Source organism: Altericroceibacterium xinjiangense (genome assembly GCF_003958635.1).
Taxonomy (GTDB): Bacteria; Pseudomonadota; Alphaproteobacteria; order Sphingomonadales; family Sphingomonadaceae; genus Altericroceibacterium_A; species Altericroceibacterium_A xinjiangense.
This window is the reverse complement of the sequence record NZ_RSEK01000001.1, coordinates 1-54,788: the sequence shown is the minus strand read 5'-3', so window position 1 is coordinate 54,788 and position 54,788 is coordinate 1. Positions and strand designations below refer to the sequence as shown.

58 protein-coding genes and 1 pseudogene (1 of these 59 running past the window's edge) are annotated in these 54,788 nt (G+C 65.3%); 31 read left to right on the top strand and 28 right to left on the bottom strand.

What is annotated here, in order from left to right:
- The 5 genes from recR to ELY13_RS00275 all read left to right on the top strand — a co-directional run.
- Window positions 1-99 carry the end of a recombination mediator RecR gene (gene recR, locus ELY13_RS00295; protein WP_126171896.1) on the top strand. It extends 498 nt beyond the left edge of the window, so only the last 99 of its 597 coding nucleotides appear in the window; its start codon lies off the left edge, out of view; its stop codon occupies window positions 97-99.
- 53 nt (window positions 100-152) lie between these two features.
- The gene (locus ELY13_RS00290) at window positions 153-719 is read left to right on the top strand and encodes a peptide deformylase (RefSeq protein ID WP_126171895.1); all 567 of its coding nucleotides are present in this window, start codon (window positions 153-155) and stop codon (window positions 717-719) included.
- A gap of 93 nt (window positions 720-812) precedes the next feature.
- On the top strand, window positions 813-2,249 hold the full coding sequence (locus tag ELY13_RS00285) for a DNA recombination protein RmuC (protein ID WP_126171894.1): 1,437 nt from the start codon (window positions 813-815) through the stop codon (window positions 2,247-2,249).
- 4 nt (window positions 2,250-2,253) lie between these two features.
- Entirely contained in the window at window positions 2,254-3,003 is a 750-nt protein-coding gene (locus tag ELY13_RS00280) for a hypothetical protein (protein ID WP_126171893.1), read from the top strand.
- A 198-nt stretch (window positions 3,004-3,201) separates the two neighbouring features.
- Entirely contained in the window at window positions 3,202-4,491 is a 1,290-nt protein-coding gene (locus ELY13_RS00275; protein ID WP_206435947.1) for a pilus assembly protein TadG-related protein, read from the top strand.
- Window positions 4,492-4,765: 274 nt separating this feature from the next.
- Here ELY13_RS00275 and ELY13_RS00270 read toward each other — a convergent pair whose 3' ends face one another.
- The 7 genes from ELY13_RS00270 to ELY13_RS00240 form a co-directional block, all read right to left on the bottom strand.
- Window positions 4,766-5,572 (bottom strand): TrmH family RNA methyltransferase, encoded by an 807-nt coding sequence (locus ELY13_RS00270; protein ID WP_126171891.1) that lies wholly within the window; start codon window positions 5,570-5,572, stop codon window positions 4,766-4,768.
- Between the two features lie 7 nt (window positions 5,573-5,579).
- Window positions 5,580-5,855, bottom strand: coding sequence for an HPr family phosphocarrier protein (locus tag ELY13_RS00265; RefSeq protein ID WP_126171890.1), 276 nt, complete (start codon window positions 5,853-5,855; stop codon window positions 5,580-5,582).
- A 69-nt stretch (window positions 5,856-5,924) separates the two neighbouring features.
- Window positions 5,925-6,329, bottom strand: a complete 405-nt coding sequence (locus ELY13_RS00260; protein ID WP_126171889.1) for a PTS sugar transporter subunit IIA — start codon at window positions 6,327-6,329, stop codon at window positions 5,925-5,927.
- Between the two features lie 55 nt (window positions 6,330-6,384).
- Window positions 6,385-7,308 (bottom strand): RNase adapter RapZ, encoded by a 924-nt coding sequence (gene rapZ, locus ELY13_RS00255; protein WP_126171888.1) that lies wholly within the window; start codon window positions 7,306-7,308, stop codon window positions 6,385-6,387.
- Window positions 7,309-7,376: 68 nt separating this feature from the next.
- Window positions 7,377-7,835 (bottom strand): HPr kinase/phosphorylase, encoded by a 459-nt coding sequence (locus tag ELY13_RS00250; protein ID WP_126171887.1) that lies wholly within the window; start codon window positions 7,833-7,835, stop codon window positions 7,377-7,379.
- Complete coding sequence (locus tag ELY13_RS00245; RefSeq protein WP_126171886.1) at window positions 7,805-9,361, bottom strand: ATP-binding protein; 1,557 nt, start codon at window positions 9,359-9,361, stop codon at window positions 7,805-7,807. Before ELY13_RS00245 ends, ELY13_RS00250 begins: the two co-directional genes overlap by 31 nt.
- Window positions 9,354-10,100 carry a response regulator transcription factor gene (locus ELY13_RS00240; protein ID WP_126171885.1) on the bottom strand — a complete coding sequence of 249 codons (747 nt, stop codon included), beginning with the start codon at window positions 10,098-10,100 and terminating at the stop codon, window positions 9,354-9,356. Before ELY13_RS00240 ends, ELY13_RS00245 begins: the two co-directional genes overlap by 8 nt.
- A gap of 243 nt (window positions 10,101-10,343) precedes the next feature.
- Between ELY13_RS00240 and ELY13_RS00235 the strand changes: the two genes are divergently transcribed.
- The gene (locus ELY13_RS00235) at window positions 10,344-11,939 is read left to right on the top strand and encodes a phosphoenolpyruvate carboxykinase (protein WP_241233465.1); all 1,596 of its coding nucleotides are present in this window, start codon (window positions 10,344-10,346) and stop codon (window positions 11,937-11,939) included.
- A gap of 64 nt (window positions 11,940-12,003) precedes the next feature.
- Here the strand turns inward: ELY13_RS00235 and ELY13_RS00230 are convergent, their stop codons facing one another.
- Entirely contained in the window at window positions 12,004-13,230 is a 1,227-nt protein-coding gene (locus tag ELY13_RS00230; protein WP_126171883.1) for an SGNH/GDSL hydrolase family protein, read from the bottom strand.
- Window positions 13,231-13,317: 87 nt separating this feature from the next.
- Window positions 13,318-14,952, bottom strand: coding sequence for a L,D-transpeptidase family protein (locus ELY13_RS00225; protein ID WP_241233464.1), 1,635 nt, complete (start codon window positions 14,950-14,952; stop codon window positions 13,318-13,320).
- A gap of 128 nt (window positions 14,953-15,080) precedes the next feature.
- Here ELY13_RS00225 and ELY13_RS00220 point away from each other — a divergent pair, with 128 nt between their 5' ends.
- Entirely contained in the window at window positions 15,081-15,281 is a 201-nt protein-coding gene (locus ELY13_RS00220; RefSeq protein WP_126171881.1) for a hypothetical protein, read from the top strand.
- Between the two features lie 77 nt (window positions 15,282-15,358).
- Here ELY13_RS00220 and ELY13_RS00215 read toward each other — a convergent pair whose 3' ends face one another.
- Window positions 15,359-16,015 carry an alpha/beta hydrolase gene (locus ELY13_RS00215; protein WP_126171880.1) on the bottom strand — a complete coding sequence of 219 codons (657 nt, stop codon included), beginning with the start codon at window positions 16,013-16,015 and terminating at the stop codon, window positions 15,359-15,361.
- Window positions 16,016-16,183: 168 nt separating this feature from the next.
- Between ELY13_RS00215 and ELY13_RS00210 the strand changes: the two genes are divergently transcribed.
- Genes ELY13_RS00210 through ELY13_RS00200 form a run of 3 tightly spaced genes read left to right on the top strand, consistent with a single transcriptional unit; the run spans window position 16,184 to window position 18,616 of the window.
- Window positions 16,184-17,200, top strand: coding sequence for a cysteine desulfurase family protein (locus ELY13_RS00210; protein WP_420897412.1), 1,017 nt, complete (start codon window positions 16,184-16,186; stop codon window positions 17,198-17,200).
- Complete coding sequence (locus tag ELY13_RS00205) at window positions 17,197-18,291, top strand: cysteine desulfurase family protein (RefSeq protein WP_126171878.1); 1,095 nt, start codon at window positions 17,197-17,199, stop codon at window positions 18,289-18,291. Before ELY13_RS00210 ends, ELY13_RS00205 begins: the two co-directional genes overlap by 4 nt.
- A complete protein-coding gene (locus ELY13_RS00200; protein ID WP_126171877.1) occupies window positions 18,287-18,616 on the top strand; it encodes a 2Fe-2S iron-sulfur cluster-binding protein in 330 nt (109 codons plus the stop codon). The genes ELY13_RS00205 and ELY13_RS00200 overlap by 5 nt, the downstream gene beginning before the upstream one ends.
- 61 nt (window positions 18,617-18,677) lie before the next feature.
- On the opposite strand, the gene ELY13_RS00195 is transcribed toward ELY13_RS00200, so the two are convergent.
- The gene (locus ELY13_RS00195) at window positions 18,678-19,223 is read right to left on the bottom strand and encodes a type 1 glutamine amidotransferase domain-containing protein (protein ID WP_126171876.1); all 546 of its coding nucleotides are present in this window, start codon (window positions 19,221-19,223) and stop codon (window positions 18,678-18,680) included.
- A gap of 201 nt (window positions 19,224-19,424) precedes the next feature.
- On the opposite strand from ELY13_RS00195, the gene parC reads away from it, so the two are divergent.
- The gene (gene parC / locus ELY13_RS00190; protein ID WP_126171875.1) at window positions 19,425-21,710 is read left to right on the top strand and encodes a DNA topoisomerase IV subunit A; all 2,286 of its coding nucleotides are present in this window, start codon (window positions 19,425-19,427) and stop codon (window positions 21,708-21,710) included.
- Window positions 21,711-21,769: 59 nt separating this feature from the next.
- Here parC and ELY13_RS00185 read toward each other — a convergent pair whose 3' ends face one another.
- From ELY13_RS00185 to ELY13_RS00165, 5 genes are all read right to left on the bottom strand, one after another.
- Window positions 21,770-22,306 (bottom strand): hypothetical protein, encoded by a 537-nt coding sequence (locus ELY13_RS00185; RefSeq protein WP_126171874.1) that lies wholly within the window; start codon window positions 22,304-22,306, stop codon window positions 21,770-21,772.
- A gap of 191 nt (window positions 22,307-22,497) precedes the next feature.
- On the bottom strand, window positions 22,498-23,700 hold the full coding sequence (locus tag ELY13_RS00180; protein WP_126171873.1) for a CCA tRNA nucleotidyltransferase: 1,203 nt from the start codon (window positions 23,698-23,700) through the stop codon (window positions 22,498-22,500).
- Complete coding sequence (locus tag ELY13_RS00175) at window positions 23,693-24,295, bottom strand: CoA pyrophosphatase (protein WP_126171872.1); 603 nt, start codon at window positions 24,293-24,295, stop codon at window positions 23,693-23,695. The genes ELY13_RS00180 and ELY13_RS00175 overlap by 8 nt, the downstream gene beginning before the upstream one ends.
- 7 nt (window positions 24,296-24,302) lie before the next feature.
- Complete coding sequence (locus ELY13_RS00170) at window positions 24,303-24,824, bottom strand: GNAT family N-acetyltransferase (RefSeq protein WP_126171871.1); 522 nt, start codon at window positions 24,822-24,824, stop codon at window positions 24,303-24,305.
- Between the two features lie 52 nt (window positions 24,825-24,876).
- Entirely contained in the window at window positions 24,877-26,076 is a 1,200-nt protein-coding gene (locus ELY13_RS00165) for a PQQ-dependent sugar dehydrogenase (protein ID WP_126171870.1), read from the bottom strand.
- On the opposite strand from ELY13_RS00165, the gene ELY13_RS00160 reads away from it, so the two are divergent.
- The 10 genes from ELY13_RS00160 to ELY13_RS00115 all read left to right on the top strand — a co-directional run bounded on the left by ELY13_RS00160 (window position 26,075) and on the right by ELY13_RS00115 (window position 35,071).
- Entirely contained in the window at window positions 26,075-26,704 is a 630-nt protein-coding gene (locus tag ELY13_RS00160; protein ID WP_126171869.1) for a ribonuclease HII, read from the top strand. The two genes, ELY13_RS00165 and ELY13_RS00160, sit on opposite strands and share 2 nt — an antisense overlap.
- 160 nt (window positions 26,705-26,864) lie before the next feature.
- Window positions 26,865-27,980: a site-specific DNA-methyltransferase gene (locus ELY13_RS00155; protein ID WP_420897408.1), complete on the top strand. Its 1,116-nt coding sequence runs from the start codon at window positions 26,865-26,867 to the stop codon at window positions 27,978-27,980.
- A gap of 9 nt (window positions 27,981-27,989) precedes the next feature.
- On the top strand, window positions 27,990-29,099 hold the full coding sequence (gene folP / locus ELY13_RS00150) for a dihydropteroate synthase (protein ID WP_126171867.1): 1,110 nt from the start codon (window positions 27,990-27,992) through the stop codon (window positions 29,097-29,099).
- 69 nt (window positions 29,100-29,168) lie between these two features.
- Complete coding sequence (locus ELY13_RS00145; RefSeq protein WP_126171866.1) at window positions 29,169-29,318, top strand: aa3-type cytochrome c oxidase subunit IV; 150 nt, start codon at window positions 29,169-29,171, stop codon at window positions 29,316-29,318.
- Between the two features lie 19 nt (window positions 29,319-29,337).
- Entirely contained in the window at window positions 29,338-30,459 is a 1,122-nt protein-coding gene (locus ELY13_RS00140) for an NAD(P) transhydrogenase subunit alpha (RefSeq protein WP_126171865.1), read from the top strand.
- 26 nt (window positions 30,460-30,485) lie between these two features.
- A complete protein-coding gene (locus tag ELY13_RS00135) occupies window positions 30,486-30,794 on the top strand; it encodes an NAD(P) transhydrogenase subunit alpha part 2 (protein ID WP_126171864.1) in 309 nt (102 codons plus the stop codon).
- A gap of 6 nt (window positions 30,795-30,800) precedes the next feature.
- Entirely contained in the window at window positions 30,801-32,276 is a 1,476-nt protein-coding gene (locus ELY13_RS00130) for an NAD(P)(+) transhydrogenase (Re/Si-specific) subunit beta (protein ID WP_126171863.1), read from the top strand.
- A gap of 135 nt (window positions 32,277-32,411) precedes the next feature.
- Window positions 32,412-33,260 (top strand): amino acid racemase, encoded by an 849-nt coding sequence (locus ELY13_RS00125; RefSeq protein ID WP_126171862.1) that lies wholly within the window; start codon window positions 32,412-32,414, stop codon window positions 33,258-33,260.
- Between the two features lie 46 nt (window positions 33,261-33,306).
- The gene (locus tag ELY13_RS00120; protein ID WP_126171861.1) at window positions 33,307-34,467 is read left to right on the top strand and encodes a deoxyguanosinetriphosphate triphosphohydrolase; all 1,161 of its coding nucleotides are present in this window, start codon (window positions 33,307-33,309) and stop codon (window positions 34,465-34,467) included.
- On the top strand, window positions 34,460-35,071 hold the full coding sequence (locus ELY13_RS00115) for a DUF938 domain-containing protein (RefSeq protein ID WP_126171860.1): 612 nt from the start codon (window positions 34,460-34,462) through the stop codon (window positions 35,069-35,071). Before ELY13_RS00120 ends, ELY13_RS00115 begins: the two co-directional genes overlap by 8 nt.
- A 13-nt stretch (window positions 35,072-35,084) precedes the next feature.
- Here the strand turns inward: ELY13_RS00115 and ELY13_RS00110 are convergent, their stop codons facing one another.
- Window positions 35,085-35,213, bottom strand: coding sequence for an entericidin A/B family lipoprotein (locus ELY13_RS00110; RefSeq protein WP_126171859.1), 129 nt, complete (start codon window positions 35,211-35,213; stop codon window positions 35,085-35,087).
- 53 nt (window positions 35,214-35,266) lie between these two features.
- On the bottom strand, window positions 35,267-36,184 hold the full coding sequence (locus ELY13_RS00105; RefSeq protein WP_126171858.1) for a DMT family transporter: 918 nt from the start codon (window positions 36,182-36,184) through the stop codon (window positions 35,267-35,269).
- Between the two features lie 76 nt (window positions 36,185-36,260).
- Between ELY13_RS00105 and ELY13_RS00100 the strand changes: the two genes are divergently transcribed.
- The 3 genes from ELY13_RS00100 to ELY13_RS00090 are packed head-to-tail and all read left to right on the top strand — an operon-like array spanning window position 36,261 to window position 37,736.
- Window positions 36,261-36,494 (top strand): hypothetical protein, encoded by a 234-nt coding sequence (locus ELY13_RS00100; protein WP_241233463.1) that lies wholly within the window; start codon window positions 36,261-36,263, stop codon window positions 36,492-36,494.
- A gap of 58 nt (window positions 36,495-36,552) precedes the next feature.
- The gene (locus ELY13_RS00095; protein WP_241233462.1) at window positions 36,553-37,458 is read left to right on the top strand and encodes a DMT family transporter; all 906 of its coding nucleotides are present in this window, start codon (window positions 36,553-36,555) and stop codon (window positions 37,456-37,458) included.
- Complete coding sequence (locus ELY13_RS00090; protein WP_241233461.1) at window positions 37,455-37,736, top strand: HNH endonuclease; 282 nt, start codon at window positions 37,455-37,457, stop codon at window positions 37,734-37,736. The genes ELY13_RS00095 and ELY13_RS00090 overlap by 4 nt, the downstream gene beginning before the upstream one ends.
- A gap of 99 nt (window positions 37,737-37,835) precedes the next feature.
- Here the strand turns inward: ELY13_RS00090 and ELY13_RS00085 are convergent, their stop codons facing one another.
- The 8 genes from ELY13_RS00085 to ELY13_RS00050 form a co-directional block, all read right to left on the bottom strand.
- Window positions 37,836-38,090, bottom strand: a complete 255-nt coding sequence (locus ELY13_RS00085) for an ATP synthase F1 subunit epsilon (protein ID WP_126171857.1) — start codon at window positions 38,088-38,090, stop codon at window positions 37,836-37,838.
- Between the two features lie 2 nt (window positions 38,091-38,092).
- On the bottom strand, window positions 38,093-38,272 hold the full coding sequence (locus tag ELY13_RS00080) for a glutathione S-transferase (RefSeq protein WP_126171856.1): 180 nt from the start codon (window positions 38,270-38,272) through the stop codon (window positions 38,093-38,095).
- Between the two features lie 7 nt (window positions 38,273-38,279).
- Entirely contained in the window at window positions 38,280-39,737 is a 1,458-nt protein-coding gene (gene atpD / locus ELY13_RS00075) for a F0F1 ATP synthase subunit beta (RefSeq protein ID WP_126171855.1), read from the bottom strand.
- Between the two features lie 18 nt (window positions 39,738-39,755).
- Entirely contained in the window at window positions 39,756-40,109 is a 354-nt protein-coding gene (locus tag ELY13_RS00070) for a hypothetical protein (RefSeq protein WP_126171854.1), read from the bottom strand.
- 98 nt (window positions 40,110-40,207) lie between these two features.
- Window positions 40,208-41,083: a F0F1 ATP synthase subunit gamma gene (locus tag ELY13_RS00065; protein ID WP_126171853.1), complete on the bottom strand. Its 876-nt coding sequence runs from the start codon at window positions 41,081-41,083 to the stop codon at window positions 40,208-40,210.
- Window positions 41,084-41,167: 84 nt separating this feature from the next.
- On the bottom strand, window positions 41,168-42,697 hold the full coding sequence (gene atpA, locus ELY13_RS00060) for a F0F1 ATP synthase subunit alpha (RefSeq protein ID WP_126171852.1): 1,530 nt from the start codon (window positions 42,695-42,697) through the stop codon (window positions 41,168-41,170).
- Between the two features lie 28 nt (window positions 42,698-42,725).
- Window positions 42,726-43,280 (bottom strand): F0F1 ATP synthase subunit delta, encoded by a 555-nt coding sequence (locus tag ELY13_RS00055; protein ID WP_126171851.1) that lies wholly within the window; start codon window positions 43,278-43,280, stop codon window positions 42,726-42,728.
- A gap of 200 nt (window positions 43,281-43,480) precedes the next feature.
- Complete coding sequence (locus ELY13_RS00050) at window positions 43,481-45,118, bottom strand: S1 family peptidase (RefSeq protein ID WP_241233460.1); 1,638 nt, start codon at window positions 45,116-45,118, stop codon at window positions 43,481-43,483.
- Window positions 45,119-45,197: 79 nt separating this feature from the next.
- Here ELY13_RS00050 and ELY13_RS00045 point away from each other — a divergent pair, with 79 nt between their 5' ends.
- Window positions 45,198-46,265, top strand: a complete 1,068-nt coding sequence (locus ELY13_RS00045) for a bifunctional transcriptional activator/DNA repair enzyme AdaA (RefSeq protein ID WP_126171850.1) — start codon at window positions 45,198-45,200, stop codon at window positions 46,263-46,265.
- Here the strand turns inward: ELY13_RS00045 and ELY13_RS00040 are convergent.
- Window positions 46,250-48,415 (bottom strand): primosomal protein N', encoded by a 2,166-nt coding sequence (locus tag ELY13_RS00040; protein WP_126172208.1) that lies wholly within the window; start codon window positions 48,413-48,415, stop codon window positions 46,250-46,252. The genes ELY13_RS00045 and ELY13_RS00040 overlap by 16 nt on opposite strands.
- A 51-nt stretch (window positions 48,416-48,466) precedes the next feature.
- On the opposite strand from ELY13_RS00040, the gene ELY13_RS00035 reads away from it, so the two are divergent.
- The 6 genes from ELY13_RS00035 to ELY13_RS00010 all read left to right on the top strand — a co-directional run bounded on the left by ELY13_RS00035 (window position 48,467) and on the right by ELY13_RS00010 (window position 54,662).
- Window positions 48,467-49,156 carry a DUF4197 domain-containing protein gene (locus ELY13_RS00035; RefSeq protein ID WP_126171849.1) on the top strand — a complete coding sequence of 230 codons (690 nt, stop codon included), beginning with the start codon at window positions 48,467-48,469 and terminating at the stop codon, window positions 49,154-49,156.
- Between the two features lie 71 nt (window positions 49,157-49,227).
- Window positions 49,228-49,881, top strand: coding sequence for a fructose-6-phosphate aldolase (fsa, locus tag ELY13_RS00030; RefSeq protein ID WP_126171848.1), 654 nt, complete (start codon window positions 49,228-49,230; stop codon window positions 49,879-49,881).
- Window positions 49,882-49,894: 13 nt separating this feature from the next.
- On the top strand, window positions 49,895-51,715 hold the full coding sequence (gene cobT, locus ELY13_RS00025) for a cobaltochelatase subunit CobT (RefSeq protein ID WP_126171847.1): 1,821 nt from the start codon (window positions 49,895-49,897) through the stop codon (window positions 51,713-51,715).
- Window positions 51,715-52,251: a DUF2939 domain-containing protein gene (locus tag ELY13_RS00020; protein ID WP_126171846.1), complete on the top strand. Its 537-nt coding sequence runs from the start codon at window positions 51,715-51,717 to the stop codon at window positions 52,249-52,251. The genes cobT and ELY13_RS00020 overlap by 1 nt, the downstream gene beginning before the upstream one ends.
- 48 nt (window positions 52,252-52,299) lie before the next feature.
- Window positions 52,300-53,745, top strand: coding sequence for a cysteine--tRNA ligase (cysS, locus tag ELY13_RS00015; protein ID WP_126171845.1), 1,446 nt, complete (start codon window positions 52,300-52,302; stop codon window positions 53,743-53,745).
- A 152-nt stretch (window positions 53,746-53,897) separates the two neighbouring features.
- Window positions 53,898-54,662, top strand: coding sequence for a D-2-hydroxyacid dehydrogenase (locus tag ELY13_RS00010; RefSeq protein WP_241233459.1), 765 nt, complete (start codon window positions 53,898-53,900; stop codon window positions 54,660-54,662).
- A 9-nt stretch (window positions 54,663-54,671) separates the two neighbouring features.
- Here ELY13_RS00010 and ELY13_RS00005 read toward each other — a convergent pair.
- Window positions 54,672-54,788 (bottom strand): annotated as a pseudogene (locus tag ELY13_RS00005) (IS5/IS1182 family transposase); the annotation flags it as partial.

The following is a 54,788-nucleotide window of genomic DNA, read 5'->3' as shown; positions in this document are numbered from 1 at the left end:
ACCCAGCTCGCCCACGGCCTGCCGGTCGGCGGGGAACTGGATTACCTCGACGAAGGAACGCTGGCCCAGGCGCTGCGCGCAAGGCGCCCGGTAGGGTAGGATTCTCCCGCGTTCACTTGCCGTTAGCGCGCGATATGCTTATCTCTCGCCCCATGGCTATTCGTGAAATCCTCGAAGTTCCGGACTCCCGGCTGAAGACCGTCTCCACCCCCGTCGAAACCTTCGACGCGGAACTGAAGACGCTGGTCGATGACATGTTCGAAACGATGTACGCTGCGCACGGCATCGGTCTCGCCGCGATCCAGGTCGGCGTGCCGAAGCGCGTGCTGGTGATCGACTTGCAGGAACCCGATCCCGACGCGGACCCGGAAGACTGCGGCGACCATGGCTGCGGCCACGATCACCGCCCGGTGATCAGGAACCCGCGCGTGTTCGTGAACCCCGAAATCCTCGATCCCGGCGCGGACCTTTGCACCTATCAGGAAGGCTGCCTGTCGATCCCCGAGATCTACGGCGATGTCGATCGCCCGGCCACGTGCCGCGTGCGCTGGCAGGATCTGGAAGGCAACGTCCATGAAGAAGCGATGGAGGGTCTGATGGCCACCTGCATCCAGCATGAGATGGACCATCTCGAAGGCATTCTGTTCATCGACCACCTGAGCCGGCTCAAGCGCACGATGGCACTGAAAAAGCTGGACAAGTTGCGCAAGGCTGCCTGACGGGAAAGCCGCCGGAACCGGTCTTTTCCGGCTTCCGGAAACAAGCCGCGCATAGGCTCTGGCGTTCTGTCCGCGTTTGCGTAGTCTGCGCGCATGGACCCAGCCCTTCTGACTGTATTTGCCCTGATGATCGGCCTCGCCCTCGGCGGGGCTGCCGGCTGGTTCATCGGCTATCGCGAATGCGCCGGATGGAAGGCGCGGCACGACCAGCGCGACGGCGAGGCCAAGGCGCTGGATGACAAGTTCCGCGACGCGATCCGCGATCTCGCCACCGCGACCGAGCGGGCGGAGCGAGTCGATGCCATCGCCCGCGATCTTGAACAGGTGCGCCGCTCGCGGGAAGAGCTCGCAACGGAACTTGCCGGATTGCGGGAAAAAACCGCCAACTTCGAAGAGCAGAAACGCTTGCTGATCGACGCGCGCGGCGAATTGCTGAAGGAATTTCAGAACACCGGCACCGCCGTGCTGACCAAGGCGCAGGAAGCCTTCCTGGAACGGGCCAACGAACGGCTCGGCCATTCGGAAAAAGCCAACAAGGAAGCGATCACCGCGCTGCTTCAGCCGGTCGATGAACGGCTCAAGCGCTACGAAGAACAAGTCGAACTGCTGGAAAAACAGCGCGTCGATGCCTTCGGCAAGCTGCACGGCCTGATCGATACGATGCGGCAGGGGCAGGAGGATGTCCGGCGCGAAGCCGCTCGCCTCGGCAACAGCCTGACCAACGGACCCAAGGCGCGGGGCCGCTGGGGCGAACAGCAGCTGCGCAACGTGCTGGAACAGTGCGGGCTGGCCGAACACACCGACTTCGTGATGGAACGCTCGATCGATACGGAGGATGGCCGCCTGCGGCCTGACGCGATCGTCAACGTGCCGGGGCACAAGAAGCTGATCATCGATGCCAAGGTTTCCCTCAACGCCTATCAGGAAGCGTTCGAGGCCGACACGGACGAAGCGCGGACCCGGGCGCTGGATGCCCATGCCAAATCGATGCGCAACCACGTCCAGCAACTCGGCACCAAAAGCTATCAGAGCCAGTTCGAGGATGCGCCCGATTACGTGGTGATGTTCGTCCCCGGCGAACACTTCGTCGCCGCCGCGCTGGAACACGATCCCAAGCTGTGGGACTTCGCCTTCGATCGGCGCGTGCTGCTGGCGACCCCGACCAATCTGGTCGCCATCGCCCGCACGGTTGCGCAAGTCTGGCGGCAGGATGCGCTGGCGCAGGAAGCGCGCGAGATCGGCCGGATGGCGGGCGAAGTGTACGATCGCATCGCGACCGCGGGGGAGCACCTGAAGCGCGTCGGGTCCGGACTGGAAAGCGCGGTCAACAACTACAACAAGTTCGTCGGCAGCTATGAACGCAACGTCCTGTCGTCCGCCCGGCGCTTGCGCGACAAGGGGATCGAGACCGGCAAGCGCGATGCGGAAGACGTCGCCAAGGTGGAAACCTTGCCGCGCTACACGTCCGGCGACATCGAAGAACCAACCACCCCGCGCCTGGTCGCGGGCGCGAAAGAGAATGCGGCGTAAACGAATGAGGAAGACCCTGGCTTGCCTGCTGCTGATGGCGCTTGCCGCCTGCGACCGGGAAACCGCGCCGGCCGACGAAGTGGCGACGAAGGCAAAGGAAATCGTCGAGCTGGCCGAACCGAAACCCGCTCCGGTCTCCGCCGGGCGTTTTGCGCCGCAGAATACCTGCGGTTCGGTTGAGGGGGCGCAGGCCTTCCGCGCCCGCCTGGCCGAAGTGGTCAGGACGCGCGATGTCGAAGGGCTGATCGCCCTTGCTGCCAGCGACGTAAAGCTCGACTTCGGCGACGGGGCCGGAACCGATGAGTTGCGCAAGCGCCTGACCAGCGATGAGTGGAACTTGTGGCAGGAACTGGACGAGCTGATGACGCTTGGCTGTTCCGCCAACGCCCAGGGCGGGATCACCATCCCGTGGTACTTCGATCAGGATATTCCCGGGGCCGCCTCAGGGACGGCCATGCTGGTGACCGGGCAGAACATCCCGGTCCTCGCCGCGCCCGATCCGCAGGCGCCCCGGATCGATACCGTTTCCTGGGACGTGGTGCGGGTGGACGCGTGGAAGCCGGACCAGCCTTACCAGCAAGTCCGGATCCGCAACCGGCTTGAGGCCGAAGCCGATGAAAGGGAGCGAGTCCGGGATGCGGAGACGACCGGCTATATCGCGACCGACCAGCTGCGCAGTCTGCTGGACTATCGCCTGATCGCCTCCCACCGGAACGGCAAGTGGAGCATCACCAGCTTCGTCGCCGGCGACTGAAGCGGCTGCAAACCACGTGGAATCCCCAACTGACTTGGAAATCGCGCTAAATTAAACGGTTAGGGCGCCGAATCTGCATCAGATCGCGCTCGGCTGGGGAAATGCGCTGCATGTGAACGGTATCTCTGGCTGCTTCGGCGTGGCGGACGGTCCGCTGGATCGGACGGCGGGCCTGTGATGCCGGGAGTGCATGCCCGTTTGACGCCGCGTTTCGCCCGGCTCTCGTTTCGCAACGCGCGGGCGGTCTGTCGCCGGCTGCTCCATGACCGTTCCGGTGCATCCGCCGTGTTCGTCGCGCTTGTCCTGCCGGTGATGATCGGGTTCGCCGGGCTCGGCATCGATATCGGCTATTCCTATCTTGCGCGGCGAAGCTTGCAAGGCGCGGCAGATTCCGCCGCCTTCAGTGCCGCAACCGCACTGGCGGCCGGAGAATCGGGCATCGCCGCGCAAGCCCGCGCCGTCACCGCGCAGCATGGATTCGAGGATGGAGAAGGAAACGTCGTGGTCCGCGTCGCGACCCCGCCTACCAGCGGGCCGAGTGCCGGCATGTCGCAAGCAGTGGAAGTGGTGATCGAGCAGCCGGGGCGGCGCTTCTTTTCCGGCTTGTTCGTCTCGGAAGATCCGTTGCTGGCCGCCCGCGCCGTCGCCCGGGTGGGCCGGGCAGCCAAGGCCTGCGTGATGGCGCTCGATCCGGAGGGGAATCCCGCCATCGAACACGCGAACGGTGCGACGCTGGTGCTCAGCGGATGCGCGCTGTGGGCCAATTCCAGTGCGGCGGAAGCGGTGCAGATCCGGGGCGGCGCCCGGCTGGCCGCCGAAAGCGTCGGCGTGGTGGGCGGCTACAGCGTGACGCAAGGGGCGCACGTCACGGCCGAGGACGGCATCCACTCGGGGGAAGCCCCGGTTGGCGATCCGTACGCGGACATGCCGGTGCCGTCCTACAGCGGCTGCACCTACAACGCCGCGAATCTTTCCTCCGGGACGTATGGCGGTAGCTCCCTGCCGACGGTATTCTGCAACGGATTGCGGATCGCCAATGGCGCGACCGTCCACTTCGAACCCGGAATCTACTTCATCGACCGCGGAACGCTGGAAGTGGCCGGCGGCTCGCGGGTGACCGGCACCGGGGTGACATTCGTCCTCACCAGCAGCACCGGCACCGACTACGCGACCGTCCGGTTCGATAACGGGTCGCGGATCGACCTGACGGCCCCCGACAGCGGGCCGACCGCCGGGGTAGTGCTCTATCAGGACCGAAGCGCGCCCTCGACCGGTACCAACGTGCTCGAAGGCGGGTCGCAGCAGACGCTGCGCGGGGCGGTCTACCTGCCGAACCAGATGCTGCGCTTCGCGAACGGCGCCTCGACCAGCAGCGGCTGCACCCAGATCATCGCTGGTCGGATCGCCTTTCAGGGCGGGTCGCGCGTGGGGATGAATTGCGGCGGCACCCCGATCCGCAAGGTGCGCGGGGTCAAGCTGATCGAATAGCGCTTGGACGCCGCTTTCCTACACGCCGGCGCGGCGGCAAATCGGGGGTGTTCTTTTCATCGTCTTTTCTCGGATGGTCCCCGTCCATCGCTCCTCCCCGATGTTCGGGGCAGACGAAGGGGCAGCATCATTCATGCTCATGCACGAAAGAATATTTTAATTTCTCACATCGGCCGTGATGTCATTCAGGGCAGCTGAAAGCCGCAGGAAACCTTGGTTCGTGGCTGGATGACGCGCTTCGGCAATGTGTCAGGTGTGTCACCCTCACGCACGCTCAAAGGCTCGCCAGCACCTCGTAGGCCAGCACCGCTCCGGCGATGGCTGCGTTGAGGCTGTCGGCGCGCCCTTTCATCGGCATCGTCACTCGCAGGTCGCAGGCGGCCTCGTACTCTTCGGGCAGTCCGCGCGATTCGTTGCCGACCAGCAGGAAGCAGGGTGCTTGATACGGTGCGCCGCGATAAGGCACCGCGTCGCGCAGGGATGCGGCGACAAGCTGGCCTTCGCTGCGCCCGTCGGGGCCGCGCAGCCATGGCAGGAACTCGCTCCAGGTCGCTTGCGCGATGCTCTGCGTGAACACCGCCCCCATGCTGGCGCGCACAGCCTCGACTGAAAACGGATCGGCGCACTCGTCGATCAGGATCAACCCGCCGGCGCCGACTGCATCTCCCGTGCGCAGCATGGTGCCAAGGTTTCCGGGATCGCGCAGCGCCTGCGCCACCAGCCAGATCGGCGCGGCCGAACGGTCGATGGTGGAAAGCGCGGTGTCGAATTCCGCGAACACTCCAGCAACGGCCTGCGGGTTGTCCTTCCCGGTAATCTTGGAAAGAATGTCGGGCGTGGTCTCGACCACTTCGCCGCCGGCGCGTTCCACCGTTTCAATCAGGGATGTCAGCAGCGGGTGCTCCTCCCGCCCGCTGGCCATGACCAGCATCTCGGGCGTCCGGCCGCTTTCGCGCGCGTCGGTCAGCAGCCGCAGCCCTTCGGCCAGGAAGCGCCGCTCCCGCTTGCGGTGCTTCTTGTCCCGCAGAGAACGCAGCAGCTTGACGGTGGGATTGGAAAAGCCCGTGATCTCGCGGCGCATCGGCGCGTCAGTCTTCGCCGAATCCGCTGGTGACCAGCTCGGATAATTCGTCCAGACGCGCTTCTGCTTCCTCGCCCGAGACCGCGATCTCGATCGTGTCGCCCTTGGCCGCACCTAGCATCATCAGGCCCAGGATCGATCCTCCGGCAGCTTTCATCCCGTCCTTGGCGACCAGCACTTCCACGCCTTCCATGACGCTGACGGCGTTCACGAACTTGGCACTGGCCCGGGCGTGAAGCCCGCGCTGGTTGACGATCTCAAGTCTCCGGCGCGCAGTATCCAAGCCGCCTCTCCCTGTTTTGTTTGCCGCAACTTCCAAACCGCCGAACGTCCACCCGGCTCCAGAGTTGCTTCAGGCTTCCTGCCCCAGGAACTCGGAAGCGATCGTTATGTAGTTGCGTCCCGCATCGCGCGCCGCGGCGACTGCGGCAGTGAGTGCCATGGTCTTGCGGGCCCCGGCAAGGCGGATCAGCATCGGCAGGTTGATCCCGGCGATCACTTCGACTTCGCCAGCCCGCATCAGGGAAATGGCAAGGTTCGAAGGCGTGCCGCCGAACAAGTCGGTCAGGATCACCGCGCCGCTGCCCGTGTTCACCGCGCGGATGGCGGCAGCGATTTCCTTGCGCCGCGCTTCCATGTCGTCCTGCGGCCCGATGCAGACCGTCGCGACCGCATCCTGCTGGCCGACGACATGCTCCATCGCATGAACGAACTCCTCAGCCAGACGGCCGTGAGTTACCAGAATCATTCCGATCATCGAGATGCGATACCCAGAAGATGAGCCGCCGCTTCGCGGAGTGCGTATGACATGGTCACGGCTGGTGCGGCTCTTCGATCAATTCGGCAGCCCGGGATCCCAGGTTGCGGTGCAGCACAGTGGGCGAAAAACCGGCATCGCGCAAGGCTTGCGCGTTGCGTTCCGCCACATAGACCGACCGGTGGCGCCCGCCGGTACAGCCAAAGGCGATGTTCGCATAGTTCTTGCCCTGGGCGGAATAGCGCGGGAGCAAGTCCAGCAACAAGGCGCGGATTTGTTCGAAGCTGCTTTCGAACCCGGGATCGGCCGCGATGTGTCGGCCCACCGCCTCGTCCTGGCCGGTAAGCGGGCGCAGGTCCGGATCCCAGTGGGGGTTATCGAGATAGCGCATGTCGAACACCAGGTCGGCGACGGGCGGCATGCCGCGCGCGAAGCCGAAGCTCGTCACGCTGACGGTCATTTCGCCCGGTCCGCGGCGCGAAAACTGCTGCCGGATGGTCTGCTGCAACTCGTGGGTCGAGAAGTGGCTGGTGTCGATCAGGATGTCGGCCCAGTTCCGCAAGGGCTCCAGCAACTGCCGTTCGGCTGCGATGCCGAAGGGAACCGGCATGTCCTGTGCCAGGTGATGGCGTCGGCGCGTCTCGTTGAAACGTCGTTCCAGTTCCGGATCGGAGCAATCTAGGAACATCGTGCTGATCACCAGATCGCGGCGATGCCCAAGATGCTTGACGCGCGCGATCACGTCTTCGGGGGCAAAGCCGCGGGTGCGGCAATCGAACCCGATCGCAAGGGAGGCATTGTCGCCGTCGGCGTTCCTCAGTTCCGGCCTGATCAGCCGGCCGAGAAAGCGGATCGGGAAGTTGTCGATCGCCTCCCAGCCAAGGTCTTCCAGTTCCCGCAGCGCGGTTGTCTTTCCGGCACCAAGCATGCCGGTGACGAGCAGAATGCGTTGCCGATCATCGCTCGATTCGCTGGGCATGGGGGCTCTTTGCGCCTGCGGGACGAAAATGTGAAGGCGTTGGGGCTGATTCTCCTCAGGCTTTACCTTCAGTCCGGGATGTCGGGTGGGCAATGCAGGCGCAAGGCCCACTCGGCCCGCAACGGCAAGGCGCCCGCATCCGGGTACAGGCGGAGCATTGGCACGCAAGCACCGCACAGCGCGATTGCGTCCGCGGTCTCGACATGGCGGGGAGCGCAAGGATCGAGGCGCAGCACCAGCGCCACGGGTGCCTCCGTCGTGGGCAAATCGATCAGCCCGACGTTGCGAATTTCCAGCTTTCCGGAAATGTTCGGCGGCGGAAAGGCCCAAAGCTGGCCGGATTTGTGAGCAAGGGTTACTCCGTCATCGCCGATCAGCGTGGCTCCGCGATCAATCAGCGCCAGCGCGAGAGCGGACTTGCCGCTGCCGGGCGCGCCCTCGATCAGCAGCGCCCGCCCGCCGATTGCGACCGCGGTAGCCTGGTGGATTACCCCGCTCACGCCGCGGGCAATTCCAGCGCCAGGCATGCACCGGACCGGCCGTCCGGCCGGTCCTGCGCAATGAGCGAACCGTCGTGCGCTTCCGCGATAGACCGGCCGATGGCGAGGCCAAGCCCGCTATGGTTGCCGAAGCTTTCCGTCTCCGGGCGGACCGAATGGAAGCGGGTAAACACCTTCTCCCGCTCTTTTTGGGGAATTCCCGGGCCTTCGTCGCAGGCCGTCAACCTGATGCTCTTGCCTCTTTGCTCAAGGGCCAGTTGGATTACCCCGCCCGGCGGCGAAAACGAAACGGCGTTGTCGAGCAGGTTGTCGATCACCCGCTCAAGCCGCAGCGGCACCCCGGCGACGATGAACTTTCCCTCCCCGCAACGAAGCATGACCCGCCGGTCAAGGTTCTGACCGCGGCCTTCGCGTGCCTGGATCACGTTTTCAGCGAGCGCCGCCATATCGACCGGCTCGAACTTCGCCCGGGAAAGCTCCGCGTCGATCCGGCTGGCTTCGGATATTTCGCTCACCAGACGGTCGATCCGCCGAACGTCATGAGCGGCGACTTCGATTAGCTGGTCGCGCAGGTGAGGATCGTTCACACGAGTAAGCGTCTCCACCGCGCTGCGCAGGGATGCCAGCGGATTCTTGATTTCGTGCGCAACGTCGGCGGCGAAGCTTTCCACCGCGTCGATCCGGACACGCAAGGCGCTGGTCATGTCGGACACCGCGCGGGCGAGCACGCCGATTTCATCTCCCCGGTCGTTCATCCGCGGGACTTCCACCTCGCGGTCCCGGCCCAGCCGTACGCGTACCGTTGCCCGCACCAGCTTGCGCAGCGGCTCGATGATGGTGCGCGCCAGATACAGCGAGAGCACGATCGAAACCGCCAGGGAGAAGGCGAAGATGGTGAATAGCGTTTGCCGGGCGGAGCGCACCGCCAGCGTAATGTCGCGCGCATTGCGGGTGGTCAGGAGACTGGAGCCCTTCACCCCCACCGGAGCAGCGGCGGTGATGACGGGCGTCCGGTCGGGGGCATACCGCAAGGTGATCTGCGTCAGCCCCTGCCTTCGGGCGCGAGTCAGTTCGGGCCAGTATTCGGCACGCTGGGAGTCCAGGTCGCGGTATAGGGGAAGCGGCGGCGCGCCGACCGTGAAGTCCACGACCCGGTCCAGCGTTCGGGCAAGCTTGTGGCGGAAAGGTTCGGTTCCCGGATCGACCAGGGTGTACGATGGCCTTGCCAGCGCGAAGTTGTCTGCCCACAGGCGTCCTTCGGCATCGTACATCCGCAGACGCATGCGCTGCTCCTTGCCGATCTGAACCAGCAGGGCTTCCTGGCGGGACCGGCTCGCCCCGGCGAGTGCTTCGGCGGTGATCTGCGCTTCGATCCGCGCCATCTTGAAGCGTTCGTGGAGCAACTGGCGACGATAAGTGTCCAGAAAGAACAAGCTGCCGCCAAGCAAAGCCAGCGGGATCAGGTTGACCGCAAGAATGCGGGTGGTGAGTGAGGCCCGAGGCGGCTTGGGGTCCTGCCTGAGCCAGCGCGGCCAAGCCGCTGCCTCAACCATCGGAGAAGCTGTAGCCGGCGCCGTACAGGGTCTCTATCGCGGAAAACTCCGGATCGATTACGCGAAACTTGCGCCGCAGCCGCTTGATATGGCTGTCGACCGTCCGATCATCGACAAAGGTATCGTCGGGATAGGCCGCGTCCATCAACTGGTTCCGGCTTTTGATCACCCCCGGCCGCTGGGCCAGCGCCTCCAGGATCAGGAACTCGGTCACGGTAAGGGACACCGCCTTTCCGTTCCATGTCACCTGATGACGGGTGGGGTCCATCTTCAGCCCTCCGCGCTGAAGCTGTTCCGGCTGGACATCTCCGGCTTCCTCCGGCTGCGGGTCGTCCGTTGGAGCGGCGCGGCGCAGGATTGCCCGAATGCGCGCGAGTAGCAGGCGCTGGCTGAACGGTTTGGCGATGTAATCGTCCGCTCCCATCGCCAGGCCGGCTTCCTCGTCCTCTTCCTCGTCCTTGCTGGTGAGGAAGATCACCGGCAGATCGGAGGACTGCCGCAACTGCCGCAGCAATTCCATCCCGTCCATCTGGGGCATCTTGATGTCGAACACCGCGAGATCGGGTGGATTGTCCTGCAAGCCCTTCAGCGCGGCTCCGCCATCGGCATAGACCCGCGTCGCAAAGCCTTCGGCCTGCAGCGCGATGGAAAGCGTAGTGAGGATGTTCCGATCGTCGTCGACGAGCGCGATCGTAACCGGCGCGTTGAAAGTATCGGATGTTTGCTGGGGCGAATCCATGAGGAGCGTTTCTATCTTTGGTTAGGCACGTGCGGTATCCCTTTCACCATTCGGCGGCAATGGACGCATCCCGGCAGCATCGCCGCGGTAAAATACTGGCTAAAAAAGAAGAAATGACGTTTCCGAACGGCGGATTTTGATCCATAGCGGTGGAAATTGACGGACGGGCCAGTGCGGACTATGCGCAAAGCCTACGTTCCCGCCAAAACTGCAGCAGCCTGCCAAGGCTCTAGGGAGAACTTTGTGACGACTTCGCTTTCCTTTCCGCTCGACAAGCAAGGCATTAAGACCAGTGCTGTCATTCACGCCAATCTGGGCCAGGCGGCGCTGGTTGAGCATGCCGTTGCCAACGATGAGGGGCAGCTCGCGAAGGATGGACCGCTGGTGGTCCAGACCGGCCGGCACACCGGGCGTTCGGCCAAGGACAAGTTCATCGTGCGCGATGAGCAGACCGAGGACACGGTAGCCTGGGGCAAGGTCAACGTGCCGATGAGCACGGAGCATTTCGCCAATCTCAAGCAGGACTTCCTCGAAGCGCTCGGCGGGAAGGAACGGCTCTATGTCGCCGATCTGTTCGGCGGCTCCCAGCCCGAACACCGCGTCAACGTGCGCGTGATCAACGAACTTGCCTGGCACAACCTGTTCATCCGCACCCTGCTGGTCCGCCCGACGCGGAATGAACTGGAAGCCTTTGCACCCGAGTACACGATCATCGACCTGCCCAGCTTCCGCGCCGATCCGGAACGGCACGGCTGCCGCAGCGAAACCGTGATCGCGGTCAACTTCAGTGAAAAGCTGATCCTGATTGGCGGCACGAAGTATGCCGGCGAAATGAAGAAGAGCGTTTTCGGCATCCTCAACTACCTGCTGCCCCCGCAGGGCGTGATGCCGATGCACTGTTCCGCCAACGTCGGCCCCGACGGCAAGACCGCGGTGTTCTTCGGCTTGTCCGGCACCGGCAAGACGACCTTGTCCGCCGATGCCAACCGTACGCTGATCGGCGACGATGAACATGGCTGGTCGGACACCGCCGTGTTCAACTTCGAAGGCGGCTGCTACGCCAAGATGATCCGTCTTTCGGCCGAGGCTGAGCCGGAAATCTATGCCACGACCAAGCGGTTCGGCACCGTGCTGGAAAACGTGGTGATGGATCCGGACACGCGGGAGCTGGATTTCGACGACGCGTCGCTGGCCGAAAATTCGCGCGGGGCTTACCCGCTCGAGTTCATTCCGAACACGTCGGAACACAATCTCGGACCGGTACCGTCCAACGTCATCATGCTCACGGCCGATGCCTTCGGCGTGCTGCCTCCGATCGCGCGGCTGACGCCGGAGCAGGCGATGTACCACTTCCTTTCGGGATACACCGCCAAGGTCGCTGGTACCGAAATCGGCGTGACCGAGCCGGAAGCGACCTTTTCCACCTGCTTCGGCGCGCCGTTCATGCCACGTCACCCGTCGGTCTACGGCAACCTGCTGAAGGAACGGATCGCCAAGGGCGGCGTCCAGTGCTGGCTGCTCAACACCGGGTGGACCGGCGGCAAGTACGGCGTGGGCAAGCGGATGCCGATCAAGGCAACTCGCAGCCTGCTGAACGCTGCGCTGGATGGATCGCTGAACGACGCCGAATTCCGCAAGGATCCGAACTTCGGATTTGAGGTGCCGGTGCACGTCGATGGCGTTGAGGACAGCATTCTCGATCCGCGTTCGACCTGGACGGACAAGGATGAGTACGACCGGGCCGCGCAGAAGCTGGTCCAGCTGTTTGTCGACAACTTCGCGCAGTTCGAAGCGCACGTCGACAAGAGCGTGATGGAAGCCGCTCCGCAAGCTGCCTAAGGAACGAGGCCAGGCGGTTCCGTGCAGGGACCGCCTGGCCGCTCCTTCCTGATCAACCTGTGTTCTAGTCGAACAGAGACAAGTCGATCGATTCCGCTAGCGCCCCATAGCCGGCGTCGTTTCCATGCAGATGATCTCCGATGTGGAACGCGTCCGCCATTCGTGCCGGATCGGCCGGATCTGCAAGCGCGGTGGCGAAATCCAGCACTCCGTCGAATTCTCCGCCATGGAGGATCCACTCGTTGATCGCCGTGCGGGCCGCTTCGCCTTCGGGCGACCAGTAGCTTGCCCCCTTGTAAGGCGCGATGGTCGCACCGATGACCTTGACCCCGCGACCATGGGCCCGGGCGATCAGCTGGCGATAGCCATCGATTACGTCATCGGCGGTAACGGTGCCTCCGGGCAAGGCGGCGAACAGGCCGGGCCGCTGCCCAAAGGCCATTCCCAGGTCGTTCACACCTTCGAATACAATAACCGTGCGGATACCGGGCAGAGAAAGTACGTCCCGGTCGAACCGGGCGAGGGCGCTCTCACCCATCCCGTCGTGCAGCACCCGGTTTCCGCTGATACCCTGATTGGCCACGCCCCACACGCGCCCGCCGCGCGCGTTCAGCCGCTCAGCAAGGACATCGGGCCAGCGGCGGTCGGCTTCGGGCGTGGAGCCCACGCCATCGGTGATGGAATCGCCGAAAGTAGCCAGCGTGGCTGATCCGGTTGGTGCATCCACCTCGATCCCGGCCAGGAAGGCGCGCATCGACGCTGTGCTTTGCGGTGGGAAGGGCGCGGCGGAGAAATCACCCGGCGCCGAGATCTCCAGCGGCTCAAGGCCGACGGCATGGCAAGTGCAGGGGCCGGTCTCTCCCGGAAGGTAGAGTGTGACAGCCATCTTCGCCAGCGCCGGCACGGCGAGGTTCACCGCGTCGCTCAGCAACGGCGCACCCGATGGGATCGTTGCGCTGGCATTCCCGCCGAACGTCAGCACCCGGCTGGTTCCGGGGATTTCCTGCCCGTCCGCGCCCAGCAACGCGACTCGCGCCGCACCGATCTGCAGCGGGTTCTCGCCATAGGCGTTCGTCAGTCGCACGCGCACGGCTTCACCCCCGGCGGATACACGCAGGATCTGGCGCAGGGTCTGGTTTTCGAAGCTGGGGGTTGCCGCCATCGGCCCCATCGCGGGAGTAGGCGGAACCGGGGATGCCGCCCAACTGGTAATCCATTCCGCGTGCGCCGCACCCGGGGCAAGGCCCAAACCGATGGACAGCGCCAGCAGCGCCAGTTTGCCGTGTTTCATCTTTCCCTCCCGCTGGCGGGCTTCGGCCCAGCCTTGTGCGGCACAGAGTGCGGGAGGGTTGCGGTCAGATCAAGCCGGCTGCCACTTTTACGGGCCGATGTCCTCCACCTTGGCAATACGGCGGTCGGCGGTGCCGCGGCCGAAGCCGAGCTTTTCGGCTACCGGACCGTTCCAGTCGTAGATATCCTGCACGAAGCGGATCTCTCCGGAAGCATCGAGGTGGGTCGGATGGTACATTAGGCGCACCGGTATCGGGTCCGGCAGCCGGAGGTATGTCTCGCCCCCTTCCTGGCGGGCGTCCTGCCACTTGCCGGTGATGCCCGTGTCCCGCGCAATCATCGAAGCGAATTCGAGGGCATTCTCCACCCGGATACACCCGTGGCTGAGCTGCCGTACGTCCTCGCTGAACAGCGATTTTGCCGCGGTATCGTGCAGATAGATCGCATGGTCGTTATCGAGATCGAACTTCACCATTCCCAAGGCGTTGTCGGGCCCGGGGAGCTGAACCACCCAGCCGTCCCGCCTGACCATGTTCTTGCTGCGCAGATAGCTGGCGCTCTTGTTGGCCAGTCCCTCATCCCGCTCGATCGACTTGGGCACGGTCCAGTTGGGATTCGCCACCAGACGATAGAAGCTGGTGCCCAGTTGCGGAGTTTCCCAGCCGGGTTGGCCGACGATCACATCGCGGCGATCGGCAAGCTGTCCGTCGCGGACATACTCCAGCTTCGCCGCCGCCGTGTTCACGTCAATCCGGGTCGATGGCGCGTTGCGTTCGAGCCAGCGGCGCCGTTCCAGCGCGACGGCGGCGGCGCGGGCGCGGTCGTCTGCCCCGGTGTTCAGCGCTTGGACCGTTTCGGGCCCGATCACGCCATCGACATGGATGCCGCGGTCTTCCTGGAGCTTGCGAATCGCCTGCTCTACCCGGCTGTCGTACGCACCCGATCCGTCTTGCGCAGAATAACCGGCCCGATTGAGATATCCGTCGCGCGCCAGCACCCGGGCGATCTGCGGCAGACGAGAATCGGTATCGCCCTGGCGGATCAGGTCCCCGCCTGGAACGGTGATGTTGCGCTCACTGTCGGCTACCTGTTGCATCCGCAGATAAGCGTCGGACAGCGCCTTGTACTCCCGGTCCTGCGGGGCGAGGCTGGCGAGCCACTGGCCCACGCGCCCGTTCTGCAAGGCACTGGACAAACCGGAAGCCACGTTGGAGTCAGGACGCGGAACGGAGTAGATGTCGTGCAGGTCGGCGGGATCGACCAGCCCGCGTCCCAAGGCAGCAGCATAGGCCAGCGCGGCGTTGGTCAGCGCGGCTTCGCGTTCGGCGGGCGAGTTGCCCTGCACATCGAGGAATGCGACTTGATCGAGGCCGTGTCGCGCGCGGTCAGAAAGGGCCTGCCTCAGTTCCTGCTCTGCCTCGCCCGACCACACGGCACTCCATCCCGCCTGTTCATAGAAGCTTTGGGCGGAGGAACTGCCGACCGCCGACTTGAGATCAGCCTGCGGCACCTGCTCGATAGAGGTGCTGACTCCAGCGCGCGGCGCAATTGCCGAGGAGTTCTGCCGCGTCGCTGCCGTGGCATCGTCCGTCGGGCTGTCGCACGCCGCAAGCAGCAGCAAGGGAAGGGCGGCAGCGCAAGCCGTCCGCTTGAGGATCGTAGAGGGCGTCAGGCCAAGGCCGCGAGCGCGCATTTCCTCTGGAATTGCAAATGGTTGGGTCATGATCAGACCCAATGCTCACAGCTTCACTCCGTTCCTTGGAAACGGCTTCAGTACGGATCGGCGCGTGCCCTTCTGCCTTTCAGGGACGGCCTTTGCCAGCCGCTCGCCTACAAGGTAAGGCGGCGGGCATGGACGTCGTGCTTTCGCTGCTCATGCTCACCTCCCTCGCGCTGATCGCCGGGGCGATCTGGCTGTGGCGGAAGCAAGGCGTGAACCGGCAGGTCTGGCTGATGATCCTGCTGGCGATGGTGATGCTGATCAACGTTGCGCTGTGGACGGTGCCCAATTCATCCGGCCTGGCGCCGATAGGGCAGGAACTGCAGCAGTAGAGTAGCCGAAAGCGGGCAATGACCGAAGGCCCGGGCGCGATCGTCGCGCACCCGGGCCTCTTTTCATCGCGCGAAAGTCACTTGATCGGGCATTCGGGGGAGAGGCGGTAGTCGAGGTAGCCGTCGACCGCCTGCATCAGTTCATGGGTTTCGTTCTCGAAGAAGTGATTGGCCTTCGGGATTTCCTTGTGGTCGATCGTGATGTGCTTCTGGGTGCGCAGCTTGTCGACCAGCTTCTGCACCGCCTGTGGCTGGACGACCGTATCGGCCTGACCCTGGATGATGATGCCGGACGCGGGGCAGGGGGCAAGGAACGAAAAATCGTACATGTTCGCCGGCGGGCAGATCGAGATGAACCCACGGATCTCCGGACGACGCATCAGCAGCTGCATCCCGATCAGGGCGCCGAAGCTGACGCCTGCGATCCAGGTGGTCTGCGCTTCGGAATGGATCGACTGCACCCAGTCCAGCGCGGCGGCGGCGTCCGACAATTCGCCAACTCCGTTGTCGAAGCTGCCCTGGCTGCGGCCGACGCCGCGGAAGTTGAACCGCAAGGTGGCGAAACCGCGGTCCGAGAAGGTCTTGTAAAGACGCTGCACGATGCGATCATTCATCGTGCCGCCGCCTTGGGAGTGCGGGTGGAGGATCATCGCCACGGGGGCGCGGGGGCGAATTGCCGGGGCAAAACGACCTTCAAGTCGGCCTTCGGGGCCGGGAAAGATAACAGCGGGCATGGGCTTGCTCTCGAATGCAGGTATGCAGGCACCGGTGGCGCCCGAAAGTATCGCGCTATATAGGCGCACGCTGGCTTTTCGCAATTCTTTCACGTCTGGCACCTGCATTTGCGCATTTATCTTGATCACGCCGCGACCACGCCGCTGCGGCCCGAGGCTGCCGAAGCAATGGCGCGGGGATTCGCGCTTTGGGCCAATCCGTCCAGTCCTCATGCCGAAGGCCGCGCCGCCCGCCATGCGTTTGAGGATGCGCGAGCGCGCGTGAAGGCGGCCCTCGACTGGGACGGCGAGGTGATCTTCACCAGCGGCGCCAGCGAAGCTGCCGCTATCGCGCTGGGTCAGAGCCGAGGCGAAGGGCGGCTGGTCAGCGCGGTTGAGCACGAAGCGGTACTGAGAGCCGCACCAACTGCACGCATCCTGCCCGTGCGCGGGGACGGAGCGGTCGATGTGTCGGCGGCGGAACAAGCGCTTGCGGACGCGCAGAAGCCTCTGGTCGCGGTCCAGACGGTCAACTCGGAAACCGGAAACCGGCAGGACGTCCCCGCCATTGCCGAGCTGGTTCGCGGCGTGGGCGGCCTGCTGGTGTGCGACGCTTCGCAAGGAGCGGGCAAGCTTCCGCTGCCTGGGGAAGCCGATATGGCGATCATCTCGGCGCACAAGCTTGGCGGGCCGGTCGGGATTGGAGCCCTGCTGGTAAGGGACTACGCGATGCTTGCGCCCACCGGCGGGCAGGAGCGGGGCTACCGCCGGGGCACGGAGAGCCTGCCCGGCGCGCTGGGGTTCGCGGCAGCGCTGGAAGCCTGCGACGATCCGTATCTCGACCCTTCCGTGCTGGAGCCGCTCGAAGCTTTTGTGGGCGAGGTGCGTGCCATGGGCGGAGAGTGGCTGTCCGATAGGCTGGCCGATCCCACGCCCTTCATCCGCGCCATCGCCATGCCGCACTTGTCCGGCGCGGCGCAGCTGATGCGCTTTGACATGGCGGGCCATGCCGTCAGCCAGGGCAGTGCCTGCTCCTCCGGCAGCCTCCGGACAAGCCATGTGCTTGAAGCGATGAACGTGGAGCCGGACACCGCCTCCCGCACGATCCGGGTCAGCTTCGGCTGGACCACCACGCGGGCGGACGTCGAACGCTTTTGCGAGGCCTGGCTGGCCATGGCGCGCAAGGCGCAGGATCAAGCTGCATGATCTACCTCGATTACCAGGCGACCACCCCGCTCGCCCCCGAAGCGCGGGAGGAGATGCTGCGCTGGCTCGATGGGCCGGGTGGAACCGGGTTCGGCAATCCGCACTCGCCGCACCGGCTGGGACGGCAGGCCGATGCGGCGGTGGAGCTGGCGCGGGAGCGGGTCGCCGCCATGTTTCCGGCTGGAGGACACGTGACCTTCACCTCCGGCGCCACCGAGGCGATCAACCTCGCGTTGCGGGGCAGCGAACCGGCACGGGCGGGGCGGCCGGTCGCCGTGTCCGCGATCGAGCATTCGGCCGTATTCAACACAGCCGAAGCGCTTTCCGGCGGGGCTCACGTCCTGCCGGTGGACGGCGACGGACTGGTGAATCCGCAGGTTGCGTTTCCGGCAGGCGTGGGCGTGGTCTCGGTGATGCAGGTGAACAACGAGGTCGGCACGATCCAGCCGGTTGCCGAGCTTTACGGCCGAACAAGGGCGCAAGGCGCGCTGTTCGTGTGCGATGCGGTGCAGGCGGCTGGCAAGATGCCGATCGCTCCGGCGGACATGATCGCAATCTCGGCCCACAAGTTCCACGGCCCCAAGGGGATCGGCGCGCTGTGGGTCCGCGACGGACTGGAGCTTCAGCCGATCGTCACCGGGGGCGGCCAGGAAGGGGGCTTGCGCTCCGGGACCGTCAGCCCGGCCCTGTGCGCCGGGATGGGCGCTGCGGCCCAGCTGGCGCTGGAACGGATGGAGGAGGACGCCGCCCACGTGGAAAAGCTGTGGAACTGCGCCCGGGAGCTTTTCTCCGACTGGCAGATCAACGGCAGCAAGCGGCGGCGCTGGCATGGCAACCTGAATCTCCGGCGTGAGGGGCTGGACGTCGCGCGGCTGATGTCCGACGTGCGCCAGGTGTGTTTTTCAGCCGGCTCGGCTTGCGCCAGCGAGTCGGGCAAGCCCAGCCGCGTCCTCGGCGCGATCGGACTGAGCCCGGAACAGGCGCGCGGATCGATACGGTTGGGCTTCGGGCGCTACACCCGGCAAGAGGAGCTTGAAGAAGCGGCCCAATTGATTAACTCTGCTGCAATGCAGCAAGGATGGACCAATTAAAGTCACTTTCATCACCCGCGACGGCCAGAGGGTCGAAGCCGAGGCGGAGCCCGGCGCCAACCTGCTCGAGATTGCCCAAGCAGCCGGGATGCCGCTGGAAGGCACGTGCGAAGGACAGATGGCCTGTTCTACCTGCCACGTGATTGTGGCTCCCGAATGGTTTCCCCTCCTGCCCGAAGCGAGCGAGGAAGAGGAAGACATGCTCGACCTCGCCGCCGAGGTTGCGCGGACCAGCCGCTTGTCCTGCCAGATTGCCGTCAGCGAAACACTGGACGGGATCGAGGTGCGGATTCCCGGCGCAAGCCACGATGCGCAGGCGTTTTAGAGGGTTGTGCTGAATAAGGTTTCGGGAGCCCCTGGTTAGAGGGCTCCCGACAGAGAAGAAGTTACGCCGGTTCGGACACTTTCGCGTCCTGCAGCGACCGGATGATGGCGTCGGAGAATGCGGGAATGTCATCCGGCTTGCGGCTGGTGATGAACTGGCTGTCGACCGCTACTTCCTGATCCACCACGTTCGCCCCGGCGTTCTTGAGGTCGGTGCGGATCGAAGGCCAGCCAGTCAGGGTCTTGCCCTTGGCAACCCCGGCTTCGATCAGCAGCCACGGCCCGTGGCAAATTGCGGCGACCGTCTTGCCGGCATTGGCGAAGTCCTTGACGATCCCGACCGCATTCTCGTCCATCCGCAGCTTGTCGGGATTCATTTGTCCGCCGGGCAGGACCAGGGCATCGAAATCCGCGGCGCTCACTTGGTCGACCGTCTTGTCGACCTTCACCGTGTCGCCCCAGTGATCGTGCTGCCAGCCCTTGATCTCGCCGTCCTGGGGGCTGACGATCACCGTCTCGAATCCGGCTTTCTCCAGCCGCTCTTTCGGGCCGGTCAGTTCGGATTGCTCAAAGCCGTCGGTGGCGAGGATCATTACGCGTTTTGCCATGGGTTACTCCTTGATATTCGGGGGTTGCGTTTGAATCTAGAACGAAACGGGAATATGACGCGTTCCGCCCTGTTCCGTGGGCCGTGGCAATGGTAGGGCAGGGCGCGCGCTGCCGGGTTTTCGTGCAATCGGGCGCTGGCCGGGGGGTCGGCCGGGCACCGCTTCGCCGGGTAACCGGAGGGGCCAACTGGATGGGAATGAATGGCAATCACTCTGGACGATAAGGATTCGTTTGACGCGATTGCGGACGCGCCGTTCGACAGTGCGTTGTCCGAACGATACCTGATTTACGCGCTGTCCACGATCACCGCGCGGTCCTTGCCGGACTTGCGTGACGGGCTGAAGCCGGTTCATCGCCGCCTGCTTTGGGCGATGCGGCAGTTGCGGCTGGACCCGGCATCCGCATTCAAGAAATCGGCCCGCGTCGTCGGCGACGTGATCGGCAAGTATCACCCGCACGGCGACGTTGCGGTGTACGACGCGATGGTTCGCCTCGCGCAGGATTTCACCCTGCGGTATCCGCTGGTGGAAGGTCAGGGCAACTTCGGCAACATCGACGGCGATAACGCCGCTGCGTACCGCTACACCGAATGCCGCCTGACGCGGACTGCCCTGATCCTGATGGAGGGTCTTGACGAAGGGACAGTCGATTTCCTCCCGACCTACAACGGCGAGGAGCAGGAGCCGGAAATCTTCCCCGGCTTGTTCCCGAACCTGCTGGCCAACGGGGCGAGCGGGATCGCGGTCGGCATGGCGACCAGCATCCCGAGCCACAACGCGGCCGAGGTGATCGACGCCGCGCTGGAACTGATCGACAACCCCGAAGCCAGCCACGAACGGTTGATGGAGCTGTTCCACGGGCCGGACTTCGCCACCGGCGGCCTGGTAGTCGACTCTCCGGAATCGATCGCGAAAGCCTATGAAACCGGGCGCGGATCGTTTCGCGTGCGCGGACGCTTCTTCGCGGCCGAAGCAAAGTCGGAAAAGGACCGCGACGCTGGGATTGAGCGGCTGGGCAGCGGGCAGTACCAGCTCGTCGTCTCCGAAATCCCGTACATGGTCCAGAAGGGCAAGCTGATCGAGCAGATCGCCGCCGCGATCGCCGACCGGAAGCTGCCGATCCTGGAAGACGTGCGCGACGAGAGCGACGAACAGCTGCGGATCGTGCTGGTGCCGAAGAACCGCAACGTCGATCCCGAGCTGCTGAAGGAAAGCCTTTACAAGCTGACCGACCTCGAAAGCCGGTTCGGGCTCAACCTCAACGTGCTCGACGCCACCCGCACCCCGATGGTGATGGGCCTGAAGGAACTGCTGGAGCACTGGCTGCTGAGCCAGATTGATATTCTTCAGCGCCGCAGCCGCCACCGGCTGGACAAGATCGACCAGCGGCTTGAGCTGGTCGAAGGCTACATCATTGCCTACCTCAACCTTGACCGGGTGATCGAGATCATCCGCACGGAGGATGAGCCGAAGCCGGTGATGATTGCCGAATTCGAGCTGACCGATCGTCAGGCCGAGGCCATCCTCAACATGCGTCTGCGTTCCCTGCGCAAGCTTGAGGAAATGGAGCTGCGCAAGGAACGCGACGAGCTGCTGAACGAACGGGAAGGGCTGGAAAAGCTGCTCGACTCCCCCGCACGCCAGCGCACGCGTCTGAAGCGTGACCTGACGAGCCTTCGCAAGCAGTACGGGCTCGACACGCCCATCGGCCGCCGCCGCACGACCATTGCCGAAGCGCAGCCGGCGGTGGAGTTCAGCCTGGATGCGATGATCGAGAAGGAGCCGGTGACGGTGATCCTGTCCCAACGCGGCTGGATCAAGGCAGCCCGGGGCCACGTGCCGCTGGATGGCGATTTCAAGTTCAAGGAAGGCGACGGGCCCGCCTTTGCGATCCATGCGCAGACGACGGACAAGCTGCTGCTGGGGAGCGACGATGGGCGGTTCTACACCCTTGGGGCCGACAAACTGCCGAATTCTCGCGGGTTCGGGGAGCCGATCCGCAACACGCTGGATATAGATGCAGAAGCGCAGATCGTCGCGCTGCTGGTTTATCGGCCGGGCAAGCAGCTGCTGCTCGCCAGCAGCGCCGGGCGGGGGTTTGCGGCGATCAGCGACGAACTTACCAGCGAAACCCGCAAGGGACGGCAGGTGGTCAACTGCAAGCCGGGGGTGAAGCTCGTGGTCGCGCGGGAGATCGCCGAAAGTCACGATCACGTGGCCGTGGTGGGCGACAACCGCAAGTTGCTGATCTTCAGTCTGGAAGAGCTTCCGGTGATGACTCGCGGACAAGGCACTCAGCTTCAGCGCTACCGCGATGGCGGGTTGTCGGATGCGATCACGCTGAAGCTTGAAGATGGGCTGAGCTGGGCGATGGGCGGCGAATCCGGGCGCACCCGGATCGAGCCGGACGTGTGGCAGTGGAAGGTTGCGCGCGGCGCATCCGGCCGCTTGCCGCCGCGCGGATTTCCCAAGGACAACAAGTTCTAAAGAAAAAGGGCCGGGCGCAAGGAGCGTCCGGCCCTTTTGGGTTCGTTATGCTGGATCGATCAGCCGCCGGCGGACGCTGCCGCTTCGATCTGGGCCAGGTTGGCGCGGACCATCGGAGCGCCGTTGGCGTCAACCGCGAAGTACTGCTTCGGCAGGGTCAGCGGGCCACTGGCGCGTTCGAGGACGATGTTCTCGCCGTCGATCATCTTGATGGTGCCGAGCGGCTGGGCATCGGCGGTCATCACTTCAGCCCCGGCGACAAGCGCCGCGTCCAGCCGCGCCTTCTGCGCCGCCATCTGCTGTTCGAACTTCGCGTCGAGTTCGGTCTTGGTGATGTTCAGCGTCGGACCCTGGTCGCTCGTTCCGAAAGCATTGGCGGGAAGCGGGATCGAATTGACCCCGGTGTTCACCACCACGCCGCTGTCCATCACGCTCTCGACCGTGCCGATCACGGCGCCGTCGGAACCGTAGACCGTCGCTCCCGTCGTCACGTCGGCTGCAGCCGCGGCGGGCACAGCCGCCGCCGCGTCTTGCGCCTGGGCGTTCACGGATACTGCAGCCAGCGCCGCAGCGGCGGAAATTGCGAGAAACTTCATTACCTTCCGGTCTCCTTCGAGTGAGCGGAAGAGTCCATCACGAAAAGGCAACGCTTGCGCCGCCGCCCCAGTCAGACCCTCCTCCGTTGAACACGACTTTTGCAGGGTGACCGCAAGTCGCAACCGCATTCACGACGAGCCGAGCCTCAGACTCCGTGAAGCGTTCTAATCGGCGTATGTTGCGGGACCTTTCAGCTGTTTTCCTTCAGGATTTCGCCCAGCATTGCCTCTACGCGGGTCCGCCCCGGGAAGCCTTCCGCGATCCAGCGCTGTTCGACTGCACGCAGCGTCCGGGCGACATCCGGCCCGGCCTTAATGCCGCGAGCCACGATTTCGCCGCCCTTCAGCGGCAGGGCGGGTACCTCCCAATCGCGAAGCGGCGCGATCTCGGACCCTGCCAGCAGCAGCCGGTCGGTGGCTGCCTCCCGGCCGATGTCATAGGCAAGAGCGCGGGCATCTCCCGGCCGCTCCTGCCGTTCAGCAGCGCTGACCAGCCGCTTCTTCTGCGCGGTTGAAAGGCGCAGGCGGGCGGCGACTTGCTCCGCAATCCGGCGATCGGGCGGTAACAGCGCAGCCAGGCGGCGGATCGCGGAAGGGGCAGTGCCCTGCTTCCGTTCCTGCAGCACCACGGCTTTCAGAGCGGTCAGCCCGTGTGAGTCGACTTCAGGCAGGACGACGGCCAGAACGCCGCGTGTGTCCATCCGCGCCGCCGTGGCGCAGGGGTCCGGCAAGCCGAGAAGGGCGAGCAGCTCCATCGCCACGCGTTCGCGGCTGAGGCCTTTCAGCATTGGCGCGAGTTCTGAGCAGGCATCCTCCGCCTGCCGATCAAGATCGGCGCCGAGCCGCGCCTGGAAGCGGTAGTAGCGCAGGATGCGCAAATGATCTTCGCGGATACGCTGGTGGGCATCGCCGATGAAGCGCACGCGGCGGCACGCAAGGTCATCCAGTCCGCCGAAGTAATCGAACACCTCAAGCGTCACCGGATCGGCGTACAGCGCGTTGATGGTGAAATCGCGCCGCGCGGCATCCTCTCGCCAGTCGGTGGCGAAGGCGACCGTCGCGCGCCGGCCGTCGGTCGAAACGTCACGCCTGAGGGTGGTTACTTCCACCGGACCTTGCGGGAGCACGGCGGTCACTGTCCCGTGATCGATCCCGGTCGGCACGGTGCGGATGCCCGCGTCCTTCAGCCGTGCGATCACTTCGTCCGGGTGAAGCGGCGTCGCGCAATCCACATCCTTGGCGTTGCTCCCGATCAGCGCGTCGCGCACCGCACCGCCGACCCAGCGGGCGTTTCCGGGCCCGAGCGCGGCGGCAAGGCGCGCCAGATCCTCACGCGCAGGCCATTCGGCATCCGCCAGCGAAGCAAGGGGCAGCGGCGAGAGCGGCTCAGTCATCAAGGATATCCTGCCAGGCGATCCGGCGCGAAAGGTTGGCGATGATCGCCGCAGTCACGCCCCAGATGCGGTGCCCCTGCCAGTCGATCTCGATGTAGGGGCGAATGCTCCCGCGCCAGGATGCCTGCTTCTGCACGTGGTTGACGGGGTCGAAGACGAAGCGAAGCGGGGCCTCGAACCACCCGGCAACTTCGTGCGGATCGGGCCGGATCGTCAGGTCCTGCGGCACGAGGCCGAGCACCGGGGTGACGTCATAGCCGGTCGCGGTGACGAAGCGGTCGCTCGCCCCGATGACCCGCACGGCGGCGGGCGGGATCCCAAGTTCCTCGTCCGCCTCGCGCAAGGCGGCAGCGACGGCGTCCTCCCCGGGATCGAGCTTTCCGCCGGGAAACGCGACTTGCCCGGGATGGGATCGCATCGTCTCCGGCCGGTGGGTCAGGATCACGCCGGGTTCGCGCCGGTCGGTCACCGGGATCAGCACTGCGGCCGGGCGTAGCTCCGGCGGGGCGAAGCCGGCATCGCTGCGCAAGTCCGGCAATTCGATCCCGTGGCCTTCGTCGAACAAGCGGGCAAGTCGGTCGAACAGCGCGCTCAAGGAAACCTCAGCGCCCTCGCCACGGGCCAAGCATGCCTTGGCGGGGGAGGATCGCCGGATTGTCGCTGCGCGCCAGCAGTCGCGCCGGATCCCACGGGCCGGGAAGCGTCCAGCCGCCGGTATGTTCGGCGGAGAAGCCCCAGCGGCCGTAATAGGATTCGTCCCCGATCAGCACTTGCGGCAGAGGCGCGCGGGGGTCAATTGCGGAAAGGCTGGCGATCATCAGCGCCTTGCCGAAGCCTTCGCCCTGCCGTTCCGGCAGAACAGCGAGCGGCCCCACCATCAGCAGCGGGTGCGCGCGGCCCGCCGGATCGGTCAGCGCCACCGGCCAGACCTGGATCGTGGCGACCAGCAAGTCTTCTTCGTCCATCGCCGCAAGGCTGAGGCCCGGCAGCCAGTCCGTTCCCTCGCGCAGCCGGTAGGCGGTACGCTGGTGCCGGTCAGGGCCGAAGGCGCGGTCCAGCGCCTCCTCGATCATCGCGGGCTCGACATTTTCGAGCGGAATCAGGCTGGGAAGGGCGTCGCTCATCGCCGCCGAGCCGGTAGGCAAGGCCGGGCGGTGTGGCAACATCTTTGCGCCGCTATTCTCCGGGAGTGAGGTGCAGCAGCCGCCCGCCGTCTCCATCCTCGATCACATAGAGGGAGCCGTCCGGCGCCTCCAGCACGTCGCGCAGGCGGTTGCCGAACTCGTAACGCGCTTCCTCCGTCCCGTTGTCACCCGACAGCGATACCCGGACCAGCGACATCGTGGTCAAGCTGGCGATCAGGGCCTGGTTCCGCCACTCGGGCCACAGCTTGCCGCTGTAGAACAGGAAATCGCCGGGCCCGATCACCGGAGTCCAGCCGATCGCCGGAGCGTGAAATTCAGGCCGTGTCGCGTGATCGGGAATCGGCGATCCGTTATAGTTGACCCCGTTGGACACGATCGGCCAGCCGTAGTTGTTGCCCGGCACGATCCGGTTGATCTCATCCCCGCCGCGCGGACCGTGTTCAAGATCCCACAGCTGGCCTTCCTGATCGAACTGCAAGCCCAGCACGTTGCGGTGGCCGTAGGACCAGATCTGGTCCGCCGGGCTGCCGCGGTCGGCAAGCGGGTTGCCCGGCGCGGGAGTTCCGTCCGGCAGCAGGCGGACGATGGTGCCAAGGGTGTTGGACACGTCCTGCGCCGGCTCCCCCTTCTGCCGATCGCCCGAAGAGACGAACAGGAACTGCCCGTCTGGTGAGAATTCCAGCCGGTGCGAATAGTGGCCGCTGCCCGTAACCTTGGGAGTCTGGCGCCAGATTACCTCCAGCCCTTCGATCCGGCAGGTACCCGGCTGGTCGCAATTCAGCGTGCCGCGCCCGACGGCTGCACCGCGCGTGTTGCCGTCGCCCGGCTCCGCCCAGCTGAGATAGACCCCGCGGCTGGCGGCGTAATCGGGCGCGAAGGCGATGTCGCCCAGGCCGCCTTGCCCGCCGTAATCGACTTCCGGCAGGCCGGTGACGGTTCCGATCTCCCCGGTGCCGGGTTGGACGAATCTCATCGTCCCGGGTTTCTCGGTAATGAAGATGCGGCCGGTTCCGGGCTCGGTCGCGAGGGCCCACGGCTCATTGAAAACACCCAGCGAAGAGACCATGAAGGGGGCGCCGGCGGGCGCTTCAATCGGCTGTCCCGCGACGGTGTTCACCCCCGATGCGGGCGCGGGGCTCGGCGTGTCGGTGCCGGGCGACGCGGTCCCGCAACTTGCAAACATGAGCGCGGCCGGAAACAGGACCGCCGCAGATGGAAACAGCGTACGCATGCTCTTTGGAACCCCATCGCCTGAATTCGGTGCCACGGGCGATCGGCTGATCGTCGGTGTCGACGAAGTCGGCCGCGGCCCACTGGCTGGACCCGTTGTTGCGGCTGCGGTGCTGTTGTGCAAGCCGCGACCGTCGGGACTGGACGATTCCAAGAAGCTCACCGCCAACAGGCGTGCCTTGCTGGATGAGCGGATACGCCGCCGATGCGCCTACGGGATCGGCGTGATTTCGGCCGAGGACATCGATCGGGTCAACATCTTCCGCGCAACGATGCTGGCCATGACCGTGGCGGTGGACAACTTGTGCCGGGCGCTCGGCTGCGATCCGCATGAGGTGCTGGTCGACGGCAACCTCACGCCGCACGGGCGCTGCGCGGAATGGCGCTGGGCCGCGCGCCCGATCGTAGGCGGGGACGGACGGGAGCCGTGCATCTCCGCCGCCTCCATCATCGCGAAGGAATACCGGGACCGGATGATGCGTGAATACGCGCGGGAGCATCCGCAATACGGCTGGCACCGAAATGCCGGGTACGGCACGCCCGAACACCTCGATGCCCTGCGGCGGCACGGGCCGTCTCCGCTCCACCGCCGCAGTTTTGCACCGGTCGCGCAGGCGCAGCTGCTTTGAATCTTTGGCAGGCTGGCGGTGCAAGGTGGAAGACCCTGTGTAACTGAGTCTCCCCGGTCACACTGAACGGCTAAGGCGCTTCCCGTGCACTCTTTGCTTGACGCGGAGTCCGCGGGGACTCACCCTGTGGAAAAGCACGGGGATAACCATGGGTAAAACGATGACCAAGCTCCGGACGCCCGCGCGTCCGGCGATCAGCAAGGCCGCGCTGCCGACCGGGCAGATCCTGCCCGGCGACTGCATCGAGGCGATGCGCACGCTGCCCGCGTCCTCGATCGACCTCATTTTCGCCGATCCGCCGTACAACCTTCAGCTTGGCGGCGATCTCAACCGGCCGGACGGCAGCCACGTCGATGCGGTGACCGACGACTGGGACCGGTTCGACAGCTTCGCCACGTACGATACCTTCACGCGGGAGTGGCTGGCCGAAGCGCGCCGCGTGCTGAAGCCGGACGGCGGGCTGTGGGTGATCGGCAGCTATCACAACATCTTTCGCGTGGGCGCGACGCTGCAGGACCTCGGTTTCTGGATCCTCAACGATATCGTCTGGCGCAAGTCCAACCCGATGCCGAACTTTCGCGGCACCCGCTTCACCAACGCGCACGAAACGCTGATCTGGGCGAGCATGGGGGAAAAGGCGAAGTACCACTTCAACTACCGCGCCATGAAGACGCTGAACGACGAACTGCAGATGCGGTCCGACTGGCTGATCCCGATTTGCAGCGGGCAGGAACGGCTGAAGGACGGCGGACAGAAGCTGCATCCGACCCAGAAACCCGAAGGCTTGCTGTATCGCGTCCTGCTGGCCACTACCGAGCCGGGGGACGTGGTGCTCGATCCCTTCTTCGGCACCGGCACGACCGGCGCAGTGGCGAAAAGGCTCGGCCGCCAATGGATCGGGTGTGAACGGGAGCCGGCCTACCGTGACGGCGCGCTGCGGCGGATCGAGGACACCCTGCCGCTGGACGAAAGCGCGATCACCACGATGCAGAGCCGCAAGGACGCCCCGCGGGTGGCGTTCGGTTCGCTGGTCGAAGCGGGGCTGATCGCGCCCGGAACGCAGTTGTTCGACAAGCAGCGCCGCTGGAGCGCAACCGTGCGGGCTGATGGGTCAATCCAGAGCGGGCGGGAAACCGGATCGATTCACGGCGTGGGCAAGGCGCTGCAAGGTGCGCCGAGCTGCAATGGGTGGACCTTCTGGCACCTTAGTCGCGAAGGCGCTCCCCAGCCGCTCGATGCCGTGCGGCAGGTGTACTTGCTTGGGATAGAGGACTGACCGGAAGGCCTGATGGACCGGCTCTACATCCGTCCGATCGGCTGTGTCGCCAGTCCGCAGAGCGTGGACGGCGATGCGGTCCGGCTGGCTGGCGGGCGGGTCTATGCCCACCGGTTCGCGGTGATCCTGCGCCGGGACGGCGAAATCGTGCAGCGCGACCTCGTCACCCCAGCCACAATCGACATGGCGCTGGCGCGTCTGCCTGATGCGCTTGGCCCCGAAGCCGAGGAGCAATGGGCGAACCTGCGCCTGGCTCACCCACCGCTGAAGCTGCCCGGCGGCCGCAGCCTGCCGCTCGACCAGCCGCAGGTGATGGGTATCCTCAACCTGACGCCGGACAGTTTTTCCGACGGTGGCCGGTTCACGGCCTCCGATGCGGCGCAGTCGCACGCGGAAACAATGATGCAGGCGGGCGCGGCGATCATCGACATCGGCGGGGAATCCACCCGGCCCGGCGCCTTGCCGGTGCCGGAGGATGAGGAAGCAGCGCGCGTCGTCCCGGCGATCGAACGCTGCGCGGAGCTGGGTGCCATCGTCAGCGTGGATACCCGGCGCGCGGCAGTAATGAACGCGGCAGTTGCGGCGGGGGCGGCGATCCTCAACGACGTATCCGCCTTGCGCGACCCGGCCAGCCTGGAATTCGCAGCCTCGTGCGATGCCCCGGTCGTGCTGATGCATGCGCCCGGCGAAGGCGAGGATCTCCACGCGAGCGGCGGTTATCGCGATCCCGTGCTGGATGTGTTCGACGCCTTGCGCGCAGCGCGGGACCGTGCGGTGAAGGCGGGTATTGCCCGGGAACGGATCGTCCTCGATCCGGGCATCGGGTTCGGCAAGTCACTGGCGGATAATCTCGCGCTGATGAACGCGCTGGCGCTGTTCCACGCACTGGGCCAGCCGTTGCTGCTTGGCGCAAGTCGCAAGCGGACTATCGCGGCGCTGTCCGGCGAGGCCCCGGCGGACCGCAGGCTCGGTGGCTCGCTGGCGCTGGCTATGGCGGGATTCGGAGCAGGCGTGCAGCTGGTGCGGGTGCACGATGTGTTCGAAACCGTGCAGGCGCGCGATGTCTGGCGAGGCTTGCGCGATGCGGCTCTTGCGGAATTTTCCGAAAACAGCGACTAGTCGGGGACAGCTTGCCCGACCGCTCTGCGGGGACTTGAGCGGCAGGCGTTGGAGCGATAGAGATTGTTCATGCAAACTGTCGAACACGATAAACCGGTGGCGCCCGCAAACGATATGAAGGCGGCGGAAAGCACCTACAGCAGCTTCATTGTCTGGCTGAAGTGGTCGGTCCCGATCATTGCGGTGATCGCCTTCATCGTCCTCCTGCTCATCGCCTGACGGGCAGAAGGGGGAGACGATGCGGATCGCGGTGTTGAAGGAAGACGCCGCGAACGAACGCCGCGTCGCCGCCACCCCCGAAACGATCCGGAAGTTTGCCGCGCTCGGCGCAAGCCTTTGCGTGGAAGAAGGGGCGGGCAGGCACGCATCCATCCCCGATGCCGCCTACACGGAAGCCGGGGCCGAAGTCGCCCCGCGGCCGCAAGCTGTCGCCGGGGCCGACATCGTGCTCGCCGTCCAAGCGCCCGATCCGACCGCGCTCGTGGGCGCGAAGCCCGGCGCCTGGGTCGCCGCGACGTTCGATCCCTTCGGCCAGCCGGAGAAGGTCCGGGCCTATGCCGCTGCCGGGCTTGAAGCGCTATCGCTCGAATTCATGCCGCGCATTACCCGCGCGCAATCGATGGACGTATTGTCCAGCCAGTCGAACCTTGCCGGGTACAAGGCGGTGTTGGCCGCTGCCGACGCCTATGGCCGCGCCTTCCCGATGATGATGACTGCGGCGGGCACGATCACCGCGGCGCGGGTGTTCGTCATGGGAGTCGGCGTCGCCGGCCTGCAGGCGATCGCCACCGCACGGCGGCTGGGGGCGCAAGTCTCGGCCACGGATGTCCGCTCCGCCACGAAAGAGCAGATCCAGTCGCTCGGCGCGAAGGCAGTGTTCGTGGAGGACGTCGCCGGGATCGAAGGCGAGGGCAGCGGCGGCTACGCCACGGAAATGAGCGAGGAATACCAGCGTGCGCAGGCCGACCTGGTTTCCAGCCACATCGCCAGGCAGGACATCGTCATCACCACCGCGCTGATCCCCGGCCGCGCGGCCCCCCGGCTGATCACCGACGCGCAGATCGCCACGATGAAGCCCGGCAGCGTGATCTTCGATCTTGCGGTGGCGCAGGGCGGCAACGTCGAAGGCTCGGTGTCCGATCAACTGGTCGAGCGGCACGGGGTAACCATCATGGGCTATTCCAACACGCCCAGCCACCTTGCCGCCGATGCCTCGGCGCTGTTTGCGCGCAATCTCTACAATTTCCTGTCCGCCTTCTGGGACGCGGAGCAGCAACGCCCGGTGCTGGATGAGGAGATCGGCAACGCTGTCCGGCTGACGCAGGGCGGGCGCGTAGTGAACGAGAGGCTGCCAAGTTAGCCTGAAACGACAAGAGGGAGCGGCCGGTGGATTTCATTTCGATCCTTTCGATCTTCGTGCTGGCCTGTTTCGTCGGATACTACGTCGTCTGGTCGGTCACTCCGGCCTTGCACACGCCGCTGATGGCGGTGACCAATGCGATTTCCAGCGTAATTATCGTCGGGGCGCTGATCGCCGGCGCGGCGGCGGGAAGTCCGGCGGCAAAATGGCTCGGCCTGCTGGCGGTCCTGCTGGCGAGCGTGAACATCTTCGGCGGCTTCGCGGTGACTGCACGCATGCTGGCGATGTACCGCAAGAAGGAACGCCGCCCCGCTCCCACGCGGGAAGGGAGGTAATCCGCGATGGTGCTGCCTTACGCCGAGCCGACCGACCTTTCGATTGCCGCCGACGCGGTGCGTGCGGTCGAACCCTGGGTCGCCGTTGCCTACCTGATCGCGGGTGTGCTGTTCATCCTTGCGCTGCGCGGGCTTTCCTCGCCCGCTACCAGCCGCGCGGGCAATCGCTACGGCATGGCGGGCATGCTGATTGCGGTGGTGACCACGCTCATCACGCACGAACTGGCGAACCTTGGGGAGATCGTGATCGCCATCGCAATCGGCGGCGCGATCGGCTTCGTCATCGCCCGGCGCATTTCGATGACGGCCATGCCGCAGCTGGTCGCCGCATTCCACAGCCTCGTCGGACTGGCAGCGGTGCTGGTGGCGGTCGCGGCCTTCCTCAATCCGAGTGCGTTCGGGATTCTCGGGCTCGACGGTAACATCCTGGCCGTGACGCGGGTGGAGATGGCCCTGGGCGCGGCGATCGGCGCAATCACCTTTTCGGGATCGGTGATCGCGTTCGCCAAGCTGAACGGCAGCATGTCCGGCGCGCCGATCCTGCTGCCGATGCGGCACGCGATCAACCTCGGCATCCTTCTTGCCATTATCGCGCTGACGGCCGCCTTCGCTGTTGCGACCGAGGCCGGACCGGGGGAAGGCGCGCTGTTCTGGATCATCGTCGCGCTTGCGTTCGTGGTGGGATTCCTGCTGATCATTCCGATCGGCGGGGCCGACATGCCGGTCGTCGTCTCGATGCTGAACAGCTATTCCGGCTGGGCGGCGGCGGCGATGGGTTTCACGCTGCACAATTCCGCCATGATCATCACCGGCGCGCTGGTCGGCAGTTCCGGCGCGATCCTTTCCTACATCATGTGCCGGGCGATGAACCGCAGCTTCGTATCGGTCATTGCCGGCGGCTTTGGTGCGGAAGCCGCCGCGGGGCCGGCAGGCGCGGCAAGGATCGACCGTCCGTGGAAGCGTGGCAGCGCGGACGATGCGGCCTTCCTGCTGAAGGAAGCGAACCAGGTCATCGTCATCCCCGGCTACGGCATGGCGGTGGCCCAGGCCCAGCACGTGCTGCGGGAGATGGGCGATACGCTGAAAGAGCAGGGCGTCGCGGTCAAATACGCGATCCACCCGGTTGCGGGGCGCATGCCCGGACACATGAACGTGCTGCTGGCCGAAGCCAACGTGCCGTATGACGATGTGTTCGAGCTGGAGGACATCAACCACGAATTCGCCCAGACCGACGTCGCCTTCGTGATCGGGGCCAACGACGTGGTCAATCCGGCGGCGAAGACCGATCGTTCAAGTCCGATCTACGGCATGCCGGTGTTCGATGTGGGCAAGGCCAAGACGGTGATGTTCATCAAGCGGTCGATGGGCGGTGCGGGGTATTCCGGGGTGGACAACGAGGTGTTCTACATGGACCGCACGATGATGCTGCTGGGGGATGCCAAGAAGATGGTGGAGGAAATCAACAAGGCGCTGCACGATTGATCCTGCGCCTGCTGTTCCGCCCTCCTGCGCCGGTAGTCGCGTCGACTGCCGGAACCCTTTGCGATAGCCCGATGTTCCTCTCCTGATATCGCCGTTCCGTCATCCCGGCGGGACCGACAGCAAGGAACACAGGATTTGCGTAGACTCGGGTTGATCGGAGGAATGAGCTGGGTTTCCACCCGGACGTACTACACCCACCTCAACGCTATCGTCCAAAAGCGGACCGATCCGCGCCGCAGCGCGTCGTTGCTGATCGAAAGCCTCGATTTCGGGTTGCTTTACCGGATGCAGACCGCGGAGGAGTGGGAACGCGCCGCCCAGGTGCTGACCGATTCCGCCCGCAGGCTGGAAAGCGGAGGGGCCGAGGCGCTGATCATCTGCGCCAATTCGATGCACCGCGTGTACGATCAGGTGGCGAGCAGCGTCAGAATACCGATCCTCCATATCGCCGAATGCGTCGGCCAGCGAATGGCGCAGGATAAGGTGAAGACCGCGGCGCTGATCGGTTCGCGCAACGTGATGACCGAAAGCTTCTACCGCCGCCGCCTCGTCGCGCACGGAGTGGATCTTCTGCCGCCCGATCTCGAAAACGTCGAAGTGCTTGACCGCATCATCTACGGCGAACTGATGCTCGGCAAGGCCACTCGCGACGCCGAGCGGGAACTGAAGACGATGCTCACCAACAAGGAACGGGACGGCGCCCGGGCGATCGTGCTTGCCAATACCGAACTGGAAGCGGTGGTGAACGTCGATGCCAACGTGCTGCCGATCTACGACAGCACGCGGATCCACGCGGAAGCAGCCGCCGAGTGGATGCTGGAGGATGAGCTTCCCCGACAGCCGGTGGAGCCCGAACCCGTCGCAGAGCCCGAGCCGGCCGAAGCGGCCGCTGCCGAACCCGTCGCCGATGCGGAACCCGCGCCAGCAGGCAACACGATCCGGGTCATGCCAAGGGACGACGCGGAAGCACCGGTGGCCGAATAGCACCTCCTCGTTGCCAATTTGCGCAGTCCTTCCTAGCTAGGCCGTCATGAGCCGCGCCCCTTATGCCGCCGATCCGGAGCGTTCCCGTGGGCGCGAGTTTCCCGAGCAGCGCGATGGCGCGCGCGGACCGCGCAGCGAATTTCAGCGCGACCGGGACCGGATCATCCACTCGATCGCGTTCCGCCGCCTAGCCGGCAAGACACAGGTGTTCATCGCCCCCGACGGCGATCACTACCGCGTTCGGCTGACTCACAGCCTGGAAGTGGCCCAGATCGGGCGAGTGATCGCCCGCTCGCTGGGCCTGGATGAGGATCTGACGGAGGCCTTGTGCCTGGCGCACGATATCGGCCACCCCCCGTTCGGCCATGCGGGAGAGGAAGCGCTCCACCGGTCGATGGAAACGGTCGGCGGCTTCCGCCACAACGAACAGTCGGTGCGCACGCTGATGCGGCTGGACAGCCCCTATGCCGCCAATCCAGGGCTGAATCTCAGCTGGGAAATGCTCGAAGGGCTGGCAAAGCACAACGGACCGGTGACCGATCCCGGCTGGGCTCTGGCGGAACTCGACAGCGCCTTTCCGCTCGATCTTGCCGGCTGGCCTTCGCTCGAAGCGCAAGTGGCGGCGCTGGCGGACGACATCGCTTACGACAACCACGATATTGACGATGGAGTGCGCGGGGGTTTCCTCGATCTCGATCAGTTGCTGACGCTCGACTTCCTGGCCGATCAGTGGCGCGCGGTCGAACGCCGGTTTCCGCATGCACCGCAGCCGGCGCGTCTGCGCGAACTTGTCCGCACCCAGATCGGGTTGATGGTGAACGATCTGCTCGAACAGACCCGGGCGAACGTCCGCGACATCGGGTCAGTGGAGGACATCCGTGCCCATGACGCTCCGATTGCGGCATTCTCCCCGGAGATGGCTGCGCAGGAGCGGCGGCTGAAGAAATTCCTCTACGCAAACCTCTATTACCACCCGGAGCAGATCGGCACCGCCGACCGCGCACGGGACGTGGTGGCGAGGTTATATGCCGCCTATTGCGAGGACCCCGACCGGCTGCCCGAAAGCTGGCGCGCGGCCCTGCCGGACGCGGATCCCGCGCGCGGCCGCCGCATTGCCGACTTCATCGGCGGGATGACGGACCGCTACGCGATGGACCGCTATGCCGAGGTCTTCGGCAAGGCGCCGGAGGGATTGTCGAATGTCTGAATTCCTGAAGAAGCAATCTGCCCCCGCCGCCCTGCGCAACCGCGGGCCGATCGCGGACGTGCTGGCGGACGAACTGCCGGACAGCGGCACCGTGCTGGAAATCGCCAGTGGGACGGGCGAGCACGCCATGTCCTTTGCTGAGCGGTTTTCCCGCCTTACCTGGCAGCCGAGCGATCCCGATCCGGTTGCGCGGGCATCCATAGCGGCCTGGCAGGCCGAAAGCGGGCTGGGCAACCTGCGCGTTCCCCTCCCGCTCGATGCTTCGGGCGCCGAGTGGCCGCTGACGCGCGCGGAGGCGATCGTTTGCATCAACATGGTGCACATCAGCCCGTGGACCGCCACCCTTGGGCTGTTCGCCGGAGCGGAGCGGCTGCTGCCCGAAGGGGCGCCGCTGATCCTCTACGGACCTTATGTCGAGGACGACGTGGAAACCGCGCCCTCCAATCTCGACTTCGATCGCTCGCTCAAGGCGCGCAACCCAGCCTGGGGTCTGCGGCATCTGGCGCGCCTGGATGACGTGGCAGACCAGCAGGGTTTTGGCCGGACACGCCGCGTGGCAATGCCGGCCAACAACCTCGTGCTCGTCTATCGCAGGACGGGATAGGTCGCCCCCTAGGTCATACCGCCCGGTCGGCGGCCTCCCCGACGGATTCGATATCCCGGCCCACGCCCTTTACGGTGTTGCACGCCGTGGCGGTGAAGGCGACGGCTCCGGCCATCAGTGCGATCAGTACTTTGCGTGTCATGTTCGTCCTTTCGTTCGTGATGAACGATCGGCGGAAAAACCCGCCATCTCGTTTCAGGTTCCTTCCACCCGCGCCACATCGCGGTTGCTGGGGCGGGCCAGACGATGCTCCCGCCACGCAATCACCAGTCCGGCTGCGACGATCAACGGGACCCCCACCCACGTGGAAGTGGGCGGCAGCATGTTCCAGATCGTCCAGCCGTACAGCGTAGCCCAGAACAGCGAAGAGTAGTCCATCACGATCACGCTGGCGACCTTCCCGACGCGCAAGGCGGACGTCAGCAGCAACTGGCCCGCGCCCCCGACAATCCCGATCCCGATGAGCAGTGCCCATTCGCCGGCATCATGGCTGGTCGACACGAATGGCAGCGCCAGCACCGTCGTTGCGGTGCTGATCGCGGCGAACCAGAACACGATGGTCAGCGGCTTGTCCGTGCGATTGAGATCCGCGATCTGGATCGAGATGAGCGCGACCATGAATGCACCGCTCAGCGCCGCGGCCGCGCCGAACAGCGGAATGTGCCCGCCGCCGGGCTGGGCAATCACCAGCACCCCCGCAAACCCTAGCGCAACCGCGCCCCAGCGGTAGACCCCCACCTTTTCTCCCAGCAGCAGCGTGGAAAGGATCACCGCCCAGATAGGAGCGGTGAAACCCATGGTCGTCGCCTCGGCGAGCGGCAGCAGCAGGAGTCCCCCGAAATTGAGGATCATCCCCACCATGCCATAGAGGGCGCGTTTGGCATGGGTGCGCGGGCGATCGGTCCGGAGCATGGCAAGCCCGCCGGTCGCCATCACCCAGCCGAGCGCGATCGGGATTGTCACAAACTGGCGCCAGAACAGGATCTCCAGCAAGTGGACCCCGCGTTCTCCGGCCAGCTTCACCAGCGCGGACATCGTGGCCAGGGCGGCGATCGCGGCCAGTCGGATGCCGAGGGCGAGCAGGGGCCGGTGTTTGGGTTCGCTCGCATCCATTCCTTGTGCGCATGAGACAGGCGGCGCGCTCGATCAAGCCTTGTACGGCTGCCGTCTGCGAAGCATAGGCGCCCGCGTGTTTGTCGAACCCGATTTCCTGCGCTTCGCCGGCCCGGCCACGCTCGCCGGCGTGTGGGGCGGCGCGCTGCTGCTGCTCGCAGCTGTCGCCCTGGTGGCGGAACGCCGCCGGTTAAAGCGCACGCGGATCGATGCTGTCGGCTGGATGCCCTGGACCGCGATCTTCTTCGTTTCGGGCTTTATGGGTTTCATCTTGCTGGGGGTTGCGGTGCAGGGCTGGCGGGCCGGATAAACGCAAGACGGTTGGCTTGGCTGCAAGCGGGGCCTAGAGCGGCGCAACCGGCAAGGGGATGAAGGTGCAGCAAAACGACCGCTCGGGACTGCTTTTCGCGTTGGCCGGATTCTGCACGCTCTCGATCGGCGACGCGATCGTCAAGGGCATGACCGGGATGTGGTCGCCCGCCGCGATGGCGGCGACGCGCTATGTCCTTGCAGCGGCCGGCCTGTCCGCCTTTCTAGTGGCGCAGCAGGGTATTGGCGCGCTACGGATGCCGAAGCCGGGTTTGCAATGGGTTCGCGGCCTTGCCGTCAGTGTCGCGTCCATCGCGATGTTCCTGGCGGTGTGGCTCATGCCGCTGGCGGAAGCGACCACCATCACCTTCACCCAGCCGATGATCACGGCGATCCTTGCGGCTATCTTCCTCAACGAACGGCTGCGATTGCCCACGATTGTCGCAACGCTTGTGGCGTTTTGCGGGGTTGTCCTCGTGCTGCGTCCGAATTTCGAGGCTGTCGGCCTCGGCGCGCTGCTGCCGCTGATCGCGGCCGCAGGCATGGCCATGCTGATGATCGCGAACCGCGCAGTTGCCGGGGCCGCGGGCGTGCTGGCGATGCAGGTCTATGTCGCACTGACGGCCTCCGTCCTACTGGTTATTGCCAGCGTTGCCGGACACCTGAGCGGAGTGGACGCGCTGCGACTTCACTGGCCGGAATGGAGCGTCCTGGCGCGCCTCGCCTTCATCGCGGTCAGCGCCACCGTGGCGCATTACCTGATCTATATGGGGACGGTGCGCGCGGGTGCGGCCACCGTGGCGCCGATGACCTATGGCCAGCTGCTGGTAGCCGTGGTGATCGGCTGGTGGTTCTTCGGCAACACGATCGACCTCGTGACAATGCTGGGCGCTGCGATCATCATCGGAGCGGGGCTGTACTTGTGGTGGCAAGGCCGGGTGAAGGAACCGCCCGAGAACCCGTGAACCTGGAAGAACCGCCTCGCTGCTGGCTCTGCGAACGCCCGCTGGGGCGCAAGGTGCAGCTGCACCACACGGTACCCAAGGCGAAGGGCGGGCGCGAGACGGTTCCCCTGCACCCGATCTGCCACAGGACGATCCACGCCAACTTCACCAACGCAGAACTGGCTCGCCTCGGGTCCAGCCGGGCGGCGCTGCTGGAGCGCGAGCCGGTTGCGAAGTTCGTGCGCTGGGTTGCTGACAAGCCGCCTGATTTCCACGCCCCGACGCGGTCGAAACGCTGAAGCTCACGGGGCCGATCGGCCGCCCAACGGTGTGCTGGCAACCATCAACGAAAAAGGGCGCCGCAACGGGCGCCCTTTTCCGAAAATCACAGGAAGACTTCAGCCCTCGACGTGCTCCGCCAGAACCGTCAGTCCGTTGTCGCCCACTTCGGCAAAGCCGCCGCGGACTTCGATCAGCTCGGGCGCGCCGCCGGCGGTGCGATAGACCTGCACCGCGCCATCGCGGATGGTGGACATGAAAGGCGCGTGGCCTTCCAATACGCCGAACTCACCTTCAGTCCCCGGGACTACGACCATGTGGACGCTTTCCGAGCGGACCAGCTTGGCCGGCGTGACGAGTTCGAAATGCAGCATGGTTAATTCCCGTCGATAGCCGCGTCGAAATCGCGTGCGGCCTTGGCAAATTTGTCACGGCAGCCGGTGTTGCAGAACCCGACTACCTTTCCCCGATAGAGGGTCAGGCTGTCAGGAGACACCGGCTTGCCCGACCAGGGGCACACGTCGTTGACGCAGTCCGCAAGGTCGGGTGTTGCCATCCCTTGATCAGCTTTCTTCGGCCATCTTCTGGGCCTTGGCGACCGCTTCCTCGATGCCGCCGACCATGTAGAACGCGGATTCCGGCAGGTGATCGTACTCACCGTCAACCACGGCCTTGAACGACTTCACCGTATCTTCCAGCTGGACGAACTTGCCGGGGATGCCGGTGAAGACTTCGGCCACGTGGAACGGCTGCGACAGGAAGCGCTGGATCTTGCGGGCGCGGGCGACAGTCAGTTTGTCCTCTTCCGACAACTCGTCCATCCCGAGGATCGCGATGATGTCCTGCAGCGACTTGTACTTCTGCAGGGTTTCCTGGACGCGGCGGGCCGTCTGGTAGTGCACATCGCCCACGACGCGCGGCTCAAGCACGCGGCTGGTCGAATCCAGCGGGTCCACCGCGGGATAGATGCCGAGTTCGGAGATCGCGCGCGACAAGGTGGTCGTCGCGTCGAGGTGGGCAAACGAGGTTGCCGGTGCCGGGTCGGTCAAGTCGTCCGCGGGAACGTAGATCGCCTGGACCGAGGTGATCGAGCCCTTGGTGGTGGAGGTGATGCGTTCCTGCAGCGCGCCCATGTCGGTGGACAGGGTCGGCTGGTAGCCCACGGCCGAAGGAATACGGCCAAGCAGCGCCGACACTTCCGACCCGGCTTGCGTGAAGCGGAAGATGTTGTCGACGAAGAACAGCACGTCCTGCCCTTCCTGGTCGCGGAAGTATTCGGCCATCGTCAGGCCGGACAGCGCAACGCGGCTGCGGGCGCCCGGCGGCTCGTTCATCTGGCCGAACACCAGCGCCACCTTCGATCCCTCGGACGTGGCATTGCCGTCGGCGTCCTTGGCGATGACGCCGGCGTCGAGGAATTCATGGTAAAGGTCGTTACCCTCGCGGGTGCGCTCACCCACGCCGGCAAAAACGGACACGCCGCCATGGCCTTTGGCGATGTTGTTGATCAGTTCCTGGATCAGCACGGTCTTGCCGACGCCGGCGCCGCCGAACAGGCCGATCTTGCCGCCCTTCGCGTAGGGAGCCAGCAAGTCGATGACCTTGATGCCGGTGATGAGGATCGCCGCTTCGGTGCTCTGCTCAATGAATGGGGGAGCTTCGGCGTGGATCGGGGCGCGCAGTTCCGCGTTGACGGGGCCGCGCTCGTCGATCGGCTCACCGATGACGTTGAGAATGCGGCCAAGCGTCTTCGGGCCGACCGGCACCGAGATCTGGCTCCCGGTGTTGATCACGGTCTGGCCGCGGGTCAGACCATCGGTCGAATCCATCGCGATCGTGCGGACGGTGCTCTCACCAAGGTGGGCGGCGACTTCCAGCACCAGCCGGTTGCCGTTGTTGTCGGTTTCCAGCGCGGTGAGGATCGGCGGCAGTTCGCCCTGGAAGGCGACATCGACGACGGCGCCGATGACCTGGGCGATGGTGCCGTTGGTGGTCTGGTTCAATACTGCGGCGGTGGCCATGATTGATGTCCTAGTTGATTAGGCCGCGTCGGCGGCGGCGCAGGTTTTTTCAGGGTCGTCGAGGGTCCACACGCCGTCTTCGGGAACGAGCGTGGCGGTGTTGCGGCGGTATTCGTCTTCGCCGAGGCCGTAGTTGCAGGTGAAGCCTTCTTCACCGAAACCAAGCGACTTGCACAGCGCTGTGCTCACTTCCGGCGCCTCGGGACAGGCTTCCGCAAAAGCGGTCGTGAAAACCGCCTCGTCCGGAGGAGACAGCTTGGGCGCTGCCGGAGCGGTGGCCACGGGCGTTACCGCGACGGGTTCAGGTGTTTCCTGCGCTTCGCTGCAAGCGGCCAGCACTGCAAGCATTCCACAGGCGAACAGCATTTTCATTGGACTTCAGCTCCGGTCTTTTCGTCTTGCTCGGGCGCGCGCGCCGAGCGTCATCAATGTGCCGTTACAGCGCTTCCGCGCCCGGATTATCGTTACCGCTAAAGCGCTTCCGCGCCCGCGATGATCTCAATCAGTTCGGTGGTGATCGCGGCCTGGCGGCTGCGGTTGTACTGGATGGTCAGCTTGTTGATCAGATCACCGGCGTTGCGGGTTGCGTTGTCCATCGCCGTCATCGAGGCGCCTTGCTCGCTGGCCTGGTTTTCCAGCAAAGCGCCGAAGATCTGCGTCTTGAGATAGCGCGGGAGCAATTCCTCGAGGATTTCCTCCTCGCCTGGCTCATAATCGACCACCGCGCCACTTTCGGCCACAGGCGTTTCGGGAGCAGGGACCGGGATGATCTGCTGCGTCGTCGGAACTTGCGTCAACGCGGACTTGAAGCGGCTGAAGAACAAGTGGGCGACGTCGAACCTGCCGGCTGCGTACATATCGATCAGTTCATTCGCGATCCGCTCTGCTTCGGCATAGCCAGGTTCGCGCACATCGGTGGTGTCGAACATCTGCCCAATCGCGTTCGGATAGGCGCGGCGGATCACCGGGCGGCCCTTGCGGCCGACCAGGTAGAATTCGACCGTCTTGCCGGCCTTTTCGAGCTCACGCGCCTTGGTCAGCGCCGCACGCACGATGTTGGAGTTGAACGCACCCGCCAGCCCCTTGTCGGAATTGGCGACGACCAGCAGATGCCGCTGGGCGTTCCCGGTGCCGCGCAGCAGCATCGGTGCGTTGTCCTGCCCGGCAATCCGCCCGGCCAGGCTGGCCATCACAGTTGCCAGCCGATCGGCATACGGCCGCGCAGCCTCGGCGGCAGCCTGCGCCTTGCGCAGCTTTGCCGCGGCGACCATCTGCTTGGCCTTGGTGATCTTCTGGGTCGACTTGACCGAGTTGATCCGACCCTTGAGTTCCTTGAGGCTTGCCAATTCCGTTCCCCGATGCCCGTGTCCGGGCTGAGCCTGTCGAAACCCCCGCCGCCCTCCATCAGGGCGAGCGGGGGCACGTTTGGTTTAAGCGAAGCGCCGGCCGAACGCGTCGAGCGCCGCGACAGTCCGCTGCTTGGCCTCGTCGCCGAAATCCTTGGTCTCGCGGATCAGCGCGAGGACTTCAGGATGTTCGACCCGCATGTAGGCGAGCATTTCAGCTTCGTATTCGGTCACCCGGGTCGCCGGGATCGCATCGAGATAGCCGTTGGTGCCGGCGAAGATCGACACGGTCTGCTCTTCGAACGGCAGCGGCGAGAACTGGGGCTGCTTCAGCAGTTCCGTCAGGCGCGCACCGCGGTTGAGCAGGCGCTGCGTCGCGGCGTCGAGATCGGAGCCGAACTGCGCAAACGCCGCCATTTCGCGGTACTGCGCCAGCTCCAGCTTGATCGAGCCGGACACCTTCTTCATCGCCTTCGTCTGCGCGGCCGAGCCCACGCGGCTGACCGACAGGCCGACGTTGATCGCCGGACGCACGCCCTGGTAGAACAGGTTCGTTTCCAGGAAGATCTGTCCGTCGGTGATGGAGATGACGTTGGTCGGGATGTAGGCCGAAACGTCGCCGGCCTGCGTCTCGATGATCGGCAGCGCGGTCAGCGACCCGGCGCCCATCTCGTCGTTCATCTTCGCCGCGCGCTCAAGCAGGCGGCTGTGGAGGTAGAACACGTCGCCCGGATACGCTTCGCGGCCCGGCGGGCGGCGCAGCAGCAGCGACATCTGGCGGTAGGCGACGGCCTGCTTGGACAAGTCGTCGTACACGATCACGGCGTGCATGCCGTTGTCGCGGAAGAACTCACCCATTGCGCAGCCGGTGTAGGGCGCGAGGTACTGCAGCGGAGCAGGTTCCGAAGCGGTCGCGGCGACGACGATGGAATATTCCATCGCGCCGTTCTCTTCCAGCTGGCGGACGATCTGCGCCACGGTCGAGCGCTTCTGGCCGACCGCGACATAGATGCAGTAAAGCTTCTTGCCTTCGTCATCGCCCGCATTGGGGCCCTTCTGGTTGATGAAGGTATCGATCGCGACGGCGGACTTGCCGGTCTGACGGTCACCGATGATCAGCTCACGCTGGCCGCGGCCAATCGGCACGAGCGCGTCGATGGCCTTGAGGCCGGTCTGCACCGGCTCGTGCACCGACTTGCGCGGGATGATGCCGGGAGCCTTGACTTCGACCCGGCGGCGTTCGGCCCCGACGATCGGACCCTTGCCGTCGATCGGGTTGCCCAGTGCATCGACTACGCGACCGAGCAGGCCCTTGCCGACCGGCACGTCCACGATGGTGCCGGTGCGCCGGACGGTGTCGCCTTCCTTGATCTCGGCGTCGGAGCCGAACACCACGACGCCGACGTTGTCGGCTTCGAGGTTCAGCGCCATGCCTTGGACGCCGTGGGCGAATTCGACCATTTCGCCGGCCTGGACCTTGTCCAGCCCGTGGATGCGGGCGATGCCGTCACCCACCGAAAGCACGGTGCCGACTTCGCTGACTTGAGCTTCGGTGCCGAAATTGGCGATCTGGTCCTTGATGACCCGGGAGATTTCTGCGGCGCGGATATCCATGTTCAGCCTTTCATCGAAGCCTGAGGCTTCAGCCCTTCATAGCTTGAGCGAGAGTATTGAGACGGGTGCGGATCGACGTGTCGATACGCTTGGAACCGATAGTGACGACCAGCCCACCGAGAAGATCGGGATCGACGCTGGCCCGCAGCTTGACGTTGCGGCCTTCCCGCGCCTTGAGCTTAGCCTGCAGCGTAACGAGCTGCTCTTCCGTCAGCAGGTGGGCGCTGGTCACTTCTGCAGTGACCTCACCCCGTTGGGCGGCGGCAATCGTGGCGAACGCGCGAATCATCGCCGGCAGTTCACCCATGCGGCGGTTGTGCGCCAGCACGCCCAGGAAATTGCGGGTCAGCGGCGTCAGGGCAAGGTAGTCGGACATGCCGTTCATCACCTTGCCAAGTTGTTCACGGCTGATCTCGGGGTTGCGGATCAAGGCGCGCAGCTCCGCCGAATCGGCGAGCGCCTCCCGCAGCCTGTCGAGATCGGCTTCGGCAGCTGTCACCATGCCCGCCTCGCTCGCGAGATCGAACAGGGCTGCTGCATAACGCCCTGCAAGGCTGGCCTGAATACCGGCGGAAAGCTCCACGCGCGCGTCCTCTATGGGTCCGAAGGAACGGAAAAAAATTGGGCCTGGCCAATGGGAACAAAGCCCCGGCAAGGCTGGCGCGCGCCTAGCACCGTGGTTGCGGCAATGCAAGGCATGGTGCCCGCGCGCGGTCCGGCTGATGTCTCCAGCATGAAGGCAGGCACTCGGCGGACGCGTTCGGCCAGACGATGAGCACGCTCTTACAAGGCAGGTGGCGTTTCCCCACCCTGCGCGTTTCCGGACGCGGGCTCTGACGGGGCCGCGGGTAAAGCTGCGCAGGTATAGGCCAACCGTTCGTTCGGGCGATCGGGCAGGAGGGAAAGCACCGCGTTCTGGCTGGTGCCAAGCGCACCCGCCGCCGCCGCGCCCGCGCGGCATTCGGGTGCTTCATAGCCCTCACGCGCCTGACGGATGCGCTGCATCCGTTCACGACTCAGGAGATAGCGGTCGACCCGATACTCCCCAGTTTGGGGATCGAACCGCTGGACGGATACCGCATCCTCGGATTCCGGTACCATCACGCGCAGCCAGTCATCGCCCGAACGCCCGAACTGTGTCGCGCTATCGGCGCAGCCTTCCGCGCTCCAGTCGAGCGTGAGCGATTCGTCCGCTTCCGAGATGATCCGGCTGCGCGCGAGGTCGAGAGTGCAGGCAAGCGCCCCAGTCCCCGCGGGCTCGATGACCCCGCTCGTAACGCTTTCCCTCTCGACCATCTCGCGGCGGAGCACGTGTTCGAGCCGTTCGGCGACCGCGCCGAAATCCGGCCGGGACAGCCAGGCATATCCGGCACCGAGAATCGCGAGTGCGGCCAGACCGCCAGCAGCCATTGCCGGGGTGCGCGCCTCCCGCTCCCACGCGATGAAGGCGAATGCCCCTGCACCGAACGCGAGCAGCAGCAGCAAGCCGGCCAGCGCCATGCCGTTCTCCCGCTCGGCCAGTACGGCAAACTCTATATCGCGCTGCGCCTCATCGCGTCGGCGAGCGAGCACTTCTTCCTGCTCCGCGGCCTTTTGCCGTGCCTCTTGCGCGGCCTGGCCTGCGCGCTCTCGCTCGGCAGCGTCGAGTTCGGCGATGCTGCGGCAGGGCAGGGCGTTCACGCGGGGCGTGATGCCGTTGGCGCGCAGGAACGGAAGCAGTTCGCGCGTAGAGACGGCAAAGAAGAATTCCGCGTCCGATCCGCCGCTCTGGGCGCCGAAGGAATTGACGCCCGTCACTCGGCCGCATTCGTCCAGCAGTGGACCGCCGCTGTTCCCCCGCGCGATCGGCGCGGTGTGGAGCAGGGTGTCGAATTCACGGCTCGGCCGCCGCCCGGCGAGGAAGCCGGTGCTCTTTACCGGGGGCTGCGGGCGGAAAATGTCGCTGGAGCCGAGCCCCTGTGCGCGGTCGACGTTCTGCGGGTAGCCGACCGAGCTGACGGCTCCGCTGTCGAGCACCTCGCCTGCGATCGTCAGCGGCGGCAGGTTCATGGGGCTGGTGGTCGCCAGCAGCGCAAGGTCGTTGCGGGGGGACACGGCGACTACCCGGGCATAGACCGCATTGCCCCCTTCCGACGGAACGATCCCGATCGACAAGTCCGGATTGTTGCGCGCTTCCTGAATTACATGGGCGTTGGTGACGATCCGCTCCGGGCTGACGGCGAACCCGGTCCCGTGGGACACGGCCATCAGATCGTCCTCATTCCGCTCGATGATAAGAACGCGCACCACCCCGCGCGCCGCGGCATCTATATCGGCCGGGTCGGCCTGCGCCTGCCCGGTGCCAAGCAGCAGCGCCGTCAGCATGAACAGGCGGAACAAGGTCAGCAGGCGCGGCAGCGGGGATTCGATCCGATTGGTCATCCGGGCTCTAATCGCCTTCAACAGCTTTGAGCGCAAGGAACGGGACGCATCGGGCCGATGACAGGTATAAGAGCCGGGCATGTCTACGCACTCACCCTCCCATGCCGAGATGCAGGCCGCGTTCGCCGCACGGGACCGCGCGTGGGACGGGCGTTTCGTCATCGGAGTGGTGACGACCCGCGTGTACTGCCGGCCCAGCTGCCCGGCGCGGCGCCCGAACCCTGAGAACACCCGCTTCCTGCTTTCAGGGGCGGAGGCGCTGGACGCCGGGTTCCGGCCCTGCAAGCGGTGCCGCCCGGATGAGGTTGCGCGCGATGTGCAGGCCGTCCGGCAGGTGATCGGCATTCTGAGGGAAACGGAAGGACCGGTGGCGCTTGCCCGCCTGGCGCGAGCCACCGGTTATTCGCCGAGCCATCTGCAGCGGATTTTTACCCGGCTGACCGGCCTTTCGCCGGCCGCTTACGGGCGAGCGCTGCGGGACAAGCGGGCGTGCAACGCGCTCGCTGGAACAGGCGCCGGATCAGGCGCTGGATCAGGAAGCGTGACGGCCGCCATATATGAAGCCGGATTTGAAAGTCCTTCACGCTTCTACGATTCGATGCAGAGGAGACTGGGAATGACGCCATCGGCATGGGCAAAGGGCGGGGCGGGCGCGACGATTCGCTGGGCGGTGGCCGCAAGCTCGCTCGGCCCGGTGCTGGTCGCCGCGACCGAAAAAGGCGTGTGCTGCCTGTCCTTCGGGGAAGATCGCGCGGAGCTGGATCGGTTGTTTCCGAACGCAACGCTGGTGGAAGGGGATTGCGCGTTCGCCGCGCTCGTCCAAGAAGTCGTGGCCGCAGTGGACGATCCTTCGCGGGAGCATGCCATTCCGCTGGATGTCCAAGGCACCGCATTTCAGGAACGGATCTGGGCCGAACTGCGCAAGATCCCGCCCGGTGAGACGCGCTCCTACGCCGAACTGGCGGCCGCGGCAGGTTATCCGCGAGCCGTCCGCGCGGCGGGGTCCGCCAATGGCGCCAACCCCGTTGCGGTGCTGATCCCGTGCCACCGCGTGATCCGCGCGGACGGATCGCTCGGCGGCTATGGCTTCGGGCCGGAAACCAAGCGGGAGCTGCTGGCCCGCGAAGGAGTTCAGACGAAGCTGTAGGGATCGATATCGATGCCTACCCGGACGCCTTGGGGAAAGTTCAGCCCGCCAAGCCAGTCACGGATGATCTTCTGCAATTCGGCGCTGCGGCGGGCATTGATCAGCAAGCGGTAGCGGTAACGGCCGCGCAGCAGCGCCATTGGCGCGGGCGCCGGGCCAAGGATCATCACGTCCGGCAGGTGCGGCGCGGTGCCGCCGATTGTCCGGGCGGCATCGCGCGCCTCAGCCTCGTCTTCCGAGGAAACGATGATCGCCGCCCAGCGGCCGAACGGGGGAGCGCCCGCATCGCGCCGCGCCTCGGCCTCGGCCTCATAGAACGCGTCCCGGTCTCCGGCGGCGAGCGCCGCAATCACCGCCGCTTCCGGGTGGCGAGTCTGGATCAGCACTTCGCCAGGCTTGGACCCGCGCCCCGCACGGCCCGCGACCTGCGCGATCTGCTGGTACGTCCGTTCCGCCGCACGCAAGTCCCCACCTTCAAGGCCCAGATCGGCATCGACTACCCCGACCAGCGTCAGTTCGGGAAAGTGAAACCCCTTGGTGACGAGCTGGGTCCCCACGATCACGTCAATCGCGCGCCCTTCCGCCCGGGCGACAAAATCGGCGACCTTTTCAGGGGAATTCAGCGTGTCCGATGTTGCCATCGCTACGCGCGCCTCGGGAAAGCGTTCGGTGACTTCGTCGGCGATCCGCTCCACGCCCGGACCGCAGGCGACCAGGCAATCGGCGGTGCCGCATTCGGGGCAGGTGTCGGGCGGGGCAACCTCGTGCCCGCAATGATGGCAGGACAAGCGGCTGGAGAGGCGGTGCTCCACCAGCCAAGCGGTGCAATTGGGGCACTGGAAACGGAACCCGCAGTGGCGGCACAGCGTCAGCGGGGCATAGCCGCGGCGGTTGAGGAACAGCAGCGATTGCTCGCCCTTTTCCAGCCGCTCCTGCATCGCCTCGACCAGCGGAGGAGCCAGCCAGTGCCCGCGCTGCGGCGGGTGCACCCGCAAGTCCAGCGTCTCGATGGAAGGAAGCTGCGCTCCGCCGAATCGGTCGGCGAGGTCCACCTTGGTATAGATGCCGCTTTCGGCCATCTGGAGGCTTTCCAGCGCCGGGGTGGCACTGGCGAGGACGACCGGGATCTTCTCGAACCGGGCGCGCATCACCGCCACGTCGCGCGCATTATAGCGTACGCCTTCATCCTGCTTGAAGCTGACCTCGTGCGCCTCGTCCACCACGATCAGGCCTAGGTTGTCGTAAGGCAGGAACAATGCGGAGCGAGCGCCGACCACCACGTGCGCGTCTCCGCTGGCGATCGCGCGCCACGCCCGCCGGCGCTCCGTCGATTTCAGGGAGGAATGCCACAACACCGGCGGCGCGCCGAAGCGGTCCTCGAACCGGCGGAGGAAGGCTTCCGTCAGCGCAATCTCCGGCAGCAGGACCAGCACCTGCCTGCCGCGCTTCAGCGCCTCGGCCATCGCTTCGAAATAGACTTCGGTCTTGCCCGATCCGGTTACCCCGTCGAGCAGGAAGGGGTTGAACCCGCCGTCCCGAACCGCGGACGAGAAGGTCTCCGCCGCCTCCCGCTGGCTGTCGTTCAATTCCGGCTGGAGGAAATCCGGGCGGGGGCGAATATAAGGCCGGTCGCAATCGACCTCGACCGGTTCAAGAATGCCTTGGTTGACCAATCCGCGCAGCACGCCTTCGCTGACGCTGGCAATTTCCGACAATTCACGGATCGTCGCTTGCTCCCCTTGCAGCGCATCGATCGCGGCGGCGCGTTGCGGGGTCATGCGTTCCGGCATCCGATCGGTCAGCCGGTACTCGGTGACGGTGGCGGGCCCGCGCAGCGCACCGCCGCTTGCCAGCACCATGCGCGCGACCGAGGCGAGCGGCGCGCAGTAGTAATCGGCCGTCCATTCGATCAGCCGCCGCAGTTCCAGCTTCAGCGGCGGCACGGGCAGCGCCCCCTGCAGCGGGCGCAGGCGGCTGTCCGGAACCTCCTGAGTCGGAAGCCGTTCCGCTTCCCAGACGATGCCGATGATCTGGCGCGGACCCAGCGGGGCAAGCACGACCGAACCCGGCTGCACCCGCATTCCTTCCGGAACACGGTAGTCGAGCGGGCCAAGCGCGGCGTTGAAGATGAGCAGTCGGGCGCGGTTCATCATGACCAGGCTTATATGGGAAGCCGGAACTGATTGGAACACAAGAAGAACATGACCGCAAGCTCCCTTTCATCCCGCCCCTTGGTCCGCCGTAGCTTCCTTGCCGGGATAGCTGCCAGCGGCCTGCTTGTGCTGCCGGGCTGCCAAAGCGTCGGCAGCTTCAGCCTGACCGAAGCGATCCGGCGGCTGCTGCTGGCTTCGACCGAGAACGCGTTCGATCGGCTGACGGCACCCGGCGGCTTCTGGGACGATTCGGTTTCCCGGCTTGGTCTGAATGAGTTTCTTGGCACGCGCGGCAATGCGCTGACGAATATCCTGACGTCCACCTTGTTCAAGTCGCGGCTGGAAGACGCGTTCGCCCGGTTCGCGGTCGATGCGTCGTACCGCGCAGCGCCGGTGGTCACCGAGGCGGTGCGCAACGTCGGCGTCGTCAACGCGGAGGCGCTGCTCCGCGGCGGCCCGACGGCGGCGACGTCCTACCTGCGTGAGACAATGGGCTTTGCCCTGATCGAGGCGATCCTGCCCGAAATATCCCAGGCTCTGCGCGTGACGCAGGATCCGCTGATCGGCCAGACCTTGTCGGCGCTCGCCGGAGTGGACGTGAACACGGTGGCCCGCGGCTTTGCCGGAACCGTCAGCGATGTGATCTGGCAGGAGATCGGGCGGGAGGAAGCCCGCATCCGCGCCAACCCGCGTGCGACCAACGATCCGGTGCTTATCGGCGTATTTGGCGCGCGATAGCGGCGGGAAGGGGTGGCAAGCGGCGCTGGGGCGACTATAGCCCCAGTGAACTCGTACCATCGGAGCTTGTGATGAAATTCTTCGTCGACACCGCTGACACCGCAGAAATCCGGGAACTGGCCGAAACCGGCCTGCTCGATGGCGTGACCACCAATCCCTCCCTCATCCACAAGGCCGGGCGGGACTTCCTGGAGGTGACGAAGGAAATCGCCGGGCTCGTCCCCGGGCCGGTCAGCGCCGAAGTCGTGGCGCTCGATCATAAGGAAATGATGCGGGAAGCCGAAGTCCTGCGGAAGATTGCGGACAATGTCTGCATCAAGGTGCCGCTGACGCTGGACGGGCTGAAGACCTGCAAGGCGCTGACCGAGGACGGCACGATGGTCAACGTGACCTTGTGCTTTTCCGCCAATCAGGCGCTGCTCGCGGCCAAGGCCGGGGCGACGTTCATCTCCCCGTTCGTCGGACGGCATGACGACAACGGGTTCGACGGGATGGAACTGATCCGCGACATCCGGCTGATCTACGACAACTATGCCTACGACACGCAGATCCTCGTTGCCTCGATCCGTCATTCGGTCCACGTGCTGGAAAGCGCAAAGATCGGCGCCGATGTCGCGACGATGCCGCCGGCGGTGATCAAGGGCCTGGTCAAGCACGTGCTGACCGACAAGGGCATCGAAGGCTTCCTCGCCGACTGGGCGAAGACCGGCCAGTCGATCGGGTAAGCCTTAAAGGGTAATGGCCGACGAATCCCCTCTCGACCGGTTCCGGCAAGCACTCACCTCCGCCTCGCGCGCCATTTCGGGCGACGCGGAGGTGGACGTCGGCTGGACCCAGGATGTCGCCCAGGCGCAGGGGCAATCGATTCGCGTACCGATGCCGGGGCGCACCCTGCCACCCGCCCAGGCACGGGAAGCGCGAGGATTTGCCGATAGCTTCGCGCTCAAGCTGCGCCACCACAACGAAGCGTTGCACCGGCGGAACATGCCGGCCGAACCCGGTGCACAAGCCGCCTACGACGCGATCGAGCGCGTGCGGTACGAAGCGCTGGGCGCGAACGACTATGCGGGGATGCGGGAGAACCTTGCCGGAGCGCTGGATGCCAGCACCCGGTCGGACCCGATCGCCCGCGCCACATCCACCGACGAGGTGCCGATCCAGACCGCGCTCGCGCTGATGCTGCGGGAAAGCCTGACCGGGCAGCCGATCCCGGAAAGCGCCCGCGCCGGGGTGGAGCTGGTGCGCGAGTTCGTCGAAAGCCGGACCGGCGACGACTTCGAGAAGCTGGCTCATTCCCTGGATGACCAGCGCGCGTTCCAGGCGCTCTCGCTCGACATGCTCAAGCACCTCGAACTGACCCGGGCCGAGGAAACCGACCAGCCGCCCGAGGAGGATTCGGGCGAGGATGCCGAAGGTCCGCAGGAAGACGAAGGCGACGACCAGCAGCAGGATCAAGGCGAGGAATCGGAAAGCCAGAACGCCCGCAGCGAAAGCGGTGAGGGCGAGGACGAGAAGGACGGCGAGGAGCAGCTCCGCGATCAGGAGGAGATGACCGAAGGCGACATCGGTGACGAAGGCGAGGAAGGCATGATGCCGGTCCGCCCGAACCGGCCGTGGATGATCGATCCGGAAAGCTTCGATTACCAGGTCTTCACCACCGAATTCGACGAAGTGGTCGAAGCGCAGGACTTGTGCGATCACGAGGAACTGGCGCGGCTGCGCGCCTATCTCGACAGCCAGCTCACCGGTTTGCAGGGCATTGTCACCCGGCTCGCCAACCGCCTGCAGCGTCGGCTGATGGCCCAGCAGAACCGCAGCTGGGACTTCGATCAGGAAGAAGGCCTGCTCGATGCCGCCCGACTCGCTCGCGTGGTCGTCTCGCCGGGGCACTCGCTGTCCTACAAGGTGGAACGCGACATCGAGTTCAAGGATACGGTCGTCACGCTGCTGATCGACAATTCGGGCTCGATGCGCGGGCGGCCGATCTCGATCGCGGCAATCAGCGCGGACATTCTTTCGCGCACGCTGGAGCGCTGCGGCGTGAAGGTCGAAGTGCTCGGCTTCACCACCCGGGCATGGAAGGGCGGACAAAGCCGGGAGAAATGGCTTGCAGGCGGCAAGCCTGCCCAGCCGGGGCGGCTGAACGATCTGCGCCATATCGTCTACAAGAAGGCCGACGATCCGATGCGCCGCGCGCGCAAGAACCTGGGCCTGATGATGCGCGAAGGCTTGCTGAAGGAAAACATCGACGGCGAGGCGCTGCTCTGGGCGCACAACCGCCTGCTCGCGCGCCAGGAAGACCGCCGCATCCTGATGGTGATTTCGGACGGTGCCCCGGTGGATGATTCCACCCTTAGCGTGAACAGCGCCGGCTACCTGGAAGCGCACCTGCGCAAGGTGATCGAATGGATCGAAAAGCAATCGCCGGTCCAGCTCGTCGCCATCGGCATCGGCCACGATGTAACCCGCTACTACAAGCGGGCGGTGACGATCATGGACGTGGAACAGCTGGGCGGCGCCATCGTCGATCAGCTGGCAGACTTGTTTGACGTGGAGTGATGGCGCGGCGGAGAAATCCTGCGAAGCGGTTCCTGCTGCTCGCGGTACTCCTCGCGCTGGTGGCCGCCTTGCTGGTAGGCACCTGGTATGTCGCTTCCCCGTGGATGGCCCTGACCTCGCTGCGCGATGCCGCCACCGATCTCGACACGGCTGAACTGGAACAGCGGATCGATTTTCCGTCGGTCCGCGCCTCCATCCGTCCGCAGATCCGCAGCCGCGTTGCCCGCACGCTTGACCGGCAGGCCGACCTCGGGCCGTTCCGGGAGCTGGGTCAGGCCCTCGCGCGCGCGGCGTCCGACCGGGTAATCGAATCCGCGGTCACGCCGGAAGGTCTTGCTACCATCGTCACCACCGGCGCCGTCGCGGCGCCAGTCATCGGCTCCGCACCGCAGGCAATCGACTGGTCGGTGGATCGCGACGGCTTCGACCGTTTCCGTGCTACCGGGCAGGTGGCCGGGCGCCAGACCCCGACGATCCTGCATTTCACGCGCGAAGGCTTCGGATGGCGCCTGGTGGCGGTCGACCTGCCGCTCTGATCGGCCCGCGCTTGCGCATGGGCGGCGCAATTGGCACAGGTCCGCGCCATGACCGACCATCCGTTGACCCTGTTCAATTCGCTGACCCGGCGGCTTGAGCCGTTCGATCCAGTCCACCCCGGCGAAGCGCGGGTCTATTCCTGCGGCCCGACGGTCTACAACTACCCCCACATCGGCAACATGCGTGCCTATGTCTTTGCCGACGTGCTGGGGCGGACGCTCGACTGGAAGGGGTACCGGCTCACCCACGTCATCAACATCACCGATGTCGGCCACCTGACGGACGATGCCGACGCGGGCGAGGACAAGCTGGAGAAGGCCGCCGCCGAAAAGGCCCAGTCCATTTGGGACATCGCCCGCCATTACACAGAGGCCTACTGGACCGATATTCGGGCGCTCAACATCCGTCAGCCGGCGCATTGGTCGATCGCGACCGACTACATCGAGGCGATGATCGCGTTCGCGCAAGAAATTGCCGACGCGCATTGCTATGAGCTTCCCGGCGGCCTCTATTTCGACGTGACCAGCGTGCCCGATTATGGACGGCTGGCCCGCGCTTCCACGGATGAAGGGGAAGGCCGGATCGAAGCAGTTGAAGGCAAGCGCCACCCGGCCGATTTCGCGATCTGGCGCAAGACTCCGGCGGGCGAAAAGCGGCAGATGGAATGGGATTCACCGTGGGGCCGCGGGGCGCCCGGCTGGCACCTCGAATGCAGCGTGATGAGCGGAAAACTGCTCGGCTTTCCGTTCGATATCCACACCGGCGGCATCGACCACCGTGAGATTCACCATCCGAACGAGATTGCGCAGAACCAGGCATTCAGCCGCTGCGGATCACTCGACAACCCCGCACATTCCGGCGCCCGGGTCTGGATGCACAACAATTTTCTGGTGGAGCGCTCCGGAAAGATGAGCAAGAGCGCGGGAGAATTCCTGCGCCTGCAATTGCTGATCGACAAGGGCTACCATCCGCTCGCCTACCGGCTGATGTGCCTGCAGGCACACTACCGCTCGGAACTGGAATTTTCCTGGGATGGCCTCGGCGCTGCGCTTACCCGGCTGAAGCGGATGGTGATTGCGGCAGAGCGGCTGGCGGATGCGCCGGAGGGCGCGCTCGACCACCCGAAGTTCGCGGACTTGCTTGATCGGTTCGATGCCGCGATCTCCGACGACCTCAACTCGCCGGTTGCATTGACCCTGCTGGAGGACGCGCTGGCGGTAAAGAAAGTCGATGCCGGGGCAAAACGTGCGGTGGTCGCGCGCATGGACGCGGTACTCGGCCTTGGTCTGCTCGATTGCACCCGCGCCGATTTGCGGCTCCGCCCGAAGGGGGCGGCCGTGACCGAAGCCGAAATCGTTTCCGCTCTCGCTCGGCGCAGGGAAGCGCGCGCCGTGAAGGATTTCGCCACATCCGACGCGATCCGCGATGAGCTTGCGGCGAAAAGTGTGGAGGTGATGGATGGCGATCCTCTGGGATGGGAGTGGAAGCTCTGACCCCTGCTGTTCTCCCTGTTCGCCTGCGCGCTCTGCTGGAAGACCAGTTGCCCGACTGGATTGCGCCGCACTGGTGGTCCTCGGTTGATGAAATGCACGAGCTTGCTCCGCTGGCGGAGATCGGCTGGTTCGACCAACACGAGAAGCCGCCGGTGCTGCGCGCACTGGATCTGGCGAAAAACCTACGCTGGCTGAACAGCAACTATGCGGGGGTGGACTGGATGCCGCTGCGCGAACTGGATGCACGCGGGGTCACGGTGACGTGCGGGTCCGGCCTTACCTCCACTGCGGTAGCCGAATTTGCAGTGATGGGTATGCTGACGGTTGCGAAGAATTACCGCGCGGTCGTGCGTGCGCAGGACCGACATGAGTGGCTTCAGCGGGCGCCAGGCACACGGGAGTTGGCCGGCAGTCGTGCGTTGATCCTCGGCGCCGGGGCGATTGGGCAGGCAATTGCGCGGATGCTGCGCGGATTTGAAGTGGAAGTGGTCGCGGTTAGTCGGAGCAGCGGACAGGACTGGCGCAGTCAGCTTGGAACGTTCGATTGGATCGTGCTCGCGGTTCCGGGGACGGCGGAAACCCGAGGGATGATCGGAGCGGCAGAAATCGCGGCGATGAAGCCAGAAGCCGTGCTGGCGAACTTCGCCCGTGCCGACGTCATTGATCAGGATGCATTGATCGCGGCACTGGAAGAACGCCGTATTGAAGCGGCCTTGCTCGATCTCACCGATCCTGAGCCGCTTCCATCAGAGAACAAACTGTGGACGCTCGAAAACGCCCACATAACGATGCACCTTTCCGGTATTCCGACCAAAGCGAGTCTCAAGAGCGCCGCTGAGCGATTTATTCGCAATTGCGGGCATTTCCGAAGAATGGAAACGCTTCAGGCCGAAGTAGATTTACGGAAAGGATACTAGGCTCAGGACTCATTGCGGCAACCAGAAGATGACGGTCGCGGCGATGCAAATCGCGGACATGAAGGTGTGGGCGCAGCGGTCGTAGCGGGTGTGGATGCGGCGCCAGTCCTTGAGCTTGCCAAACAT

What these genes read in the sequence shown, in the direction of transcription:
- ELY13_RS00290 (WP_126171895.1), top strand. Translation starts at nt 153, where the DNA reads ATGGCTATTCGTGAAATCCTCGAAGTTCCGGACTCCCGGCTGAAGACC.
- ELY13_RS00285 (WP_126171894.1), top strand. Translation starts at nt 813, where the DNA reads ATGGACCCAGCCCTTCTGACTGTATTTGCCCTGATGATCGGCCTCGCC.
- ELY13_RS00280 (WP_126171893.1), top strand. Translation starts at nt 2,254, where the DNA reads ATGAGGAAGACCCTGGCTTGCCTGCTGCTGATGGCGCTTGCCGCCTGC.
- ELY13_RS00270 (WP_126171891.1), bottom strand. Translation starts at nt 5,572, where the DNA reads ATGCGCCGCGAGATCACGGGCTTTTCCAATCCCACCGTCAAGCTGCTG.
- ELY13_RS00260 (WP_126171889.1), bottom strand. Translation starts at nt 6,329, where the DNA reads ATGATCGGAATGATTCTGGTAACTCACGGCCGTCTGGCTGAGGAGTTC.
- rapZ (WP_126171888.1), bottom strand. Translation starts at nt 7,308, where the DNA reads ATGCCCAGCGAATCGAGCGATGATCGGCAACGCATTCTGCTCGTCACC.
- ELY13_RS00250 (WP_126171887.1), bottom strand. Translation starts at nt 7,835, where the DNA reads ATGCCTGGCGCTGGAATTGCCCGCGGCGTGAGCGGGGTAATCCACCAG.
- ELY13_RS00245 (WP_126171886.1), bottom strand. Translation starts at nt 9,361, where the DNA reads ATGGTTGAGGCAGCGGCTTGGCCGCGCTGGCTCAGGCAGGACCCCAAG.
- ELY13_RS00240 (WP_126171885.1), bottom strand. Translation starts at nt 10,100, where the DNA reads ATGGATTCGCCCCAGCAAACATCCGATACTTTCAACGCGCCGGTTACG.
- ELY13_RS00230 (WP_126171883.1), bottom strand. Translation starts at nt 13,230, where the DNA reads ATGAAACACGGCAAACTGGCGCTGCTGGCGCTGTCCATCGGTTTGGGC.
- ELY13_RS00225 (WP_241233464.1), bottom strand. Translation starts at nt 14,952, where the DNA reads ATGACCCAACCATTTGCAATTCCAGAGGAAATGCGCGCTCGCGGCCTT.
- ELY13_RS00220 (WP_126171881.1), top strand. Translation starts at nt 15,081, where the DNA reads ATGGACGTCGTGCTTTCGCTGCTCATGCTCACCTCCCTCGCGCTGATC.
- ELY13_RS00215 (WP_126171880.1), bottom strand. Translation starts at nt 16,015, where the DNA reads ATGCCCGCTGTTATCTTTCCCGGCCCCGAAGGCCGACTTGAAGGTCGT.
- ELY13_RS00210 (WP_420897412.1), top strand. Translation starts at nt 16,184, where the DNA reads ATGGCGCGGGGATTCGCGCTTTGGGCCAATCCGTCCAGTCCTCATGCC.
- ELY13_RS00205 (WP_126171878.1), top strand. Translation starts at nt 17,197, where the DNA reads ATGATCTACCTCGATTACCAGGCGACCACCCCGCTCGCCCCCGAAGCG.
- ELY13_RS00195 (WP_126171876.1), bottom strand. Translation starts at nt 19,223, where the DNA reads ATGGCAAAACGCGTAATGATCCTCGCCACCGACGGCTTTGAGCAATCC.
- parC (WP_126171875.1), top strand. Translation starts at nt 19,425, where the DNA reads ATGGCAATCACTCTGGACGATAAGGATTCGTTTGACGCGATTGCGGAC.
- ELY13_RS00185 (WP_126171874.1), bottom strand. Translation starts at nt 22,306, where the DNA reads ATGAAGTTTCTCGCAATTTCCGCCGCTGCGGCGCTGGCTGCAGTATCC.
- ELY13_RS00180 (WP_126171873.1), bottom strand. Translation starts at nt 23,700, where the DNA reads ATGACTGAGCCGCTCTCGCCGCTGCCCCTTGCTTCGCTGGCGGATGCC.
- ELY13_RS00170 (WP_126171871.1), bottom strand. Translation starts at nt 24,824, where the DNA reads ATGAGCGACGCCCTTCCCAGCCTGATTCCGCTCGAAAATGTCGAGCCC.
- ELY13_RS00160 (WP_126171869.1), top strand. Translation starts at nt 26,075, where the DNA reads ATGCTCTTTGGAACCCCATCGCCTGAATTCGGTGCCACGGGCGATCGG.
- ELY13_RS00165 (WP_126171870.1), bottom strand. Translation starts at nt 26,076, where the DNA reads ATGCGTACGCTGTTTCCATCTGCGGCGGTCCTGTTTCCGGCCGCGCTC.
- ELY13_RS00155 (WP_420897408.1), top strand. Translation starts at nt 26,865, where the DNA reads ATGACCAAGCTCCGGACGCCCGCGCGTCCGGCGATCAGCAAGGCCGCG.
- ELY13_RS00145 (WP_126171866.1), top strand. Translation starts at nt 29,169, where the DNA reads ATGCAAACTGTCGAACACGATAAACCGGTGGCGCCCGCAAACGATATG.
- ELY13_RS00140 (WP_126171865.1), top strand. Translation starts at nt 29,338, where the DNA reads ATGCGGATCGCGGTGTTGAAGGAAGACGCCGCGAACGAACGCCGCGTC.
- ELY13_RS00130 (WP_126171863.1), top strand. Translation starts at nt 30,801, where the DNA reads ATGGTGCTGCCTTACGCCGAGCCGACCGACCTTTCGATTGCCGCCGAC.
- ELY13_RS00120 (WP_126171861.1), top strand. Translation starts at nt 33,307, where the DNA reads ATGAGCCGCGCCCCTTATGCCGCCGATCCGGAGCGTTCCCGTGGGCGC.
- ELY13_RS00115 (WP_126171860.1), top strand. Translation starts at nt 34,460, where the DNA reads ATGTCTGAATTCCTGAAGAAGCAATCTGCCCCCGCCGCCCTGCGCAAC.
- ELY13_RS00110 (WP_126171859.1), bottom strand. Translation starts at nt 35,213, where the DNA reads ATGACACGCAAAGTACTGATCGCACTGATGGCCGGAGCCGTCGCCTTC.
- ELY13_RS00105 (WP_126171858.1), bottom strand. Translation starts at nt 36,184, where the DNA reads ATGGATGCGAGCGAACCCAAACACCGGCCCCTGCTCGCCCTCGGCATC.
- ELY13_RS00095 (WP_241233462.1), top strand. Translation starts at nt 36,553, where the DNA reads ATGAAGGTGCAGCAAAACGACCGCTCGGGACTGCTTTTCGCGTTGGCC.
- ELY13_RS00085 (WP_126171857.1), bottom strand. Translation starts at nt 38,090, where the DNA reads ATGCTGCATTTCGAACTCGTCACGCCGGCCAAGCTGGTCCGCTCGGAA.
- ELY13_RS00080 (WP_126171856.1), bottom strand. Translation starts at nt 38,272, where the DNA reads ATGGCAACACCCGACCTTGCGGACTGCGTCAACGACGTGTGCCCCTGG.
- atpD (WP_126171855.1), bottom strand. Translation starts at nt 39,737, where the DNA reads ATGGCCACCGCCGCAGTATTGAACCAGACCACCAACGGCACCATCGCC.
- ELY13_RS00070 (WP_126171854.1), bottom strand. Translation starts at nt 40,109, where the DNA reads ATGAAAATGCTGTTCGCCTGTGGAATGCTTGCAGTGCTGGCCGCTTGC.
- atpA (WP_126171852.1), bottom strand. Translation starts at nt 42,697, where the DNA reads ATGGATATCCGCGCCGCAGAAATCTCCCGGGTCATCAAGGACCAGATC.
- ELY13_RS00050 (WP_241233460.1), bottom strand. Translation starts at nt 45,118, where the DNA reads ATGACCAATCGGATCGAATCCCCGCTGCCGCGCCTGCTGACCTTGTTC.
- ELY13_RS00045 (WP_126171850.1), top strand. Translation starts at nt 45,198, where the DNA reads ATGTCTACGCACTCACCCTCCCATGCCGAGATGCAGGCCGCGTTCGCC.
- ELY13_RS00040 (WP_126172208.1), bottom strand. Translation starts at nt 48,415, where the DNA reads ATGAACCGCGCCCGACTGCTCATCTTCAACGCCGCGCTTGGCCCGCTC.
- ELY13_RS00035 (WP_126171849.1), top strand. Translation starts at nt 48,467, where the DNA reads ATGACCGCAAGCTCCCTTTCATCCCGCCCCTTGGTCCGCCGTAGCTTC.
- fsa (WP_126171848.1), top strand. Translation starts at nt 49,228, where the DNA reads ATGAAATTCTTCGTCGACACCGCTGACACCGCAGAAATCCGGGAACTG.
- cobT (WP_126171847.1), top strand. Translation starts at nt 49,895, where the DNA reads ATGGCCGACGAATCCCCTCTCGACCGGTTCCGGCAAGCACTCACCTCC.
- ELY13_RS00020 (WP_126171846.1), top strand. Translation starts at nt 51,715, where the DNA reads ATGGCGCGGCGGAGAAATCCTGCGAAGCGGTTCCTGCTGCTCGCGGTA.
- cysS (WP_126171845.1), top strand. Translation starts at nt 52,300, where the DNA reads ATGACCGACCATCCGTTGACCCTGTTCAATTCGCTGACCCGGCGGCTT.